This window comes from Flagellimonas sp. CMM7 (genome assembly GCF_021390195.1).
GTDB lineage: Bacteria > Bacteroidota > Bacteroidia > Flavobacteriales > Flavobacteriaceae > Flagellimonas.
Genome location: NZ_CP090003.1, coordinates 360,001 through 417,671 on the forward strand (window position 1 = coordinate 360,001; position 57,671 = coordinate 417,671).

58 protein-coding genes, 1 tRNA gene and 1 rRNA gene (1 of these 60 running past the window's edge) are annotated in these 57,671 nt (G+C 40.5%); 28 read left to right on the plus strand and 32 right to left on the minus strand.

Features of this window, described 5'->3' with window-relative positions:
• Positions 1-106: 106 nt before the first annotated feature.
• Positions 107-1,628: ribosomal RNA gene (locus LV704_RS01780) — 16S ribosomal RNA — on the minus strand.
• Positions 1,629-2,067: 439 nt separating this feature from the next.
• Here LV704_RS01780 and thrS point away from each other — a divergent pair.
• From thrS to LV704_RS01805, 5 genes are all read left to right on the plus strand, one after another.
• The gene (gene thrS, locus LV704_RS01785) at positions 2,068-4,008 is read left to right on the plus strand and encodes a threonine--tRNA ligase (RefSeq protein WP_163424013.1); all 1,941 of its coding nucleotides are present in this window, start codon (positions 2,068-2,070) and stop codon (positions 4,006-4,008) included.
• Positions 4,009-4,045: 37 nt separating this feature from the next.
• Positions 4,046-4,597, plus strand: a complete 552-nt coding sequence (gene infC / locus LV704_RS01790) for a translation initiation factor IF-3 (RefSeq protein ID WP_255695679.1) — start codon at positions 4,046-4,048, stop codon at positions 4,595-4,597.
• Positions 4,598-4,642: 45 nt separating this feature from the next.
• The gene (gene rpmI, locus LV704_RS01795; RefSeq protein WP_163424012.1) at positions 4,643-4,840 is read left to right on the plus strand and encodes a 50S ribosomal protein L35; all 198 of its coding nucleotides are present in this window, start codon (positions 4,643-4,645) and stop codon (positions 4,838-4,840) included.
• Positions 4,841-4,933: 93 nt separating this feature from the next.
• Complete coding sequence (gene rplT, locus LV704_RS01800; protein ID WP_163424011.1) at positions 4,934-5,278, plus strand: 50S ribosomal protein L20; 345 nt, start codon at positions 4,934-4,936, stop codon at positions 5,276-5,278.
• Between the two features lie 84 nt (positions 5,279-5,362).
• A complete protein-coding gene (locus LV704_RS01805) occupies positions 5,363-6,028 on the plus strand; it encodes an SGNH/GDSL hydrolase family protein (protein WP_163424010.1) in 666 nt (221 codons plus the stop codon).
• Between the two features lie 31 nt (positions 6,029-6,059).
• On the opposite strand, the gene LV704_RS01810 is transcribed toward LV704_RS01805, so the two are convergent.
• Positions 6,060-6,482, minus strand: a complete 423-nt coding sequence (locus tag LV704_RS01810) for a secondary thiamine-phosphate synthase enzyme YjbQ (RefSeq protein WP_163424009.1) — start codon at positions 6,480-6,482, stop codon at positions 6,060-6,062.
• A 72-nt stretch (positions 6,483-6,554) separates the two neighbouring features.
• Between LV704_RS01810 and LV704_RS01815 the strand changes: the two genes are divergently transcribed.
• Together LV704_RS01815 and LV704_RS01820 are read left to right on the plus strand one after the other, a co-directional pair.
• Positions 6,555-7,346: an HAD family hydrolase gene (locus LV704_RS01815; protein ID WP_163424008.1), complete on the plus strand. Its 792-nt coding sequence runs from the start codon at positions 6,555-6,557 to the stop codon at positions 7,344-7,346.
• Entirely contained in the window at positions 7,343-7,846 is a 504-nt protein-coding gene (locus LV704_RS01820; RefSeq protein ID WP_163424007.1) for a cupin domain-containing protein, read from the plus strand. The genes LV704_RS01815 and LV704_RS01820 overlap by 4 nt, the downstream gene beginning before the upstream one ends.
• A gap of 15 nt (positions 7,847-7,861) precedes the next feature.
• Here LV704_RS01820 and LV704_RS01825 read toward each other — a convergent pair whose 3' ends face one another.
• Positions 7,862-8,725 (minus strand): AraC family transcriptional regulator, encoded by an 864-nt coding sequence (locus LV704_RS01825; RefSeq protein WP_163424006.1) that lies wholly within the window; start codon positions 8,723-8,725, stop codon positions 7,862-7,864.
• A 178-nt stretch (positions 8,726-8,903) separates the two neighbouring features.
• Here LV704_RS01825 and LV704_RS01830 point away from each other — a divergent pair, with 178 nt between their 5' ends.
• From LV704_RS01830 to LV704_RS01845, 4 genes are all read left to right on the plus strand, one after another.
• A complete protein-coding gene (locus LV704_RS01830) occupies positions 8,904-9,917 on the plus strand; it encodes a zinc-binding alcohol dehydrogenase family protein (RefSeq protein WP_163424005.1) in 1,014 nt (337 codons plus the stop codon).
• A gap of 13 nt (positions 9,918-9,930) precedes the next feature.
• On the plus strand, positions 9,931-10,221 hold the full coding sequence (locus LV704_RS01835; protein ID WP_163424004.1) for a putative quinol monooxygenase: 291 nt from the start codon (positions 9,931-9,933) through the stop codon (positions 10,219-10,221).
• A gap of 96 nt (positions 10,222-10,317) precedes the next feature.
• On the plus strand, positions 10,318-10,881 hold the full coding sequence (locus LV704_RS01840; RefSeq protein WP_163424003.1) for a Crp/Fnr family transcriptional regulator: 564 nt from the start codon (positions 10,318-10,320) through the stop codon (positions 10,879-10,881).
• A 67-nt stretch (positions 10,882-10,948) separates the two neighbouring features.
• A complete protein-coding gene (locus LV704_RS01845; RefSeq protein ID WP_163424002.1) occupies positions 10,949-11,320 on the plus strand; it encodes a hypothetical protein in 372 nt (123 codons plus the stop codon).
• 151 nt (positions 11,321-11,471) lie between these two features.
• On the opposite strand, the gene LV704_RS01850 is transcribed toward LV704_RS01845, so the two are convergent.
• From LV704_RS01850 to tgt, 5 genes are all read right to left on the minus strand, one after another.
• A complete protein-coding gene (locus LV704_RS01850; protein ID WP_233782118.1) occupies positions 11,472-12,659 on the minus strand; it encodes an asparagine synthetase B in 1,188 nt (395 codons plus the stop codon).
• Positions 12,660-12,762: 103 nt separating this feature from the next.
• Positions 12,763-14,310, minus strand: coding sequence for a replicative DNA helicase (gene dnaB / locus LV704_RS01855; protein WP_163424000.1), 1,548 nt, complete (start codon positions 14,308-14,310; stop codon positions 12,763-12,765).
• A 167-nt stretch (positions 14,311-14,477) separates the two neighbouring features.
• On the minus strand, positions 14,478-15,431 hold the full coding sequence (locus tag LV704_RS01860; RefSeq protein WP_163423999.1) for an acetyl-CoA carboxylase carboxyltransferase subunit alpha: 954 nt from the start codon (positions 15,429-15,431) through the stop codon (positions 14,478-14,480).
• Between the two features lie 107 nt (positions 15,432-15,538).
• The gene (locus tag LV704_RS01865; protein ID WP_163423998.1) at positions 15,539-16,621 is read right to left on the minus strand and encodes an LptF/LptG family permease; all 1,083 of its coding nucleotides are present in this window, start codon (positions 16,619-16,621) and stop codon (positions 15,539-15,541) included.
• Positions 16,621-17,751 (minus strand): tRNA guanosine(34) transglycosylase Tgt, encoded by a 1,131-nt coding sequence (gene tgt, locus LV704_RS01870; protein WP_163423997.1) that lies wholly within the window; start codon positions 17,749-17,751, stop codon positions 16,621-16,623. Before tgt ends, LV704_RS01865 begins: the two co-directional genes overlap by 1 nt.
• Before the next feature lie 156 nt (positions 17,752-17,907).
• Between tgt and LV704_RS01875 the strand changes: the two genes are divergently transcribed.
• From LV704_RS01875 to LV704_RS01885, 3 genes are read left to right on the plus strand one after another with little or no spacing between them, the layout of a single operon-like run.
• Positions 17,908-18,753: a transketolase gene (locus LV704_RS01875; RefSeq protein WP_163423996.1), complete on the plus strand. Its 846-nt coding sequence runs from the start codon at positions 17,908-17,910 to the stop codon at positions 18,751-18,753.
• A 17-nt stretch (positions 18,754-18,770) separates the two neighbouring features.
• Positions 18,771-19,724: a transketolase family protein gene (locus tag LV704_RS01880; RefSeq protein ID WP_163423995.1), complete on the plus strand. Its 954-nt coding sequence runs from the start codon at positions 18,771-18,773 to the stop codon at positions 19,722-19,724.
• Between the two features lie 50 nt (positions 19,725-19,774).
• Positions 19,775-20,386, plus strand: coding sequence for an outer membrane beta-barrel protein (locus LV704_RS01885; RefSeq protein WP_163423994.1), 612 nt, complete (start codon positions 19,775-19,777; stop codon positions 20,384-20,386).
• A 55-nt stretch (positions 20,387-20,441) separates the two neighbouring features.
• Here the strand turns inward: LV704_RS01885 and LV704_RS01890 are convergent, their stop codons facing one another.
• A complete protein-coding gene (locus LV704_RS01890) occupies positions 20,442-21,422 on the minus strand; it encodes an FKBP-type peptidyl-prolyl cis-trans isomerase (protein WP_163423993.1) in 981 nt (326 codons plus the stop codon).
• A gap of 78 nt (positions 21,423-21,500) precedes the next feature.
• On the opposite strand from LV704_RS01890, the gene LV704_RS01895 reads away from it, so the two are divergent.
• Positions 21,501-21,872, plus strand: coding sequence for an RNA-binding S4 domain-containing protein (locus tag LV704_RS01895; RefSeq protein ID WP_163423992.1), 372 nt, complete (start codon positions 21,501-21,503; stop codon positions 21,870-21,872).
• 38 nt (positions 21,873-21,910) lie between these two features.
• Positions 21,911-22,408, plus strand: a complete 498-nt coding sequence (locus tag LV704_RS01900) for a phosphoribosyltransferase family protein (RefSeq protein WP_163423991.1) — start codon at positions 21,911-21,913, stop codon at positions 22,406-22,408.
• Here LV704_RS01900 and LV704_RS01905 read toward each other — a convergent pair.
• Positions 22,400-22,915 carry a shikimate kinase gene (locus LV704_RS01905; protein WP_163423990.1) on the minus strand — a complete coding sequence of 172 codons (516 nt, stop codon included), beginning with the start codon at positions 22,913-22,915 and terminating at the stop codon, positions 22,400-22,402. The two genes, LV704_RS01900 and LV704_RS01905, sit on opposite strands and share 9 nt — an antisense overlap.
• A 122-nt stretch (positions 22,916-23,037) precedes the next feature.
• Here LV704_RS01905 and LV704_RS01910 point away from each other — a divergent pair.
• A tRNA-Lys gene (locus LV704_RS01910) sits at positions 23,038-23,110 on the plus strand.
• A 244-nt stretch (positions 23,111-23,354) separates the two neighbouring features.
• The gene (locus LV704_RS01915) at positions 23,355-24,587 is read left to right on the plus strand and encodes a site-specific integrase (RefSeq protein ID WP_163423989.1); all 1,233 of its coding nucleotides are present in this window, start codon (positions 23,355-23,357) and stop codon (positions 24,585-24,587) included.
• Positions 24,588-24,631: 44 nt separating this feature from the next.
• Here the strand turns inward: LV704_RS01915 and LV704_RS01920 are convergent, their stop codons facing one another.
• Positions 24,632-25,603, minus strand: coding sequence for an NAD-dependent epimerase/dehydratase family protein (locus LV704_RS01920; protein ID WP_163423988.1), 972 nt, complete (start codon positions 25,601-25,603; stop codon positions 24,632-24,634).
• 75 nt (positions 25,604-25,678) lie between these two features.
• Between LV704_RS01920 and LV704_RS01925 the strand changes: the two genes are divergently transcribed.
• Positions 25,679-25,951 (plus strand): hypothetical protein, encoded by a 273-nt coding sequence (locus tag LV704_RS01925; protein ID WP_163423987.1) that lies wholly within the window; start codon positions 25,679-25,681, stop codon positions 25,949-25,951.
• Positions 25,952-26,146: 195 nt separating this feature from the next.
• Here the strand turns inward: LV704_RS01925 and LV704_RS01930 are convergent, their stop codons facing one another.
• The 6 genes from LV704_RS01930 to LV704_RS01955 all read right to left on the minus strand — a co-directional run bounded on the left by LV704_RS01930 (position 26,147) and on the right by LV704_RS01955 (position 32,449).
• On the minus strand, positions 26,147-27,658 hold the full coding sequence (locus LV704_RS01930; protein WP_163423986.1) for a protein-disulfide reductase DsbD: 1,512 nt from the start codon (positions 27,656-27,658) through the stop codon (positions 26,147-26,149).
• A gap of 74 nt (positions 27,659-27,732) precedes the next feature.
• Entirely contained in the window at positions 27,733-28,212 is a 480-nt protein-coding gene (locus tag LV704_RS01935; protein ID WP_163423985.1) for a hypothetical protein, read from the minus strand.
• A gap of 39 nt (positions 28,213-28,251) precedes the next feature.
• Positions 28,252-28,971 (minus strand): DUF4397 domain-containing protein, encoded by a 720-nt coding sequence (locus tag LV704_RS01940; RefSeq protein ID WP_163423984.1) that lies wholly within the window; start codon positions 28,969-28,971, stop codon positions 28,252-28,254.
• A 42-nt stretch (positions 28,972-29,013) separates the two neighbouring features.
• Entirely contained in the window at positions 29,014-30,528 is a 1,515-nt protein-coding gene (locus tag LV704_RS01945) for a redoxin family protein (RefSeq protein ID WP_163423983.1), read from the minus strand.
• Positions 30,529-30,587: 59 nt separating this feature from the next.
• On the minus strand, positions 30,588-31,976 hold the full coding sequence (locus tag LV704_RS01950) for a RagB/SusD family nutrient uptake outer membrane protein (protein WP_163423982.1): 1,389 nt from the start codon (positions 31,974-31,976) through the stop codon (positions 30,588-30,590).
• Positions 31,977-32,059: 83 nt separating this feature from the next.
• Positions 32,060-32,449: a TonB-dependent receptor gene (locus LV704_RS01955; RefSeq protein ID WP_163423981.1), complete on the minus strand. Its 390-nt coding sequence runs from the start codon at positions 32,447-32,449 to the stop codon at positions 32,060-32,062.
• Between the two features lie 111 nt (positions 32,450-32,560).
• Between LV704_RS01955 and istA the strand changes: the two genes are divergently transcribed.
• From istA to LV704_RS01970, 3 genes are all read left to right on the plus strand, one after another.
• Positions 32,561-34,105 carry an IS21 family transposase gene (istA, locus tag LV704_RS01960; protein ID WP_163424037.1) on the plus strand — a complete coding sequence of 515 codons (1,545 nt, stop codon included), beginning with the start codon at positions 32,561-32,563 and terminating at the stop codon, positions 34,103-34,105.
• Positions 34,106-34,137: 32 nt separating this feature from the next.
• A complete protein-coding gene (istB, locus tag LV704_RS01965; protein WP_163424036.1) occupies positions 34,138-34,869 on the plus strand; it encodes an IS21-like element helper ATPase IstB in 732 nt (243 codons plus the stop codon).
• A 61-nt stretch (positions 34,870-34,930) separates the two neighbouring features.
• Entirely contained in the window at positions 34,931-35,119 is a 189-nt protein-coding gene (locus LV704_RS01970) for a hypothetical protein (RefSeq protein ID WP_163423768.1), read from the plus strand.
• Positions 35,120-35,357: 238 nt separating this feature from the next.
• Here LV704_RS01970 and LV704_RS01975 read toward each other — a convergent pair whose 3' ends face one another.
• The 3 genes from LV704_RS01975 to LV704_RS01985 all read right to left on the minus strand — a co-directional run bounded on the left by LV704_RS01975 (position 35,358) and on the right by LV704_RS01985 (position 39,432).
• Positions 35,358-35,945 (minus strand): tyrosine-type recombinase/integrase, encoded by a 588-nt coding sequence (locus LV704_RS01975; RefSeq protein ID WP_163423767.1) that lies wholly within the window; start codon positions 35,943-35,945, stop codon positions 35,358-35,360.
• A gap of 379 nt (positions 35,946-36,324) precedes the next feature.
• A complete protein-coding gene (locus tag LV704_RS01980; RefSeq protein WP_163423766.1) occupies positions 36,325-38,091 on the minus strand; it encodes an arylsulfatase in 1,767 nt (588 codons plus the stop codon).
• A gap of 492 nt (positions 38,092-38,583) precedes the next feature.
• Positions 38,584-39,432 carry an AraC family transcriptional regulator gene (locus tag LV704_RS01985; RefSeq protein ID WP_163423765.1) on the minus strand — a complete coding sequence of 283 codons (849 nt, stop codon included), beginning with the start codon at positions 39,430-39,432 and terminating at the stop codon, positions 38,584-38,586.
• 208 nt (positions 39,433-39,640) lie between these two features.
• Here LV704_RS01985 and LV704_RS01990 point away from each other — a divergent pair, with 208 nt between their 5' ends.
• Positions 39,641-40,267 (plus strand): Pycsar system effector family protein, encoded by a 627-nt coding sequence (locus LV704_RS01990; RefSeq protein WP_163423764.1) that lies wholly within the window; start codon positions 39,641-39,643, stop codon positions 40,265-40,267.
• 73 nt (positions 40,268-40,340) lie between these two features.
• Here LV704_RS01990 and LV704_RS01995 read toward each other — a convergent pair whose 3' ends face one another.
• The 12 genes from LV704_RS01995 to LV704_RS02050 all read right to left on the minus strand — a co-directional run bounded on the left by LV704_RS01995 (position 40,341) and on the right by LV704_RS02050 (position 54,550).
• Entirely contained in the window at positions 40,341-41,414 is a 1,074-nt protein-coding gene (locus tag LV704_RS01995; RefSeq protein ID WP_163423763.1) for a DUF3179 domain-containing protein, read from the minus strand.
• A gap of 9 nt (positions 41,415-41,423) precedes the next feature.
• Positions 41,424-42,398 (minus strand): transporter, encoded by a 975-nt coding sequence (locus tag LV704_RS02000; RefSeq protein WP_163423762.1) that lies wholly within the window; start codon positions 42,396-42,398, stop codon positions 41,424-41,426.
• 547 nt (positions 42,399-42,945) lie between these two features.
• Complete coding sequence (locus LV704_RS02005) at positions 42,946-43,509, minus strand: sigma-70 family RNA polymerase sigma factor (RefSeq protein ID WP_163423761.1); 564 nt, start codon at positions 43,507-43,509, stop codon at positions 42,946-42,948.
• Positions 43,510-43,623: 114 nt separating this feature from the next.
• Complete coding sequence (locus LV704_RS02010) at positions 43,624-44,367, minus strand: HAD family phosphatase (RefSeq protein WP_163423760.1); 744 nt, start codon at positions 44,365-44,367, stop codon at positions 43,624-43,626.
• A 9-nt stretch (positions 44,368-44,376) separates the two neighbouring features.
• On the minus strand, positions 44,377-45,990 hold the full coding sequence (gene pgi, locus LV704_RS02015) for a glucose-6-phosphate isomerase (protein ID WP_163423759.1): 1,614 nt from the start codon (positions 45,988-45,990) through the stop codon (positions 44,377-44,379).
• A 5-nt stretch (positions 45,991-45,995) separates the two neighbouring features.
• A complete protein-coding gene (gene tal / locus LV704_RS02020; RefSeq protein WP_163423758.1) occupies positions 45,996-47,078 on the minus strand; it encodes a transaldolase in 1,083 nt (360 codons plus the stop codon).
• Positions 47,079-47,089: 11 nt separating this feature from the next.
• The gene (locus LV704_RS02025) at positions 47,090-47,632 is read right to left on the minus strand and encodes an RpiB/LacA/LacB family sugar-phosphate isomerase (RefSeq protein WP_370636045.1); all 543 of its coding nucleotides are present in this window, start codon (positions 47,630-47,632) and stop codon (positions 47,090-47,092) included.
• Positions 47,589-49,595, minus strand: a complete 2,007-nt coding sequence (gene tkt, locus LV704_RS02030) for a transketolase (RefSeq protein WP_163423757.1) — start codon at positions 49,593-49,595, stop codon at positions 47,589-47,591. Before tkt ends, LV704_RS02025 begins: the two co-directional genes overlap by 44 nt.
• A 12-nt stretch (positions 49,596-49,607) precedes the next feature.
• Entirely contained in the window at positions 49,608-50,609 is a 1,002-nt protein-coding gene (gene glk, locus LV704_RS02035) for a glucokinase (RefSeq protein ID WP_163423756.1), read from the minus strand.
• Positions 50,610-50,697: 88 nt separating this feature from the next.
• Positions 50,698-52,212 (minus strand): glucose-6-phosphate dehydrogenase, encoded by a 1,515-nt coding sequence (gene zwf, locus LV704_RS02040; protein ID WP_163423755.1) that lies wholly within the window; start codon positions 52,210-52,212, stop codon positions 50,698-50,700.
• A 2-nt stretch (positions 52,213-52,214) separates the two neighbouring features.
• The gene (gene gnd, locus LV704_RS02045) at positions 52,215-53,117 is read right to left on the minus strand and encodes a phosphogluconate dehydrogenase (NAD(+)-dependent, decarboxylating) (protein WP_163423754.1); all 903 of its coding nucleotides are present in this window, start codon (positions 53,115-53,117) and stop codon (positions 52,215-52,217) included.
• An 89-nt stretch (positions 53,118-53,206) separates the two neighbouring features.
• On the minus strand, positions 53,207-54,550 hold the full coding sequence (locus LV704_RS02050; RefSeq protein WP_163423753.1) for an NAD(P)/FAD-dependent oxidoreductase: 1,344 nt from the start codon (positions 54,548-54,550) through the stop codon (positions 53,207-53,209).
• A 403-nt stretch (positions 54,551-54,953) separates the two neighbouring features.
• Here LV704_RS02050 and LV704_RS02055 point away from each other — a divergent pair, with 403 nt between their 5' ends.
• The 5 genes in view from LV704_RS02055 to LV704_RS02075 are tightly spaced (at most 51 nt apart) and all read left to right on the plus strand, a layout consistent with a single transcriptional unit that may run on beyond the window.
• Positions 54,954-55,427, plus strand: a complete 474-nt coding sequence (locus LV704_RS02055) for a hypothetical protein (protein WP_163423752.1) — start codon at positions 54,954-54,956, stop codon at positions 55,425-55,427.
• Between the two features lie 39 nt (positions 55,428-55,466).
• Positions 55,467-56,027, plus strand: coding sequence for a YceI family protein (locus LV704_RS02060; RefSeq protein ID WP_163423751.1), 561 nt, complete (start codon positions 55,467-55,469; stop codon positions 56,025-56,027).
• A 51-nt stretch (positions 56,028-56,078) separates the two neighbouring features.
• Positions 56,079-56,738, plus strand: coding sequence for a LysE family transporter (locus LV704_RS02065; protein WP_163423750.1), 660 nt, complete (start codon positions 56,079-56,081; stop codon positions 56,736-56,738).
• Positions 56,738-57,220 (plus strand): DinB family protein, encoded by a 483-nt coding sequence (locus LV704_RS02070; RefSeq protein ID WP_163423749.1) that lies wholly within the window; start codon positions 56,738-56,740, stop codon positions 57,218-57,220. Before LV704_RS02065 ends, LV704_RS02070 begins: the two co-directional genes overlap by 1 nt.
• A gap of 32 nt (positions 57,221-57,252) precedes the next feature.
• Positions 57,253-57,671: the 5' end (the start) of an amino acid permease gene (locus LV704_RS02075; RefSeq protein ID WP_163423748.1), read on the plus strand. The gene runs 1,315 nt beyond the window's last position; only the first 419 of its 1,734 coding nucleotides appear in the window; its start codon is at positions 57,253-57,255; its stop codon lies off the right edge, out of view.

The window sequence follows — 57,671 nt, forward strand, 5'->3', positions numbered from 1 at the left end:
GTTTGGCCTAGTGCCAGTATTTTAAAACATATTATAAGACAGCATAAAAGAAAAAAGGACCACCTCGATGACGGACCCGGATAATGTCCGGTCGTCTTTTCTCTAGAAAGGAGGTGTTCCAGCCGCACCTTCCGGTACGGCTACCTTGTTACGACTTAGCCCTAGTTACCGATTTTGCCCTAGGCCGCTCCTTACGGTGACGGACTTCAGGCACTCCCGGCTTCCATGGCTTGACGGGCGGTGTGTACAAGGCCCGGGAACGTATTCACCGGATCATGGCTGATATCCGATTACTAGCGATTCCAGCTTCACGGGGTCGAGTTGCAGACCCCGATCCGAACTGTGACCGGTTTTATAGATCCGCGCCCCCTTACGGGGTGGCTTCCCTCTGTACCGGCCATTGTAGCACGTGTGTGGCCCAGGACGTAAGGGCCGTGATGATTTGACGTCGTCCCCACCTTCCTCACGGTTTGCACCGGCAGTCCCGTTAGAGTCCCCATCTTTACATGCTGGCAACTAACGGTAGGGGTTGCGCTCGTTATAGGACTTAACCTGACACCTCACGGCACGAGCTGACGACAACCATGCAGCACCTTGTAATATGTCCGAAGAAAAAACTATCTCTAGTCCTGTCATACTACATTTAAGCCCTGGTAAGGTTCCTCGCGTATCATCGAATTAAACCACATGCTCCACCGCTTGTGCGGGCCCCCGTCAATTCCTTTGAGTTTCATTCTTGCGAACGTACTCCCCAGGTGGGATACTTATCACTTTCGCTTGGCCGCCGAGACCGAGGTCCCGACAGCTAGTATCCATCGTTTACGGCGTGGACTACCGGGGTATCTAATCCCGTTCGCTACCCACGCTTTCGTCCATCAGCGTCAGTACGTTGTTAGTGACCTGCCTTCGCAATCGGTGTTCTATGTGATATCTATGCATTTCACCGCTACACCACATGTTCCGGCCACTTCACAACGACTCAAGACCACCAGTATCAAAGGCAATTCTACAGTTGAGCTGCAGACTTTCACCCCTGACTTAATGGCCCGCCTACGGACCCTTTAAACCCAATGATTCCGGATAACGCTCGGACCCTCCGTATTACCGCGGCTGCTGGCACGGAGTTAGCCGGTCCTTATTCTTACGGTACCGTCAGACACCTACACGTAGGTGCGTTTCTTCCCGTATAAAAGCAGTTTACAACCCATAGGGCAGTCATCCTGCACGCGGCATGGCTGGATCAGAGTCTCCTCCATTGTCCAATATTCCTCACTGCTGCCTCCCGTAGGAGTCTGGTCCGTGTCTCAGTACCAGTGTGGGGGATCCCCCTCTCAGGGCCCCTAACCATCGCTGCCTTGGTAAGCCGTTACCTTACCAACTAACTAATGGTACGCATGGCCATCCTTGTCCGATAAATCTTTAACCATAAGAACATGTGTCCCTATGGTGCCATGGGGCATTAATCCAAATTTCTCTGGGCTATTCCCCTGACAAGGGCAGGTTCCATACGCGTTCCGCACCCGTGCGCCGGTCGTCATCTTGTGCAAGCACAAATGTTACCCCTCGACTTGCATGTGTTAGGCCTGCCGCTAGCGTTCATCCTGAGCCAGGATCAAACTCTTCATTGTCTATCGTTAAATATCTATTCAACTCCCAAACAACTACCAAGTCCTTGACATCAAAATGGTTCTTTGTTATTCTCTTTTACGCTGTCTATACAATATGTAAATGAACTTCTTCAATCCAAAAGAAAAAAAACGACCCTACCAGGCCTATTTTCCCTCTTTTCAAACCCAGCCTTATCAGCTAAGCGGGTGCAAATATAGAGAGGTTTAAATGATACCACAAAACAATTTTAAAAAAAAATCAAAAAAAATTACAAGTACTTGAAAATCATTTACTTAAATTCTAAAAAAGTGTAGTATTCTTTATCCGACACCATCCTAATCAAGTGAGAAAAACACTAAAGCCTTGATTGAAAGCCATCTATCGATTGAACGCCTAATACTATTGTAAGCATCAACACAAGATAGTATCTTTGCGCACCATCTTAAAGAAGGAGAACAAATGATTGAGATTACATTGCCAGACGGCGCAATAAAGAAAGTTTCTGAAGGCACTACCCCAATGGAAGTTGCAAAAGGTATTAGCGAAGGGTTGGCCAGAAACGTTATTTCGGCAAAATTCAATGATACTGTTGTGGAAACCACAACACCACTTACCCATGATGGAACCTTAACCCTATATACATGGAGCAATGATGAAGGTAAGCAAGCTTTTTGGCATTCTACTTCGCATGTTCTTGCTCAAGCATTGGAAGAATTGTACCCAGGTATAAAACTAACCATAGGTCCTTCCATTGAAAACGGATTCTATTATGATGTTGATTTTGGAGACCATACTATTTCTGAAAAAGATTTCCCAGAGATTGAAAAGAAGGCCTTGGAAATTGCAAGGGGCAAACATGATTATAAAATGAGAAGTGTATCCAAAGCGGAAGCACTTACCTATTATAAAGATCAAGACAATCAGTATAAAGTAGAACTTATTGAAAATCTTGAAGATGGCACCATTACTTTTTGTGACCATAGTTCTTTTACGGATTTATGCCGTGGTGGACATATCCCCAATACAGGAATCATAAAAGCCATAAAAGTATTGAGCGTAGCCGGTGCTTATTGGCGAGGTGATGAGAACAACACACAATTAACAAGAGTTTACGGAATTTCATTTCCCAAACAGAAAGAGCTTACTGAATACCTTGAACTTTTAGAAGAAGCAAAAAAACGAGATCATAGAAAATTAGGGAAAGAACTGGAATTGTTCACTTTTTCTAAAAAAGTTGGGCAAGGGCTTCCCTTGTGGCTTCCCAAAGGTGCAGCCTTACGTGAACGTTTGGAGCAATTTTTAAAGAATGCACAAAAGAAGGCCGGTTATGAAATGGTGGTAACACCACATATTGGACAGAAAGAACTTTATGTAACATCTGGTCATTATGCAAAATATGGTGAAGACAGCTTTCAACCTATTCATACTCCAAAAGAAGATGAGGAGTTTTTGCTAAAGCCAATGAACTGCCCTCATCATTGTGAAATATACAATAGTAGTCCTTTTAGCTATAAAGATTTACCTGTACGCTATGCTGAGTTTGGCACTGTATACAGATATGAGCAAAGTGGTGAGCTACATGGGCTTACTCGCGTAAGAGGTTTTACCCAAGATGATGCGCATATCTTCTGCACACCGGATCAATTAAATGACGAGTTTAAAAAAGTTATTGACCTTTCTTTATATGTGCTGGGTTCTCTAGGTTTTGAAAATTTCACGGCACAAGTTTCTGTTCGGGACTTAGAAAAACCCGAAAAGTACATTGGCGATGTGAAGAATTGGGAAAAAGCAGAGCAAGCCATTATAAACGCTTCAGAAGAAAAAGGACTGAACTATATAATTGAAAGTGGAGAAGCTGCATTTTATGGTCCAAAGTTGGACTTTATGGTAAAAGATGCTCTAGGAAGAAAATGGCAACTGGGCACTATACAGGTTGATTATAATCTGCCTGAACGTTTTGACCTTACATACAAAGGCAGTGATAATGAGCTACACAGGCCAATAATGATTCACCGAGCTCCCTTTGGAAGTATGGAACGTTTTATAGCATTATTACTGGAACACACCGGCGGAAACTTTCCGTTATGGCTCATTCCTGTGCAAGCTATTATATTGCCGGTCAGCGAGAAACACGAAAAATATGCGGAAAAAGTTTTAAGTTCTTTAGAAAATTACGAAATTCGCGCGCTCATTGATAATAGGAATGAGACGGTAGGGAAGAAAATCCGTGAGGCTGAGCTTAAAAAAATCCCGTTCATGCTCATCGTTGGTGAGCATGAAGAAACGTCTGAAACCATATCTGTTAGAAGACATGGAGGTGAAGATGGAGGTAGTTTAAGCATAGGTGAATTTTCCGACTTGGTATCTACTGAAATAAATAGTACCTTAAAGTCGTTTTAACAAAATTTAGTTTAATTAAAAAATACACGTCATAGCAATACGAAGAAGATTTAGGCCCCAACCTAGGAGGGAAAACAAAAACCCCCATAATATCAATGAAAGTATTAAAGCTCCAGAAGTTAGGCTTGTTGGAGATAATGTTGAAGTTGGAGTATATCCTACACCACAAGCATTGATAAAAGCCAACGAACTGGAATTGGATTTAGTGGAGATTTCCCCAAAAGCCATTCCACCAGTTTGTAAAATTATAGATTACAAGAAGTTTCTTTACGAGCAAAAGAAACGGGATAAGGCAATGAAAGCCAAAGCGACCAAAGTAATCGTAAAAGAAATACGATTTGGTCCGCAAACGGATGACCATGATTATGAATTTAAAAAGCGACATGCTGAAAAATTCTTAAAGGATGGTGCCAAGCTCAAGGCTTATGTCTTTTTTAAAGGACGATCCATTGTTTATAAGGATCAAGGCGAAATATTATTATTAAGATTGGCACAAGAGCTGGAGGAATTAGGAAAAGTGGAACAAATGCCAAAACTGGAGGGAAAGCGAATGACCATGTTCTTAGCACCCAAAGCTAGTAAAAAGTAAGCGGGATGCTGATTATTTTCAGCAGTAATATATAAAGAGGAGAAAATGCCTAAGATGAAAACTAAATCCAGTGCTAAAAAGCGTTTTAAGCTTACAGGTACTGGTAAAATTAAAAGAAAGCACGCTTTTAAGAGTCATATTTTGACCAAAAAATCTAAAAAGCGTAAGCTTAAGTTGACACACTCTGGATTAGTTCATGAGTCTGATGTTAACAGTATTAAAGAACAATTACGTTTAAAATAATTGTTCACAATTCGGTACATTAATTATAAACCATGGAGTTAGGCTTATAAAAGTGTCAATAATTGACCGCCTACTACAAAAAAATGAAACATTATGCCAAGATCAGTAAATTCAGTTGCTTCAAGAGCTAGAAGAAAAAAAGTGATGAAGCAGGCCAAAGGTTACTTTGGAAGACGTAAAAACGTTTGGACAGTAGCCAAAAATGCGGTAGAAAAAGCAATGCTTTATGCCTACCGAGATAGAAGAAACAAAAAACGTAATTTCCGCTCACTTTGGATTACCCGTATTAATGCTGGAGCAAGAATGCACGGAATGTCCTACTCTCAATTCATGGGTAAAGTAAAATCCAACGGTATTGAACTTAATAGAAAAGTTTTGGCCGATTTGGCAATGAACCACCCAGATGCTTTTAAAGCAGTGGTTGAAAGAGTAAAATAAGAGTTAATATAAACTTACCCCGCTTATTAAAATCCCACTCCATTGAGTGGGATTTTTGTATTTTAAGAGTTTAATGATCTTTTCATGCTTAAACACATTCCAATATTGCTCCTTCTATTATTAGGCCCCATTACATCAATTGGTCAAAATGAAAACATTACATTTTTAGCTTTAGGTGATAGCTACACCGCTGCTACAAGTGAATTACAAATAAATGGCTGGCCAGAGCAACTTGTTCAAATCCTAAAAAAGAAGGGAGTTTTAATAGATTCTCCAGAAATTATAGCAAAAGCTGGATGGACTTCTTCAGACCTTTCAACCAATATTGAAACCAAGCAATTGACTTCATCCTACGGACTTGTCTCTCTTTTAATCGGTGTTAACAACCAATATAAGGGTAAAGACATCGATATATTTAAAAAAGAGTTTCCTCAACTATTGGAGACCAGCATTGCATTGGCACAAGACAATCCAAAAAATGTTTTTGTTCTATCCATACCAGATTGGAGTGTAACTCCTTTTGCCAAATTGAGAGACAAAAAAAAGATTGTAAAAGAGTTGAGTATGTATAACACCATTATTGAAGAAGAAGCTAAAAAACGTGGTGTAATGTTTATTGAAATTACACAATCTTCTAGAAATGCGGCGGTAAACCCTTCATTAATTGCTTCAGACAGTCTTCACCCTTCTAAGAAAATGTACAAAGTATGGGCCAAAAAGATTAGCAAAAAACTTCTTAAACAGCTTTAAAAAGTGGCTCATTAAATCCCAACTCTATAAATCATGAACCAAACGCCGTCAATACCAATTTTCTTCCGGAGGCATGATTTCGGTGCTCACACAAATAAATTCCTTGCCAAATTCCTAGGTTAAGCTTTCCATCAGTTATTGGGACTTGAACAGAACTTCCCAACAAAGATGCTTTAATATGTGCTGGCATATCATCAGCTCCCTCATAGGTATGAATAAAATACGGAGCATCTTCAGGAACCATCTTATTAAAATGACTTTCAAAATCAACTCTTACCGTTGGATCAGCATTTTCATTTATGGTCAGCCCAGCAGAAGTATGTTTAATGAACACTTGCAATATACCTGACTGTATCTCCTCAATTTCAGGAAAAGAATCAAGTATTGTATCAGTAATCAAATGAAACCCTCTTGCATGGGGCTTAAGTCTTATTTCAGATTGATAACATTTCATAATCTGTGAAATTAATACAAACTTTACATCATTCCTTATTCAACACATACCTTTGCATTTCTAAAATACGTAATGGATTTATCAAAGATAAAAATGGTGGTATCCGATATGGATGGCACATTGCTAAACTCTAAGCATGAAGTAAGTAATCGCTTCTTTGAAATTCACAAAGAACTTAAGCAGAAAAATATTCAGTTTGTTGCGGCAAGCGGACGACAATATCACAGTATGGTGGATAAATTGGAAACCATTCAAGACGATGTGATTTTTGTTGCTGAAAATGGGGCTTTTGTGAAAAGAAAAAAAGAGGTGCTGTTGACCACTCCTATTGATAAAAGAAACATTGACACCATACTCTCCTTGATTACACCGGCCACTAATGCGCATCCCGTTCTATGCAGTAAAAACAGTGCTTACGTCAATGGTAACTCAAACGAGTTTTTAGAAATGCTCCGAGAATATTATACCGAGTTTAAAGTTGTAGATGACCAAACCCAAGTAAAAGATGAAGTCTTAAAGGTTGCCATCTATCATTTTGAAAACTCTGAAAAACATATTTATCCGGTGGTAAAACACCTTGAGGGTTCTTTAAAGGTAAAAGTATCTGGCTCCAATTGGGTAGATGTTTCTCACAGAAATGCACATAAAGGGTATGCGCTGGAGAAACTAATGCAGGCCTATAAAATTAATTCAGATGAAATCATGGTTTTTGGAGACTATAACAATGACCTGGAAATGCTGCAGCTATCCGATTATAGTTTTGCCATGGCCAATGCACACCCTAAAGTCCAAGAGGTAGCAAAGTACAGTACCTTGAGCAATAATGAGTATGGTGTGGAGCACATTTTGGAAAAAATGCTATGACAAAAATTGAAGGAATTATTAAAAAATTCAATCTAAATCCACACCCAGAGGGTGGTTACTTTAGAGAGACCTATAGAAGTAACGGAGAGATAGACAAAAATTCTTTGCCCATTAGTTATGAAGGCAACCGCAACTATGCTACTTGTATTTATTTTTTATTGACTTCTGATACCTTCTCCGCTTTTCATAAAATAAAGCAAGACGAAATATGGCATTTTTATGATGGATCACCCATCAAATTATACATTATTTCTGATGAAGGTCTCTATTCTGAACATGTAATTGGCTCCAATTTTTCAGAAGGAGAAGTACCTCAATTTGTTGTACCTGGAAATCATTGGTTTGCTGCCGAAACAATAAATAAAGAGGATTATTCGCTTGTAGGATGCTCGGTGTCTCCTGGTTTTGATTTTAAGGACTTTGAACTGCCAACCAAAAAAGAACTAGTAACAAAATTTCCAGAGCATCAACGCATTATAGAAAGATTAACACATTCTTGAACGTTAAAGAGCGTCTTAGTTTGAACAAACCTGGATATCTCCTTTTTTAAACTCCAAAATAGTCATGTTATAATTCTTCTTAAACGTTTTGGACAAATGACTGGAGTCTGTAAACCCTAACATATATGCTACTTCCTTTATGGAATATTCACTATGTTTAAAATAGCTTTCCGCAAGTTTCAATTTTGATTTAATTACATACTCCTGAAAGGAATACTCTGAATGCTTTTTAAAGTACTCACTAAAATAGGTTGGCGAAACATTGAATTGATTGGATAAGTTTTCAAGTCTTATTTTTTCCTTGTCGTATATATTATGTTGGATATACCTAATAATCTCACCAAACTTATAGTCCCTATTCCGTCCTTCCTCAACATACCTTCTTTCTATATTGCGAGCTAAAATGTTTAGAACGCTTGTCATAAGACTCTCAATAACAGTCTCAGAATAATCATCTTTGGACAAGTATTCTTGATGAATTTGTTTAATCAGATTTACTAGTAACTCTCTTTCCAAACAAGATCCTGTTTTAATAATATCCCCAGCTACTTTGTTATAGTTGGACAACACATAGGATAGTTTTTTGAACCAATCACCATAGCTTCCGTTTAAAGTCTCTTTTGAAAAGTATAAGTCTGTAAACCTTATGAAATAGAAAGTTGTCTCTTTTTTAATATTAAAAGAATGGCAATCCAACGGTGGTAAAAGAAAAATATTCCCAGCAGCATAAGGGAATTTACTTTGATTAATGCACTGTCGTCCCTCCCCTTTATCTATATAAACCAATTCAAAAAAATTATGCCTATGTGGGCGCTTTTCCCAAATTTTCAATTTTTCTATATGTATTTCAAAAGGTTTTAAGATTTGTTCAACCTCCATATTTGTATTTTTTTCTATAAAACAGAGCTCAATATATCAAATACCATATTATTAATCACTTCAGAAGGTGATAAAACCTTTTTTTATACCTAAAATACCAATTTTTATACTTAGTTTGTTTTTATACTACCACTAAATTTGTCTCATCTTATAGTGTCTAAGCATAAAATAAAAAAACATGAAAGCAATAGGGTTTAAAAAATCACTTCCCATAACAGAAAATGATAGTTTTTTTGAGTTTGAAACAGAAAAACCTGCTCCAGCGAAGCACGATTTATTGGTAAAAATATCGGCGATTTCGGTAAATCCTGTTGATTTTAAGGTTAGACAAAATGCAGCAAAAGATACCACACTAGACGTTCCTAAGATAATTGGATGGGATGCTGCTGGAATTGTGGAGGCTGTTGGTGATAAAACTTCCCGATTTAAAGTAGGTGATCAAGTATACTATGCTGGAGACATAACAAGAAGTGGCAGTAATGCAGAATATCAACTTATTGACGAACGTATTGTTGGTCATAAACCTAAAAGCTTAAGCATGGTCGAGGCAGCGGCCATTCCACTAACTGGATTGACCGCATGGGAATCCCTTTTTGATCGCATTAAAGTGAATCCCGAAACCGATAAAGGAAAAACAGTCCTGATTTTAGCAGGTGCCGGTGGTGTAGGCTCTATTGCCATACAAATTGCAAAAAAAGTAGCAGGGCTTACCGTGATTGCCACGACATCAAGACCTGAATCTGAAAAATGGTGTGCTGCGCTGGGTGCAGATTATGTTGTTAACCACCGTAACCTGAAAGTAGAACTTGAAAAAATTGGTCATAATCAAGTAGACTATATTTTAGATTTTGTGGATATCAACAGTTACTGGGAAATTGCTACTGAGATAATTAAGCCACAAGGTCATATTGTCACCATTACCGGCTCTAATGAGCCTTTGAATCTGAATTTGCTAAAAACTAAGAGCGTGTCCCTTTCATGGGAATTTATGTACACCCGTTCCATGTATACAACAGCTGATATGGATAAACAGCATCAAATTCTTAACGAAATAGGAGCTCTGTTAGATGCAGGAACATTTAAAACAACATTGACCACCACATTAGAAGGATTCACTGTTGAAAATCTTAAAAAAGCACATCAAATGCAAGAATCGGGTAAGACCATAGGTAAAACAGTCATTCAATTTTAAAAAACATATAAAGATGAAACAATTAACAGTAGTGGCAAAAATAACAGCAATAACTGGCAAAGAAAAAGTGCTAAAAGAAGCCTTGACAGCTTTAATTCCAATCACATTAAAAGAAGAAGGTTGTATCAATTACGATCTACATGTATCCACAGAGAATGACGGCGTATTTCTCTTTTATGAGAATTGGAAAAGTCACGAGTTATGGCAAAACCATATGAACAATAATCATCTTAAAACGTTTATTGCAAAAATGCCAGAAATCGTGGATGGAGATATTGATCTTTCTACATGGTATATCAATTAGAACTACAAAACTAACCTAGATAGAAAGCGCAGACCTTAAGGTTCGCGCTTTTTTTATACATTTAGATTACTATATAAACTAGGGAACATTTAGAAAATGGATCTATTAAAAAACTGCATCTCAAATCAAGTATCCATTGACGAAAGCTCTTTAGACTCCATCGTTTCAAAGTTTGAAGTCCAACATATTAAAAAAGGGGATTTTTTCGTGAAATCAGGGAGAATTTGCCAGAAAATGGCCTTTATAGTATCTGGCTATTTACGAATGTACAATCTGGTAGAGGGTAAAGAAATTACTTTTTGGATTGGCAATAGTGGTAAATTCATCACCTCATTGTCCAGCTTCGTTTTTGAGACTGAAAATCATTGGAACATACAAGCAGTAACTGATTGTACCATCTATACAATTGGTCGGAAAAATCATTTTGACCTTAGTAAGCAGCAACCCAAATGGTTAGAATTTGATAATCTGTTATTGGCCCATTCTTTTGCCTTATTGGAACAAAGTATGTTTGCTCACTTGCACACCACAGCACAACAAAGGTTTGAAACTCTACTAAAAGAAGAGCCGGCTCTTTTTAACCATGTTCCTTTAAGGCATATTGCTTCCATGTTAGGTATTACTCCCGAATCCTTGAGCAGACTCCGTAAAGTTAAATAAGGTTATTTCTTAACATTTGTCAAGAGAGAATTGCTTGATGTATTGGACTTTTGTAAAAAGTTTTAAAATGAACTACTTACAAATTGCCTTGTTATCCAACGCACTTTTCTCTTGCCTAACAGGCCTTTCATTAATTCTCTTTCATAAAACCATAGCCAAATGGTTTGGTCAACAGAAAACAACCATCTTTTGGTTAATTGGAATCGGATTGTTGTTCTTTTCTTATTCTGTTTTTATCCAGGTTAGAAATCCAAACCCCAACGCCGTATTTTACATTATAATCCAGGATGCAATATGGGTTTTGGCCAGTATTGCTATACTATGGTTAAAACCATTTAAAATTACGCAGATTGGTTATCGAATTGTTGCCGGTATTGCTGCTATTGTTCTCATTTTTGATGCATTGCAATTATTGGGGATTTGCATCACTACCCAATAGAGATTGGTGGGCACTTCAGGTACAATAATCTATCCTTTGAATGCCAATGGCAAAATACGGTTTAGATATGTGGTTAATAACAATGGTAGACCTTTGGATGTGGTCTTCATAAATATTGGTATAACCCAGCTGTAAAGTCTTCTTGAGTTTTCTAGGTCTTTTGTTTCTTTTTGCGTGCTGCAGGAAACAAGACATTGTTTAAAATGAGTCGATACCCGGGAGAGGTTGGATGCAGTTCCAATTCAGTTTTTGGATCACCTACACGATGTTGGTAATCCTCCGGGTCATGTCCACCATAAAAGGTAAAAAAGCCCTTCCCTTTTATTCCATGAAGATAACGTGCTTCTCCATTTATTTTGTTTTCTCCCAGGACCATTACTGCTGGTTTTACCTCATCTCTGGTAAATGATGTTGTTTGCCCCATAAAACCTTTTACCAAAGCCGTATGATTCTGTGTTAGCATTGTTGGAACCGGGTCCCACTTTGCAGAGAATTCCATCAAGGAGAAATAATCCGATTCTTTAGGTACATTTCTTCTTTTATTTGTCATATCAATTGAAGAAAACTCATACCGCAATGGATTACGTTCAAGAATAAAATTGGTAAAAGCGAAAGTATTTCCGTAATCCAGCTTGCCCTGATAGTTTGCATCTGATGGATCTCCATCAAACATTGGCTCGCAAATATCAACGTTTTCTGCAGCTAAAGCGATGTCAAAACTATCTGTTGCTGAACACATGGCGAACATAAACCCTCCTCCAATGACGTAGTTTCTAATTTTTAAAGCTACTGCCCTCTTCTCTTCAGAGACTTTGGAAAAGCCCAATTTTTGTGCTAAGGCTTCAGCTTCAGCTTTGCCTTCAATATACCAAGGTGCGGCCCTATAGGCTCCATAGAACTTTCCATACTGTCCGGTAAAATCTTCATGGTGCAAATGCAACCAATCATACAAAACCAATTTATCACTCAGCACTTCTTCGTCATAGATAGTAACATAGGGAATCTCGGCATAGGTAAGTACCATGGTAACGGCATCATCCCATGGCAAATTTCCTTTGGGAGAATACACCGCAATCTTGGGAGCTTTCTCCAGAATAACAGCGTCCTGATTTTGAGAAGGACTGCTAATTTCATCTAAGATGGATTCCGCTTGTGCATCTGAAAGCACTTCAAAAGACACCCCTCTAATTTGGCATTCTTTTCTAATAACTTCTCCATCGGGCAGTAAAAAAGAACCTCCTCTATAATTCAATAACCATTGAACCTTTTGTTGTTTTGTAAGTACCCAATATGTAATCCCATATGCTTTTAAATGATTTTCTTGACTCTCGGAATCCATAGGAATAAGAATTGCCGAGCCAAAAGATTGAAAATAGCATAAAACAAAAAATACAAGGAGAAAAACTCTCGACTGTACTCGAGATGTTAATAAGGAAATGATTTTAAAAGGGTACGTCGTTATCATCTGGGTCATCGTCACTGTTCATTGCACTACCAAAAGCCTCATTCGCACTTGGCAGATTTGGTGTTGCAAAGGGGTTTTCTTCATCCGCATTCATCTTCGATTGAAACTCGAATGGGGAATCAAAGTCGTCCAAGTTATCAAATTTACCCAGTGCACCCACAAACTTTAACCTAATATTATCCAATCCACCATTACGGTGCTTTGCCACAATGAATTCGGCTTGACCTTGCGTTGGGGTGCGTTCTTCATCATCCCATTCATCAATTTTGTAATATTCTGGACGATAAATAAATGATACAATATCCGCATCTTGCTCAATTGCACCTGATTCCCTTAAATCCGAAAGAATAGGTCGTTTACTACCGCCCCTGGTTTCCACGGCTCTTGATAACTGGGAAAGTGCTATGACCGGAACACTTAATTCCTTGGCCAATGCCTTTAAGTTTCTAGAAATAGTAGAAATCTCTTGCTCACGGTTACCGCCTTTTTGACTTCCCCCGGCGGTCATCAGTTGCAAATAATCAATTACTATAAGTTTTATGCCATGCTGGGATGCCAATCTTCGTGCTTTTGCGCGCAAATCAAAAATGGACAGTGAGGGGGTATCATCAATAAACAAAGGCGCTTTTTCCAGTGCTTTTACCTTTACATTCAGTTGTTCCCATTCATGCTTTTCCAGTCTTCCTGTTCTCAATTTTTCCGATGAAAGGCCCGTTTCTGAAGAAATCAACCTTGTTATTAATTGTACAGATGACATCTCCAAAGAGAAGAAAGCTACAGGTATTTCTGAATTCACAGCAATATTTCTCGCCATAGAAAGGGTGAGTGCTGTTTTACCCATACCAGGTCTTGCGGCAACAATAATTAAATCACTGGGCTGCCAACCAGATGTTAATTTGTCCAACTTATCAAAACCGGAAGGGATTCCACTTAAACCTTCTTTATTGGAAATTTCTTCAATTTTCTTTTTGGCCTGAATAACCAAGTTTTGAGCTGTTTCCGCTGAGCGCTTTAAATTACCTTGGGTAACTTCATATAATTTTGCCTCTGCATTGTCCAAAAGGTCAAAAACATCTTTAGAATCACTATAAGAATCTTCAATGATTTCGTTGGAAATTTTTATTAAGCTCCTTTGAATATATTTTTGAAGAATAATCCTTGCATGAAACTCAATATGGGCAGAAGAAGCCACTTTTTGGGTTAGTTTTATCAGGTAAAAGTCACCTCCAACAGCTTCTAATCGTCCATCTTTCTTCAATTGCGAAGAAACGGTTAATAAATCCACTGGTTCGGAAGATTCGAACAATTTGAAAATCGCTTCGTAGATATGACGATGAGCATCCTTATAAAAAGCATCCGGATGTAGGATATCTATTACTTCGTCTACCCCTTTTTTATCAATCATCATCGCGCCAAGCACAACTTCCTCTAAATCAACTGCTTGCGGAGGTATTTTACCCCTCTCCAAGTTAATTAGAGTTGACTTATCAACTTTATGACCAATAATTGGGCTAGGCTTGTCCATAAGTGCGAAAGTAGGTAATTAACCTTTAGTTAACTTTAAATTGACCAACTGCGATGTTCACAGGTGTTCAACAAAATTAATGTTGATAACTAAGAAAATCTGTTAATAACATGAAAATGTTTGAAGAAAAAAATTAACAAAAAGAAGTAAGAGCTAGTAAACAGTGATTAGCCGTCAAAAACACCCATCTCAGCATATTTTTCCATTCGGGTTTTTACCAAATCTTTTGGTGATAACTTTTGAAGTTCCTCAAAATGTGCTGAAATTTTGTTCTTTACGGTGTCAAAAGTTTTTTCTCTATTGGTATGAGCACCACCTAGCGGTTCGCGAACAATTTCATCAACAAGCTTCTGCTTTTTCATATCCGTTGCAGTGAGTTTCAATGCATCAGCAGCTTGTTCCTTATATTCCCAACTTCTCCAAAGTATGGAAGAGCAAGATTCTGGTGAAATTACAGAGTACCATGTGTTTTCTAGCATTAATACCTTATCACCTACTCCAATTCCCAATGCTCCTCCTGAAGCTCCTTCACCTATGATTACAACAATGATAGGTACTTTAAGGCGTGTCATTTCCAAAATATTACGCGCAATAGCTTCTCCTTGACCTCTTTCTTCCGCTTCAATGCCTGGATATGCTCCAGGGGTATCAATAAAGCATACTACTGGAATTCCAAATTTCTCGGCTGACTTCATCAACCTCAAGGCTTTTCTATACCCCTCTGGGTTGGCCATCCCAAAATTTCTGTATTGACGGGTTTTGGTATTGTATCCTTTTTGTTGACCAACGAACATATAACTCTGATCTCCGATCTTACCCAAACCACCAATCATCGCTTTATCGTCCTTCACATTTCTATCACCATGAAGTTCTAAGAACGTATCACCACAAATGGCATTAATATAGTCCATGGTATATGGTCTATTTGGATGCCTTGACAATTGTACTCGTTGCCATGCCGTCAAATTTTTATAGATGTCCTTTCGGGCCTCTCCTAACTTCTTTTCAATTTGTTGGCATGTTTCAGTGACATCAACATCACTTTCTTCTCCAATAATCATACATTTTTGAAGCTGGTCTTCAAGTTCTTTAATGGGAAGTTCAAAATCTAAATACTCCATGGAAAGTTGGTTTCAGAAAATATAATGGGGACAAATATAAAACTTTAAAGGACACTCTTTAGCACTCAATTTACTAATTATCTGATGAAGAAAAGATGTTTTTGTTGTCATCGTTTGGCCTTTATTAGCATGTAAACCGCAAAAACACCAAAGATTAGATTGGGAACTACAACTGCTAACAGTGGTGAAAAACCAGATTGCTCCGCTAATGTTCCAAAAACTTTATCAAAAAAGATATAAATAAAGGCTACGCCAATACCAAAGGCTAAATTTAAGCCCATTCCGCCCCTTCTTTTTACAGAAGAAACCGCAACAGCAATGATTGTAAGCACAAATGCGGTTATTGGCAATGCCCATCTTTTGTACTTAACCAATATATAGGCATTAATGTTAGATGCGCCCTTTTGTTTTTGATCATCTATAAACTTGTTCAGTTCAAACAAATTCTTAGTCTCAGCGACATAGGATACTGGGGTAAGATCTTCTATTTTAAAAGTAAAGAGGGTATCCAACCTTCTTTTGGTTTGCATTATCTCAACATCATTACGAAGTTTTCTTTTCACATAATTGGTTAGTCTATAGATACTATCTTTCTCTATCCATCTAATGTTCGTAGCAGAAATCTTATAATCCAATTTTTTAATTGAATCAAAATGTTCGTAAGTAAAATTGTAACCAATCTTCCTATTTGGGTCAAAACTGCTTACATAGATATAATCATCCTCATTTAACTGATTAAATATATTACTGGTAACTCTATCCTGTCGCCCTTTCTTAAAGTATTTATACTCAAATTCATTGTATCCTATACTAGCATGTGGAACTATAAACATACCCATCATAAAAATTAGGATTGCCACCAAAGTAGCACCTATAAAATAAGGTCTTAAAAAACGAGCATAAGAAACTCCAGAACTTAGAATAGCAACTATTTCTGTGTTACTTGCCAATTTAGAAGTGAAAAATATGATGGATAAGAAGAGGAAAATAGGGAGTAGCAAATTGCCAATAACCAAAGTAAAGTTCCCGTAAAACACAATGACCTCACTTAAAGGTGCTTCGTTGTCTATAATTTTACCAACTTTTTCAGCCAAGTTGGCCATTATACCAATGGGAACAAAAAGCAAAAGCATTCCCATGAAGGTAACCAAATAGCGTTTTAAAATATATCTATCAAGTATGGTAAGCATTAGAGTCTTTTGTCCATTTGTTGTACCATTTTGGTTTTCCACTCAAGAAAATCCCCTGCTAAAATACGCTCTCTGGCGGTACGCACCAACCAAAGGTAAAAACCAAGGTTATGTATTGTTGCAATTTGCTTGCCTAAATACTCATTGGCGGCAAACAAATGTCTTAAATATGCTTTGGAATATTCTGTATCCACAAAAGTGATTCCCATGTCATCAATAGGAGAAAAATCATCTTCCCACTTTTTGTTTTTAATGTTGATTGTACCATGTGCCGTAAACAGCATTCCGTTACGTGCATTACGTGTTGGCATTACACAATCGAACATATCCACACCTAAAGCAATATTCTCAAGAATGTTAATCGGTGTACCTACACCCATTAAATATCTTGGTTTATCCTCAGGAAGAATATCACAGACAATTTCTGCCATTTCATACATTTCTTCTGCGGGTTCCCCAACTGACAGTCCCCCTATGGCGTTTCCTTCCGCACCCACGGAAGCAATGTATTCCGCTGATTGTTTTCTTAAATCTTTATAGGTTGAACCCTGTACAATAGGAAAAAAGGTTTGGGAGTAATCGTATTTAAAAGGAAGTTTTTCTAAATGGGAGATACATCTGTCCAACCATCTATGGGTCATATGCATAGAGCGTTTTGCATAATTGTAATCACAAGGGTAAGGTGTACACTCATCAAAAGCCATGATAATGTCTGCACCTATGGCCCGCTGTATTTCCATCACATTCTCTGGAGTGAAAAAATGATTTGACCCATCTATATGAGATTTAAAATTTACTCCTTCTTCTTTAATTTTTCTATTGCTAGAAAGTGAATACACTTGGTACCCCCCACTATCGGTCAAAATATTTCTATCCCAACCCATAAACTTATGCAATCCACCCGCCTGTTCCAAGATTTTAGTTCCTGGTCTTAAATACAAGTGATAGGTGTTACCCAGTATAACATCTGGATTTATCTCATCTCTTAATTCTCGTTGGTGTACCCCTTTTACAGAAGCCACCGTACCTACTGGCATGAATATTGGTGTCTGTATAATACCATGATCTAATGACAATTCACCGGCCCTGGCTTTACTAAGATTATCCTTTTTTTCTAGAGTAAACTTCAATTGTTGCTTTTAAAAGGGCAAATATAGCCAACTCATTTCCACAAAGCCTTAACAAAAAAATAAAGTTTGTTTCTGCAAAGCGTTTCGTAAAATAATCCGCAGTCGCTTGTTTAACAAAGTGAATGCGGTTACTTTTGACACAATAAAATTAACACAATGCCAAGCACTCAAGAATTACAGAATTTAGTGACCCAGGTCCGAAGAGACATTTTAAGAATGGTCCACAAAGTAAATTCAGGGCACCCTGGAGGTTCTTTAGGTTGTACCGAATTTTTTGTTGCACTATACAACGAAATCATGGAGTTAAAAGATGGTTTTGATATGGATGGAAATGGCGAGGACCTTTTCTTCCTTTCAAATGGCCATATCTCACCAGTATTTTATAGTGTATTGGCAAGAAGAGGTTATTTCCCAGTTGATGAATTGAACACCTTTAGGTTGATAAATTCTCGTTTACAAGGGCATCCTACAACTCATGAAGGACTGCCCGGTGTGCGCATAGCTTCTGGATCTTTGGGGCAGGGTATGTCCGTGGCCATCGGAGCTGCTCTAGCCAAAAAGCTAAATGGTGACAATAAACTAGTTTATAGTTTACATGGTGATGGAGAATTACAAGAAGGACAAAATTGGGAGGCCATTATGTATGCCTCCGGAAATAAGGTAGATAATTATATTGCTACCATCGATTTAAATGGACAACAAATAGATGGATCCACAGATGATGTTTTACCGTTAGGTGATGTTGCTGAAAAGTTTAGAGTTTTTGGATGGGATGTTTTGGAAATTGAAAATGGCAATGACCTAAAACAAGTGATAGCTGGTTTAAATGAGGCCAAAAGCAGAACTGGAAAAGGAAAACCAGTTTGTGTTGTAATGACTACAATGATGGGTAATGGAGTAGATTTTATGATGCATACCCACGCCTGGCATGGTAAAGCTCCAAGCGATGAACAATTGGAGACAGCATTGGCACAAAATCCAGAAACTTTAGGTGATTATTAATTCTTAAGACAACAAACATGACAAAATATATAGATCAAGGAAAAAATGATACTCGAAGTGGTTATGGTGCCGGAATGACGGAACTGGGAAGAACAAACCCAAATGTTGTTGCACTTTGTGCCGATTTGGTTGGTTCTCTTAAAATACAAACCTTCATTGATGAAAATCCAGAGCGTTTCTTTCAGATAGGAATTGCCGAAGCCAATATGATGGGTATTGCTGCTGGTTTAACTATTGGCGGAAAAATTCCATTTACTGGAACATTTGCCAATTTTTCTACGGGTAGGGTTTATGACCAAATTCGTCAATCAATAGCCTATTCGGATAAAAATGTAAAAATTTGTGCCTCCCACGCCGGTATTACACTTGGAGAAGATGGTGCTACCCATCAAATTTTGGAAGATATAGGTTTAATGAAAATGCTTCCGGGTATGACCGTTATAAACCCATGCGACTTTAACCAGACAAAGGCTGCTACTTTAGCTATAGCCGAACATCATGGCCCCGTATACCTTCGTTTTGGAAGACCCAAGGTGGCCAACTTTACTCCTGCTGACCAAAAGTTTGAAATTGGAAAGGCATTAATGCTCAATGAAGGTACGGATGTCACCATTATTGCAACAGGACACTTGGTATGGCAATCTTTGCTTGCTGCGGAAAACTTGGAAAATCAAGGAATCTCTGCTGAAGTAATAAATATCCACACCATAAAACCTCTTGACAACGAAGCTATTTTGGCTTCAGCAAAAAAGACAGGTTGTGTTGTTACTGCTGAAGAGCATAATTACCTTGGTGGCCTTGGAGAAAGTGTTTCCAGAGTATTGGCCTCACATCACCCTACGCCTCAGGAGTTTGTGGCAACACAGGATACTTTTGGCGAAAGTGGAACCCCAGAACAGCTCATGGATAAGTATGGTTTGAACAATAAAGCCGTTGAAGCTGCCGTTTTAAAAGTGTTGAAACGAAAATAATTTTTCGGTATCATCTTTGATATTCTTCAATCTATTAAAACGAAACACTTATGAAAAAAACACTTCTAATTGCAGTGTTGACCCTTATGGGGTCTGCTGTATTTGCACAAAGCGGCTCAGGATTTGGTATTAAGGCCGGACTTAGTTACAACAAGAACGGAGATTTAATTGGATCCGTTGGTGATGCCGGACAAAACATTTCTGAAGGCGCCGAAGGTAAAGCTGGTTACCATGTAGGTTTTTGGGGAAAATTGGATTTCCCAAAGATTTACCTTAGACCAGAACTGGTTTATTCTAAAACCAAAAGCTCCTATGATGTCAACGGCGATTCCAATGACTACGATATTTCAAAATTGGATCTTCCTGTTCTTTTAGGGTATAAACTAATAGGCCCCTTGCATATTTTTGCTGGTCCGGCTTTTCAATATACTCTAAAGAATGATCTAGGAGATATAGAGGTAGAAGATGTTGAAAATGATTTTACTGTGGGGCTGAATGCAGGTGTTGGTGTCAATCTTGGTAAAATAGGTGTGGATGTCCGCTACGAACGTGGATTCTCAGAAAATGAAGCAAGAATTATTTCCAATAATATTACAGATATTGATGGTCGCGTAGATTCAAGACCATCACAGATAATTTTTGCCTTATCCGTTAAATTATAAAAAAATAGATTTATAAATAAGAAAAAGGCCCACTTAAAAGTGGGCCTTTTTTATTTTAATTATTATCTGGTGTTCGTTGAACATCCGGATTTAGATAATCTTCTATATCTCCCGTACTAGGATAGGGAAGAATAATGTTCCCATCTTCATCTGAAATTTCATTCCTGGTGGAAACCCCATCACCATCATCATCCGCATCTTGAAAGTTTGCGAATGACACATTAATTGGTTCATCATCAGCATCCGTATTGTCATCATATAAATAACCGTTTCTATTTACATCTTCATCAATGGAAGGAATACCATCACCATCATGATCTGTTCTATTTAAAGTAAAAAGGTCTATCGTAAACATAAGAGGACTGTATTGGGGTATTACTCCATTTATTGTTGAAAATCCACCTAACCCCGATGGGAAGATTATAAGTCCAACACCATATCCTTCAACCTCCACGGTGCCATCTCCATTTTCAATTACACTTCCTCCTATTTTAAAATTCGGAATGCCTTCAGCAAACCCTCTAAACCCTTGCTGAAGATCTTGCAATCGAGCCAAATCAAACCAAACAGGATTATTCAGGGAAGCATCAAAAGAAGTTCCATCAAGAAGTTTTCCTTCATAGCGAACAAATACAGAATCCGCTACAGTAGGATTAGGTCCTGTACCAGCCCTGGCAGAAAGATAGTATATGGTATGTGGTATGTCATTTTCTTCTACTGTCAACCCATGTTCAAAAGATGAAACATCAATAGTAGCAGATTCAAGTTCATCTCTATCCCATAAAGAGGTTTTATCCGCATTTTCTCCTGCTATGGTATCTATTTTTATTCTAAAATCAAAACCAGCCGGTGGTGATGCAAATTCCTCATAATTGTAAAAATGAGTTTCTAAAAATTCTCTAATTTCTTCATCATCTTCTGGGGAAACATCTGCCAGCAATAAAGGTGGAACAGCTACAAGATCTACGTCATCATCATTTTTGCAAGAAAAAAGTAATACGACAAAAAACAAAGAAAGAAAAAACCCGTACTTCATCAAGTATATAATTTAGCTGCGCAAGATACAATTTTCCATTATTTTTGCTTCTTTCGTTAACAAAGATTTGCAGAGTTTATGCGCATTGATAAATACCTTTGGTGTATTAGATACTATAAAACCAGAAACGTTGCTGCAGTTGCTGTTAAAAAAGGGCATGTTAGAGTTAATGGTGCCGTTATTAAGCCTTCAAGAGAAGTTTATCCTATGGATAAGTTGCTTGTAAGAAAAAACCAAATTGATTACCAGCTAACCGTTTTGGATATTCCCAAAAGCAGGGTTGGAGCAAAATTGGTGGATATCTATAGAAAAGAAACCACCCCAAAAGAAGCTTTTGAGCACAAGGAACTTTTAAAATCTGCAAAAGATCATTACAGAAAGAAAGGATTGGGAAGACCTACCAAAAAGGACAGAAGAGATATTGATGGATATTTGGATGAATCTGAATGATTGGTTTATTTATCTTTGATTCTTAGTATATTTAATTTATGGTGAACCGCATATTGACCCACGAACAAATACAGCATACGGTAAAACGCATTTCTTACCAGATTTATGAGGCCAATGTTGATGAGAAGGAAATTATAATTGCCGGTATAGAAGGTGGAGGGTTAAATCTTGCAAAAAAAATAGCCGCGGTTCTCAAGAAAATCACTGACGCTCAAATTATTTTGTGTAAAATAAATATGGATAAGAAAAATCCGTTGGCTAGTGGTGTCAGTACTTCAATTACAGAAGAAGCATACAAGAACAAATCCATTGTACTAGTTGATGATGTTTTAAATTCTGGCACTACTCTGATATACGGAGTCCATCATTTTCTTAAAACACCTATAAAACAGCTCAAGACCGCTGTGCTGGTAAATAGAAATCACAAAAAATACCCTATTAAAGCTGATTATAAAGGTATTTCTCTGTCTACATCACTAAACGAACATATTAGAGTTGAATTTCAATCCAAAAATGATGCTGTATACTTAGAGTAAAAGCTGTTTTATTTCATCAACCAATACTTCGATTGATTTTTTATCTGCATTCACCGAATGCTTGGCCTGGACATAAAACTGTCTTCTTTCAAAAAGATGCTTTCCAACAAACTCCAGTAAATCATCATTTTCAATATTCTTTACCAAAGGTCTATCATCCTTTTCTTGGCTAATCCTATTTGCCAAGGTTGAAACTGGCAATTGTAGGTAAATGGAATGGTTAGCATTTTCAACGATTGTTTTCATATTGCCTCCATAACAAGGTGTACCGCCGCCTGTTGAAAGAACTATTGATTCGTTTTCATTTAGTACCCTTGATAACATCTCATGCTCTACTTTTCTAAAGTAAATCTCCCCTTTTTCTAAAAAAATAGTGGCTATCGATTTTTTCATTTGGTCTTCGATGTATTTATCCAAATCGATAAATTTTAGATTTAAGTCCCTGGCTAACAACCTACCAATAGATGACTTACCACTTGCCATATAACCAACTAAAACTACTTTCATTTATTAGAATTAAAAGTGATTTGAAAAAAACACAAATTTATCATTAAATCATCTTGTAAAATAAATTAATGATATTATATTTGCAGCCGCTTAGAGCAGCATATAAATGTTGAAATAAGTAAGACCTGATAGCTCAGTTGGTAGAGCATCTCCCTTTTAAGGAGAGGGTCCTGGGTTCGAGCCCCAGTCAGGTCACTGGAACGGTTATCAAAGAAAACCAAAACCCTGCTAATTATATGATTGGCAGGGTTTTATGTTTTTTGGAAAATCATTTGGTTTGGTATTATTTGATATGTTTTGGTCACAAATCGTCAACATAATTCCAAAATGGTCACAAATTTGGTCACAAATCGGTAAGTTGGCCTCCAGGATAACCTAAGACCGCAGTGTTGATTTGGCTTTCGTCACAAAAAATGTTTCATTTAAAAAGACGACAACAATGCGCACCACATCCACATTTTCCATCCTTTTTTGGGTCTATTCTACCAGAGCGGACCGAAACAACGAATCCCCGATCTATGCACGTATTTCCCTAAACGGTAAAAGGGCAGGGTTGAGCCTCAAACAAAAGATCAATTTAGACCTCTGGGACGCCACACGGCAAAGAGCAAAGGGAAATAACATGACCGCAAGACAGATCAACAACTATCTCAGCGATGTCAGGGCTGATCTAGTTCAGTGTAAACGCGATCTGGAACGGGAGGGACGAATTCTGTCAGCCGAACTTATCAAGCTCAGATATCTCGGAGAGGATAAAAAAGTACATTCGCTGTTGGACATTTTTGAGTTCCACAACAAAAAGATGAAGAGCAAACTGGCCCCGAAAACACTATGCCACTATAGAACCAGTCAAAAATATATCTTGGCCTTTGTCCAAAGCGAGTTTGGCAAACCGGACAGGTTCTTGAAGCAGCTCAATCATAAGTTCGTTATCAGTTTTGAGCACTTCCTAAGGGAATATAGCCCTGAGCATTACCAGGGGAAAATAGGCAACAATGCAGTGATGAAACATATACAAAGGTTGCGCAAAATGGTAACCTTGGCCTATGATATGGAGTGGATCGACCGTGACCCCTTTGTCCGTTTCAAGCCACATATGGAAAGGGAGGAGCGGGAATTCCTGACCGAAAAGGAGCTCAAGGACATTATCGATCTCGAAATCCACATTGAACGCCTTGCCCTTGTTCGAGATGTTTTCGTTTTTAGCTGCTATACCGGAATTTCATATGCCGATATCGCTCAGATGGACAATCAAAGTGTTGTTTTTAATGATGATGGCAGTAAATGGTTAACGGGAAAAAGAAACAAGACCGGGGTCCAGTTCAAAATCCCTTTACTGCCCTTGGCGGAATCCATTATCCAAAAATATGCCTATCATCCCAGAACGCAGTTTTCCAAGAAATTGGTTCCCATAATTTCCAACCAAAAACTAAACAGTTACCTTAAGGAGATTGCCGATCAGTGCAGTATTTCAAAAAACTTGACCTTTCATATGGCCAGGCATACTTTTGCCACAACGGTGACCCTTACCAATGGAGTCCCAATTGAAACCGTAAGCAAGCTTTTGGGCCACAGAAGTTTAAAGACCACACAGATATATGCCAAGATCATAGAGAAAAAGGTTCAAGAGGATATGGATATTTTGAAAAAGAAACTAGGTAACAAAAAATAAATCTTCGAGAGGTCTTTTAATGAACCATGGGCTATGAGAAAATCTTAGATAATGATTTTACTCAATGGTCCCTTTTCCAAATGATTTAATATATCCTCGGTCATAAAATCCAGGTCATATTTAGGGTTCCAGCCCCAGTCGTTCCTGGCCAAGCTGTCATCCACTTTTCTTGGCCAGTTCTCTGCGATTTTTTGTCTAAAATCAGGTCTGAAGCGCACCTTGAACTTGGGGTAGAACCGTAGGATACTTTCATATACTTCCAAAGGGGTAAAGCTCATCCCTTGGATATTGTATCCCGTTCGGACCTTGATTTTCTCTTCTGGTTCCCGCATCAAATCCAAAGCAGCCTTTACCGCATCGGGCATGTACATCATGGGCAGGCGCATGTCCCGTTCCAAGTAGCAGGTATAGGGCCTTCCCTGTACGGCATGGTGGAAGATGTCCACCGCATAGTCCGTGGTCCCGCCCCCTGGCAGTGAACGGTGGCCGATGAGGCCCGGGTACCGTAGGCTGCGAACGTCCAATCCATATTTTTTGTGGTAATAGCGGCACCAGAGCTCCCCTGCCGATTTGGCGATGCCATAGACCGTGTTGGGCTGGATGACCGTATGCTGCCTTGTTCCCTTTTTTTCGGTGTTGCCCCCGAATACCGCAATAGAGGAGGGCCAGAACAGTTTTTCGATTTTCATGCGCCGTGCCGTTTCCAATACGAGCAAGAGCCCGTCCAGGTTTACCTGCCAGGTGGCATGGGGGTCCACTTCCCCATCGGCGGAGAGAATCGCCGCCAGATGGTATATCTGGGTAATGTTGTGCCCTTGTATGATGCGGTCCATCCGGTCCGGTGCAAAGATGTTCAAGGGCTCAAAATGGCAATAGGAGAAGTGTGTTCGAACCTCTTCCCGTATGTCCGAGGCGACAACGGCATCCTCTCCGAAGACCGCGGCCAAAGTACGGCAGAGTTCCCGGCCCAACTGACCACCGGCCCCAATCACCAATATCCTGTTACGTTCCAACATGGTTCTTTCCTTGGCGAGAGGGCCCACCTCCAGGGCAGGCCCACACCTTTTTTAAAACTAACTAACTATGTTCATTTGTCCTTCCCGGTCCCTTTAGAAAGGCACTACATATTCTATCCGAATACCATCTTCCATAGCCATAGAAAGAAAAAGAACAGGGCGCAGGATGCGCACAGCCATATGAGCACCATCAATATCTTGTTCCGTTTTTCCATGGCATACTACCTTCTTAATATAAAAAGAGTGGACGGCCCACCTTGTGACAGGACGGGCCTTTCCGCTCCAATATCCGAGTCCACGCCCTCACGAAGTGTGGACATCGGTGCATCAAAAGATCCTCTGCATTGATCTACCGGTTTGCTAACTAATTCAAATAACCTCTAATGAAAACAAAGCCTAGGTATTCCTTTGATATGATTGTTCACTATTTCAATCCAAAAAGGGGAAGCGGTTTTTTTCAAAACCAACCATTGTTCCAATTCTTACCGTTCCCCTTTTGACTAACTCAAACTAACTCTACTCTAAGTAAGCTTGCTCTTTATATTATTGTTCCAAATCCCTGGATTCAAATTTTTCTATCCCAGACTCCAAGAATTCAACAAAATTTTCAATGTCCAGATCATAGGCCCTGGGTTCCACCAACAGGTTTTCTTCCGAGTCCATCAGCACGTAGAACGGCTGGGCATTGTTCACATATTTTACAATCTGGTAATCTGCGTTCTGTTTCCCAATGGTCTTTTTTGTCTTGCCATCGTATTCGCTGATGTAGTGGTCCCTTTCGGGCAGTTCGGTCTTATCGTCCACATACAGGGCCAAGATTATGTAATCGTTCTTCAGAATTTCCAATACGCGAGGGTCGCTCCATACCCGGGCCTCCATCTCCCGACAGTTCACACAGCCGTGGCCCGTGAAGTCCACAAAGATGGGTTTGTCCTGTGCCTTTGCGCATTCCCTCGCCTGCTCCAGGTCAAAATAGCCGTCAAGACCATGTGGCAACTTGAACAGCACTGTATGTTTGGGCTCGGGACAGCCCGACGTGGGCAGCGTATTTGTTTCACCCCGTCGTATGTTGTCTGAATCATTGCCAATCCCATTGGACTGTATGTTAAACTCTTGGGTGGTCATTGGCGGCAGGTAGCCCGATAAGGGCTTTAGGGGCGCCCCGAACATCCCCGGGACCATGTATACTATAAAACTGAAAACGACAATGGCCATCAGTAGTTTTGGTACCGTGGTCCTGTTGCTTTCCGAATCATGGGGCAGTCTCAGCTTCCCCAAAAGGTAAAGGCCCAAAAGCGTAAGGATCGCAATCCATATCGCCAGGAACACCTCCCTGTCCAGGATGCCCCAATGGTACACCTGATCCGCGATACTAAGGAACTTCAGTGCCAGGGCCAGTTCCAGAAAGCCCAGGACCACCTTTACCTCCTGGAGCCAGCCTCCCGACCTTGGCAGTTTTTTAAGCCATTGCGGAAAGGCGGCGAACAATGTAAAAGGGAGTGCCAATGCCAATGAAAAGCAAAGCATCCCCACAATCGGCTTGATAATCTGTCCCCCGGCCGATAGCACCAACACACTTCCCACAATAGGGCCAGTACAGGAAAAGGAGACCAGTACCAGGGTAAAGGCCATGAAGAACACGCCCAGTGTCCCCTTGGCACTGCTCTTCTTGTCCATCTTGTTCACCCATGTATTCGGAAGTGTGATATCGAACATGCCCAGAAAGGAGGCCGCGAAGACCAGAAAGATCACAAAGAACAATAAGTTCGGAAGCCAATGTGTACTGAGCCAATTGGCGAACTCGGGCCCGTTCATCTTGGCCACCAAGGTCCCCGCGACCACGTAGATCAGAACAATGAAAAAGCCGAACAACAGCGCCCTTCTGATCCCCTGTCTGTGGTTCTTCTTTTTGGTCGCCTCCAGGGTCGGTCCCCTGTTCCCGTCATGCCCGAAATAGCTCACCGTGAGCGGTACCATAGGGAACACGCAAGGGGTCAGGACCGCTGCAAGGCCAGAGCCGAATGCCAATATCATGAATGTAAGAAGACCGTCCATAGTCGTTTCAACTGGATTTTTTATCGTGTTATGTGTAATTGGTTTCTTTTCTTTAAAAAAGCGCTTTTATGCTGTTATCGGAGGGCCTTAAGGTCGATGTCAAGTTCCTCCTCGCCCATCACGCACTGTCCCGTTTCCATGGAACAGACCGTGTAGTTGATAACCGCCCTTATCTCCGGATTATCCTCCAATATCCTTATATGCTGTTTGAAGCCACCTCCCGATTCGGTGATGATGCGTACCTCTCCTTTCCATACCCCATCGTACTTCGTTATGACCTTTATCGGTTCCGGTCCGCCCAATAGCTCAAAGCCCTTTCCAGTGAACGTCACGGTAGTTGGCAATGGTCCTAGGTTTGGATCCTGGTCCGTGGCGTATACGTACCACGAAGGGTCCAACTCCACTTTGAAGCAGAGCTCCACTACCTGTCCCTTTTTGACATCCGCATCAGACACCTCATGAGACCAGGTGGCCGGTTCGATTATTTGAGCTGAACAGTTGTTTGAATACCAAGACATTATTAGTGCAAATACTATACCTATTCTTGATTTCATTTAAATAATGATTATTGGATTTTGAGTGTACTAATGCTATTAATAACTATTAATAGGGCGTACCAAGAGACTACTCCCACTAACCCCATTATCCTTAAGTCCAACTAGGGCAAAGGTTATATTTTTGAACAGTGGCATTATGCCCACGGGGGGAACTGGAACCAAGTTTGTTGAAGCTACTACAGTTTCCGTTTCATCTACGAACTGGAATGTGTATAGCGAAATATCCCTTGTCGCAGGCAATGGCATAAACTCCGTTCCATCCTTAAAAGAAAGACCACTTGCCAAATCATTCGTTTCACCGGAAACTCTTACCGAAATCTCTCCAATATCGGGAGAAAGGTTAATGAACCTAACACCAACCAAACTATCCTGTAAGGTGAGTATTCTATCCTCTAAGTAAAACCCATCAATATCTTCATTCTCACCGGTCAAAAACAATGTTCCCAGTCCTCCTTCGGGAATAGAGATTGTTGTAGAAAACAATGTAGATAGAGTATCAACTGAATTTATAAAACTTATTTCCCTTTCTTTCTCCGCTGGGATTGTATAGACTTGGCTTAGACGGTACCTTAACGTAGGGTTGCTTGCAAGGGTTATTGGTCTTTCAAAATAGTTAACATGCAATGGAGGCCCATCCACAGCCCCATGAAATACTTTTAAAGAAGCTGCAGATGGAATTATATTATCTTCCTCACTACAACTTAAGGTGATAGCTGAAAATAATAATAATACTATAATTATGTTCAATTTTCTCATGATTTTCTTTTTTGTGTTACGTATTAAATAATATGTTGGCACTTATAATGTTTTGCCCTTTGGGTCTTTTATCACTACCACTTTCATAGGCTTGGTGGATTTCTCTAATTTTAGGCCATTGGATTCAAGGTACTTTCTAAAACCTTGGAAGTCTTCCTGATTTGTAGCGGACATTTCAAAATCAATTTCATAATCAATACCTGTTGCATCTATAAAAGGAGCTTGGTCCTCAACGCTCAAATTGTATAAATCCAATTGTTGAAAGCCATATTTTAGGCCCAAAACCCAAATGATATCTTTTACAATAGCATTCTTAAAAACAAAAGAACCATCTTCCGGGTATATTATGTTAATTGATTTGCCAGGTGTCTTTGTGGCCAGCATTTTTTTCGCTGTATTGGTTGCCATTAACTTCCAACATGGCATTTCACGTATTTCCACTTTTACGTCATAATCAAAATAGTTTTGAAGATCACGTTGCATTACTTTCTGAATGAATCCAGCGCTGGCTTTTTTCATAGGAACCTGCACACTATAGTCGTATTTATTTTCAATTGATCTCGTTTGTCTTTTTCGCCAATTTGTAGAACCCAAAGCAGTCGTATCACTGACTTCAACAATCGGATGGTACCAATACTCACCATAAGACCTGTTCCTGTATGGATTAGACTCAGCCCACCATTCCCAAGTTATGGGATTCCGCTGCAATGGAATGTTTTCAAGAGTATCCGCATAGGCCGCATTGTACAGTTCCACCAATTGCATATTAACAAACTGTATACGTCCCGGCATGGAATTGACCGAGGCTAAATTCTCATGGAACCATCCTTCACTAGTTATATAAAGAGGGCTGGCAACTCGATATTTGGCCTTGGACTTTCTAAATATTGACCGAAAGTCAAAATTATCGGATCTTCCACCGTTTCCTTCGGCCAGAAACAGTTCGTCTTTATTAAAATTCTGTCGTTTTGATTTTTCCTTTTCATTCCGTTCAACCATTTCACTTAGTCGATAATTTGGGCCTGTAACATATTCAACCACCTCATCTATTACATTATATTTTGTACTTAACCCAATCCAGGCAATATGTCCGTTTCTGTCTATAACAAAACTATAGGGCACACCTCTCAATCCTGCTGCCATATGCCAACTTGTCTCCATTGAGCGATTGACATCATCTACCGCCACTTTATACTTAATCTTATTATCATGGCGTTGGACAAATCGTTCCACTTTTTTGACGTATTCTGGATTATTTGGGTCCTTGGGCTCACGCACGAATTCCTTTATAAAAAAACTGAGCACATCTACATCTTTACTGTACTTGTCAGATAATGAGGAAAGGTGTGGGATGGCTGCCGTACAGGGTGCACACCAGGTTGCTCCAAATTCTACAACATGTACTCTGCCTCTTTCTAAATTCGTCACAGGCTCTCCTTTCAGCCATTTAAATACTTTGACCTTGGGAGCTGGGTCTCCCACCTTTAATGGCTCCGTTTGGGCCTGTAACAGAGTAATCTTAAGTAGTACTACAGCTAATAGATATATTCTTCTCATATCGTTTTTCTATCATTTATTGTTATTTATGGAAAATTATTTCGACAGAACTGTCTAGTTCAATACCCATCATTCTGTGGTAGGAGATTGGGATTCTCTAAAATCTCAGCCTCAGAAATTGGATATAACACATCTGTAGATTCCCAATTTATCTTTTTTGGTCCCAGGATAGCATCGGCTCGACCTGTTCGTTTTAGGTCGAACCACCTATGACCCCATTCGGTAAACATCTCTACTCGTCTTTCTTGTTCAATGGCTAATAATAAATCTGATTGTAATATTCCTGGATTTGTATCAGTTATTAATGTTAAACCTGCGCGTTGTCGTATCAAATCCAAATCCTCAATGGCACGTGGTAAATTATTCTGTTGGGCTCTTGCTTCGGCACGAATCAAATATTGTTCAGCAAGTCTAAAAACAACGGAATATTCTTCAAAAGCTATGGTTACATTTTTATACTTGAAAGGGAAATAAAAAGTTCCTCCGTCCTCAACAGTACCAATCCAGTTGATTTGTCGCAAATCCCCAGGTTCAAATGCATTGAACAAATCGTTCGTTAGTGCTACTGTCAGCCCTCTATTTGAAGGAGCTGTAGTTAGAATAAACCTAGCTGCCTGTGGAGTAATGAAATTTTCTGGTGTATTCGGTTTTAACTGCCAAATGGCTTCTACTGAATTAGCTAGGAAAACATTGTTTAAATTGGACTCTAAACCATAAAGTGCGGTATTGTTGATTAGATTCGTAGCATACTCTTCTGCTTTTGCCCAATTTTCAACATAAAGGTATACCCTTGCTAACAAAGCCTGTGCAGTACCTCTATTAGGCCTTACCCGTTCTCCATTGGCTGTATCAAAATTATTCTCCATTAATTCTTCAGCATCCAACAAATCAATAAGTATTTGTTCATAAACCTGTTCTATAGGTATCCGGGAAGCAGTATTATTTACCTCAACATTAGTACTTGTAACTACTGGAACTGGGCCAAACATGTTGACCAAATAAAAATGATAAAAAGCACGTATAAACTTTGCCTCTCCCTCTAATTGCTCTTTTACCGATGGCGTCAACTGGGTAGATTCTTCAAGGCCCTCGATAATGGCATTAGCATTCACAAGCTGCTCATATAAATCACCCCAAAACGTACTTGCTAATTGGCCATTTGTTGGCAACAAAGCATTTAATGCAAACTGCTGTTCAAGATCTGAACTTGCATTGCTAAAAAATTCATCAGCGGACAATCCTCCAAATTTATCCATTGCTGTACTAGAAAATGATAATAAATTTCCATTTATCATATTGCTGTAAATACCACTAATGGCGCTAATGGCTGTTGCATCATTATTAAAAACATTTGCTGAGACTATTTCATTTCGCGGAGTCTCCACTTCAACAAAATCTTCACAAGACAAGAGCTCAAATAAATTGATTACAATTATAACAATGAGCATAGCTTTGCAAAAAGCTCTTTTAAAACACAGTTTTATATAATTCAACGATTTTGTGTTATTGACTTTCATAATTGATTCTAAAATTATAGTGTGATTTGTAGGCCGGTTGTAATAATTCTCAAGGGAGGCAATGATGTTGCTCCATTTTGACTTTCGGGATTAAGTCCTTTATAGTTCGTTAGAGTAAAAACATTTTGGGCCTCAGCATAAATCCTCAAATCTCTTATTTTAAGTTTGGAAAGAACTTCCGACGGAATTGAATATGACAAGGCAATGTTTCTAAGTCTAACAAAAGATGTATCCGTAATATTTGCGTTCGAAGCATTGAATAGTGGATATGTTCCTGCTGCTGGACCACTAAACGTTGGACGTTGGAAGTTGCTTACGTCTCCAGGAAATTGCCAATATGAAGCTATTTCCGCTGGTTGATTTGTTGCAGATCCAGGGGCGCCAAAGTTGCAAAAAACGGGCATAGTATACCACCCCGGGCGGGTTAAAGTGAGCCACACCGGGCGGACGAAAGTGAACCACTAAAAAATCGATTCTATTTGTGGGTTACCATCGGTTCTTTTGTAAAAAAGACGATGGCAAACAAACAGATAGATATGCGCAAGGCAAAACAGATTTTCAAATTGTACGGCGAGGGCGCGAGCAAACGGGGCATCAGCAAGCAGCTGGGCCTCTCCCGCAATACCGTAACCAAGTACATCGACTTCTTCAAGCGGTACAAGCTGACCTCCTATGAGGTGTCCGCAATGACCCTGGAGGAGATCCACAGGCTTTTCCGGTCGGACCAAAAGCCCAAGAGCGAACAATTGAAGACCCTCGAGAAGTACTTTCCCTATTTTGACAGGGAATTACGCAGGACGGGTGTTACCAAGCAATTGTTATGGGAGGAATATTACGAGAAGCACCCGGACGGCTTCAAGCTCTCACAGTTCAGGTACTGGTATCGGGAATGGACAAAGGAAGTCTCCCCCGTAATGCACTTTACCCACAAAGCGGGCGACAAGCTATTCATAGATTTTACGGGGAAAAAGCTTGTTATCGTAGATAGACATACGGGGGAGCTACAAGAACTGGAAGTCTACGTATGCGTATTGGGAAGTAGCCAATATACCTATGTCGAGGCCTGTACAAGCCAAAAACTGGAAGACTTCATGCGCTGTACCGAGAACGCCCTTTGGTTTTACGGCGGGGTTCCCCGAGCAATGGTTACGGACAACCTAAAATCGGCAGTTACCAAGAGCAGTCGTTACGAGCCCAAGGTCAACGAGACATTTGCCGATTTCGCCGAACACTACGAAACGGCCGTACTTCCCACAAGGGCTTACAGGCCAAGGGACAAGGCCATCGTAGAGAATGCCGTCCGGATCATCTACACCAGGGTCTTTGCGCCGTTGCGCAACCAGGCCTTCCATTCCGTAACCGAAATCAACAAGGCCATATCGGAACTACTGAAAACACACAATGACAGGTCGTTCAGGGGAAGGGAGTACTCCCGGTACTCGTTGTTCAAGGAAGTGGAACGGCAAGAACTCAAGCCCCTTCCATTGAAGCGGTACGAGATAAGATTCTACGCAAAGGGCACCGTACACAAGAACAGCCACATCTACCTTGGCAAGGACAAGCATTATTACAGCGTACCCTATCGGCACATCGGCAAGCAGATCAAGATCGTCTACACCCATAGCTTCGTCGAGATATACCACAGGCACGAACGCCTTGCCGCCCATACAAGGAAAAGGCAGAAGTACGGGTATACCACCATGGCGGAGCATATGCCATCGCACCATCGGTTCGTCAGCGAATGGAGCAGCGAGAAGTTCATCGCTTGGGCAGGGCATATCGGCGACCATTGCAAGGGATACATCATCGGGATACTCGACAAGAAACAACATCCCGAACAGTCCTATAAGTCCTGTCTGGGCATACTCCACTTGGCCAAGAAAGTAGGAAACCGGCGCTTGGACAATGCCTGCAGGCGCGCATCCGACTATGGGGCATACAATTACAAAATGGTAGAGCGTATCCTGAAAAAGGGGTGGGACGTCCTTGAAGACGACCCACTGGACAACACCGAGGTGCCCGACCATGAAAACATCAGGGGAGGGAACTATTACAAATAATAATCGCTTAACAATAATTAAAAACAAGCATCATGAACGAACAGACATTGGAACAAATGAAACAGTTAAGGCTCCACGGAATGATTAGGGCCTTCAACACCAGCCTCTCGTCCCAGAGCATCGATTACACCAACGATGAACTACTGGCCTACCTTATGCAGTCCGAATGGGACGATAGGCAGAACCGCAAGATAGAACGCCTGACCAAGGCGGCCAGGTTCAGGTACAGTGCCGTAATGGAAGCGATCAACTACACTCCCGAAAGGAACATCGACAAGAACCAGGTGCAACGTTTTGCGTCCTGCGAGTTCATCGGCAGAAAAGAGAACATCCTCATTACGGGGAGCACGGGCGTGGGCAAAAGCTATATGGCCTCCGCCATAGGCCATCAGGCCTGCTCGATGGGCAGCAAGGTCATGTACTTCAATACCGCAAAGCTCTTTACCACGCTAAAGACATCAAAGGCCGACGGTTCATATCTAAAACTGATAGGCAAGCTCGAAAAACAGGACCTGCTGATACTGGACGACTTTGGCCTGAAACCCTTGGACAATATAAACAGGCACTCCTTTATGGAAATAATAGAGGACAGGCACGGAAAACGATCGACGATAATAGCTTCCCAACTGCCCGTAGAGGCATGGCATGAGATAATTGGGGAAAAGACCATTGCGGACGCAATCCTCGATCGCTTGGTGCATACCGCACATAGGATAGGCATAAAAGGGGAATCAATGAGAAAAAAACTAAGGAATAATCATTAATTTTAACACACGAATGAATCGATTTTAAGTACTTCGTTTACACTGCTCACTTTCATCCGCTGTGGGCGGTATACTTTGGCCGCCCTATCCAGACTACTACAGAATTGAATTCGGCATTGATTATGAAAATGCAATTTTACAGAATACACCAAAAAATGAAAATGAAATACTTAGAAAAAGGGCAGGTAAAATGTTACGGGATATTGCACAACAGATTGATGAAACAGGAGTATTTACCTCTTTGAATTAGGTTATCTGAACCCCAGATTCCTTTTTATAAATCTTCAACTAAAAGTGAACTATTATTATGATGATGATAAACTAAGACACTTTTGCCATGGAGAAGACGGAGTAAATTGAACAATATCTTAAGGTAAAATCTCAAAATGAGGGTGTTAGAATTTTTTAAAGAATGTAGAAAAATCAAGAAAACCTGCTCTAGTTTTTACTTGGTTCTCAATAAAAGAGTGATTCAAGAAACTTTATTTCTACTCCCATAGTTTTTCAAACCGCCTACTGGCAATTCTAGTATAATGTGCAGTATGCTTAGGGTCGCGATGTCCTAAATAGTCTTGAATCAAGCGAAGGTCATACCCTCTATTAGCTAAGTAGAAACCACAGGAATGCCTTAAGGTATGGGGATGTATATTTTCTAGACCTGCCTTCTCTCCCACTCGATTTAAAATATAGTTCACAGCTTGCCTGGTCAGAGGTGACCCTCTTTCATTAATAAAAAACCATGGCAGATTATCTTTTCTAGATCTTAAATATCGCTTTATGGCCCTGAGCTCATCTCCTACAATCGGTTGATCCATGGAAAGACCACTTTTCAAGCGTTGTACCCAAACTCTGGATTCTTTTAAGTTCACATCAGATTTCTTCAAGGTAATAGCTTCACTTACCCGTAACCCATGCCTGTACATCATAAGCACAAGAAGATAGTTACGTTTTGGATATCTGGTTTTTTTTGAGGCCTCCAACAGCAGCTTTATTTCATAAGGGCTTAGATAGTCCTTCCCTCGTTCATGGGCATCGGCTGTTATTTTATCATTACTCTTTACAATTGGCCCTTTCATAATAGTTCCGGAATTGTCCATAAGGTCAATGAAGTTACATCAAAAATCATTAACTCTTTACAAAATCCGCCTTTTGTAAAGAGTAATAGATTTTAGATAATTTCCTTAACTTCCCTATAAATTTTCTCAAAATTCTCTTGAAGTTTTTCCTTTAAATTCAGATTTTGGGTCGAAGTCCCAGTTTTATTATATAGGCTCTACCAGTTGATAGATATCAATCTTATTTTCTATTGATCGACGCAGATTTTTTTAGCATTTGGCAACTTTAATCCCACCCAACACCGTTGTATAACATCCAGTTCTGACATAACGGGTTTAATATGAAATATACGCAGTGAATTTGGATAGTTCGGATTACAAATTAATGTTATCCGATGAATCAATCCTTGCGTTTAAAATTCAATAGACGAAAATCAATAGAGCTATTTCCAGGCATGGTTATAGTCTTTAAACTCAGTTGACCCTCCCCTTTTTGAAGTGTTATTTCTCCCATTTTAGATGCTTTGAAATGTTTTACGTATGATTCCATCCTCGGCGATCTATCTTTTTCAGCGCCAATTAGGGGAGGGTCATGAGCTTCATTGATTACAGTAGCGATACTCTCATCATTGAATTCCAATTGAATTTCTGCACCAACATCTTCTGGTTTACAACTGTAGTATAAAAATACTTCGAAAGTACCAGTTTTTAGGACATCAACATCCCATGTTATTGAATCATTTAAGCTTATCCAATTGGTGTAAAAAGAATCATTTGGCCAACGATTGCTTCTTGCTATATTGCCATGAGCCAAACCATCCCTAGCGGGTAAATGAGTGAAATTATAACCTGGAGCACCTAATGGAAAAGGTCTTTCTTCTTTATGTATATCCAGCACACCAACCTCCTTTTCCCAATTGACCTTCAGTTTAATCAGAGAATCTCTTAATGATATTGCGCTTTCAGAAATATCTTTTGTTTGTCCTCTATCATTGTCCATATCGTACAATCGATTATCCTTATCCAATCGATATTTCTGAGTTCGGATACTTGTATTGCTTTGCCAATGGTTATAAACGACCCTATCAATAATTTTATCCTGGCCATTTATTAGATTGGCGCTGAAATCGATACCGTCTAAACGCAAAGAATCCGTCAACGGGATTTGCGCCAAGTTGGCCAATGTGGGTAATAAATCCACCACTCCTAGTATTTGTTTAAATTTAGTCCCAGCATTAATTTTATCAGGCCATTTGATAAATAATGGTGATCTGACCCCACCCTCATCAGTAGATCCTTTTTTACCTCGCATTCCTCCATTCCATCTCCATCCGTTCGGTCCATTATCAGACATAAAGACAACGATCGTATTTTTACTTAATCCTACTTTTTCAAGATAATTGGTTAACCGACCTACATTCCAATCAATATTTTCTACCATTGCCAACGCTGCCTTGGTGAATTGCTGATCTTCCTCTTCCTCACCATGATAAGTCATTTTTAGTTTTTTTTCTTGGAATTTATTCCAATAACTGTCAGGAACTTGCATGGGACTGTGTGGCGTGTTCACCGGAAGCATTAGAAAGAAGGGATCGTTCTTATTCTTTTTAACAAACTCCATACTATGATTGAACAAGTCATCAACTAGAAAGCCCTCTCCTTGTACAATTTGGCCATTATGGTCTAGCATTGGACTAAAATAATTGCCCCAATGACCAGAACAAAACCCATAGTACTCATCAAAACCCCTGGAAAGTGGATGGTAGGGTGGCTGTGTTCCGTTATGCCATTTACCATAAGCAGCAGTTGAATATCCAGCATTTCTGAAAATCTCTGCTATAGTGCTAATTCCAAGATCCATCCTTTCACCACCTGCGGAAGTGGAATAGACCCCTAGCCTTGGATGATATTTTCCAGTTAACAATTCTGCGCGAGTGGGCGAGCAAACTGGTTGAACAAAAAAATTCTCCATTACGGCTCCTTTATGCGCTATTGAGTCTATGTAGGGTGTACTTGTATTGGTGTTGCCATGGTAACTTAAATCGCCCCAACCTTGATCGTCTGTTAGAATGAGAACTATGTTTGGTGGGCGTTTAATATCTTGATTAGTTGTGCAAGAACTTAGGACAAGAAATAATAAGCACAATGCTAAATAAAACAATCTCATATTCTACTTTATTCACGTTATTTGACATTAGAAAGTTAATGTTTACCCAAGATGCTTCCTAATACTATTCTATCATTTAAACATAATGCTATAAAGCACTTTTTGGAAAACTTACTTTCTACTCCTGCAGCGATACGCGTTGCGCCATTTAAGGCATGTAAACAGGATCCCTCATAATTGTTATTTCAATCACTAAGATGAATTACATATCATCATATGATTTTTGTACATAAGATTTATCTGTATTACCTCCATTTACTATAATGATCTCTAAAGAAACCATCTTTTTTATAATCAAGAAGTTCAAACCAACTACTTCCATATACAGGGCCAAATCTCAATCTGTTTTCTGCCTCAAACTTCAACCTTTCTTTTCTATATAGAATAATAATTCCTTCCTTCCCAAGTAATGGTAGAGCGACCAAATCAAGCTAATCTTCATGGTTTTTTAGAGTGAAAAGAGTTTTGTAACATCATTACCTAAATTCTCTACTATAGGCCAAAGGGGGTGTTCCCCGTTATTTTTTTGAACTTTCGGTTAAAGTTGGAAAGGTTTTTAAATCCAGCTTCTTCAGCGATGGTTTTTACATTGTAGATATCTTTTTTCAAAAGGCTGCATGCATAACCAACACGCATTTCGGTAATAATTTGCACAAAAGTCTTCAAGGTCCTTTTTTTTAAAAATCGACAAAATGCGGTCTCGCTCATATTTGCTACCTCAGCTGCATCGCCAAGCGAGATATCTTCCCTGAAATTTTTTACGATATAATCATAAACGACGTTCAACCTATGAAAGTCGGGAGCATGGTATTCTTTGATAAAACCTTTGCTGCTCAAAAGGCGGTAGTCCTTTGTTTTTGAAAGCTCATGTAAAATGTCCAAAATAATCAGTAGAGATGGAATTTCTGATGATTCCAATAGGGCCGTCATTTTATCGGCTATCCTTTTTTTTGTTTCACCACCGATCCACATGCCGTGTTTCCCTTTTTCCAAAAGTAAATGGAGTATGTCCATCTCCGGAAGTTGCAAAAATGCATCTCCGAACATTTCAAAATTGAATTGTAATACAATGGATGATGCCTTTTTAATTTCTTGCGAATGTTCAAATTCTGTATCACTTATAAAGGCATGGGGCAGGTTGGGGCCTATAAAGACCAAATCAAAATCATCAAGTCGTTCAACACTGTTGCCAATAAAACGTTTTCCGTGGTTGCCAACATTCAAGGTAAGCTCTAATTCTGGGTGGTAATGGAAGGGCATGGTCATAAAAGGCGCATGTTTTTCCCTTAGGTAATATGATCGGTTGGTCAATGGTCGTACCTGTTCAAAAAAAGGCTTCATTGTTTTTATAGGTTCCAAGATGGGATTTAAAATAGAGTAAAATGCTTCAACTTAAATGGTAGCAGTGGCCAAACATTTCTATAAATCAAATTAATTTAGGTAAAGATTAAAGAATGATTTCACTATTAATTAAACATAAATCCCATATATTACAAGTATGTTGAGAATATTTTAAAATGCCTATTGGAAACTTCTTAAAAGGAAAATAATGAGTGATAAAAACAAACAAAGGCTGGAAGATAAATATCTTGCCGAAGAATTAGAAATTGATAAGGCCCATTTGAAGGTACTTAAAAAGAAACTGGCCAAAGTTGAACCACGCTCCGAACGTGGAGCCGAGACCTTGTTCCGTTTGGTGTCTAAAAACCACTATACGCTAAATACGATGATCGACCGGAAATCACATATTCTAATTACAATCAATGCACTTATCCTTTCCATCATCATTGGAACCGTGTTGCGGCATTTGCATAAAGACCCCCATTTGATATTCCCCTCAGTGATGATGCTTGTTACCAATTTGGTTTCCATAACCTATGCCGTTTTTGCCACCAGACCCGAACCCAGGCATGGCAATGTTAAAATTACCAATTTATTGTATTTTGGAAATTTTCATAATATGGACGAAAAGGAATACTCGGACCAAATCATCAATTTGATTTATAAAGGGGACGACCTGTATAGATCAATAGCCAAGGATACGTACTACCTGGGCAAATCCATTGATAGAAAACACGGCCTATTGCGAAAATCCTTCAATGTTTTTTTGGTGGGCCTTATCGTTTCTGTGATAACATTCATTGCCTGTCATGTGTTTTTTGGAGGGATGCTATAACAACTTTCTTTGTTTTTTTACAATTATAACGTGAGTTCGACTTAAGAAATGTGGTTTAGTTAATGACAACAGTTCAACTACCAAAAATTTCTGTAGTATAAAAAGCGGGTATGGAAAACCAAAAGCCCATAAAAGAAGCTGAAGTATCCAAAAACTGACCTTCTCTTGGACCGCTAAGGGCTTCTCCAAAAATATTCCACTGATTGTCCTCATTGTCTTGGAGCAATACCTCAGAACCTGTATGGATGTATTCAAATTCCAATTGGTCTGGTTCGCTTGTTAGTTCAAATGATACAATGAAATTTGTATTTCCAATTATTAGATAATTTCTGCCCTTAAAGGTGTCTCGAATGATATTGTTGGATGAAAAATCAGAAAACCTGTAAGCTCTGGCATCGGAGCCATCTATTATCGCATGCACTCTTTCTTTTGAAGGCAATCGCGGGTCTTTTGGAACAGGAAACAAAAATCGATCATTGTTGGTATTATAATCACCATAGGGTGATGCACCATAGGTCCGTGAAAACCCGGTATTTGTGGTCACAACTTTTGAATTGGGGTAGAGGCTTTTCCATGTTTGCCAGTCCGTTTCAAAAAGTCTTATCAATTCTACTTTGTCACCCAATAACTCTCCGTTAACCGACTCGTTCAAAATTTGGGACCAGTTACTGTCCGTGGCCCTGTCATAAGGAATCAGATTGGTATTATACAAAAGTCCTGAAACCCCAAATGTAGTTTCTACCCCTTTTATGATCCTGTCCCATCCTATACCGGTTCCCGTTAGTGGGCAATAGGTGATGGCCACCGAAACATCATCAAGATTGTCATTGATTATTTCGTGCCAGTCTAAAATCGCATGCGAATAGGCCCTTACATCATCACCATTTTTGATTCCTATGACCAAATCCGTATCTCTGAGGTAGTTGATGGCCTGAACATCGGCCATAATGGGGTTTACCAATGCGGGAATACCATCTTTTCCAGGGCCTCCGTCCAAAACTTCTGATCTGGGAATACTCCACTCCAAGCTGACCACAGGTGGGTTATTGTCTCCTTGCCCCAGACCTGTACCAGATTCCTCACTCGAACTTGAGGTGCTACATGCATCCAATACTAATACACAAGCCATTGTCAATATATTTTTCATAGCTAAAATTTAATTTATTAAAGTCTTCTTCTTTTTGATATCCAGCGTAAATGCCACACCAGCGGTGAGGCGAAACGTTGGGGTCAACTGCGTACCTTCTACATAACTGTAGAGCGGGAGTTCAAAACGGGAGTTGATCGTAATATTTGGGGTCAACTGCGCCGCTATTTCTGGCCTTACAAATACCCATTCGCCCCCGGTATTGGGTATCTCTTGATCGTCTATTTTATCTTCGAAAGCTTTTCTATATTTAAATACCAACCCTGGGTTGAAAATGGTATTAAAGAGTGTGAATTGATCGGTATATCCAAGGTTTGCTTGAACCTCATCGCCAAACTCATAGGTCGCAGTATTGTTCAAATAGGAATTGTTCACACCTGTAAGCCTATATGTGAAGGTAGCGGAAAGCGTGGCAGATGGTCTAAAATTTAACCCTTTCGAAATGGACATCCACCCAATACCGTCCCATGCACCGCTGCCCGGTTGCAGATCTGCGGTGAGCTGGATACCTTGATCGGTTAGAATATCAGATTTGCCCAATGGAAGTTTTGTTCCTGCCCCTAAATTCAGTACGGTTCGGTGTCCCAAAAAATCTGGTACTGAATACTTGACGAGAATTACCGCATCGCCTATACCAGAAGTCTCAGTAAAATTTTGATTTCCAAACTGTGAAATAGTTCTGGATTGATTGACCCATGTGAACAGTGTCTCCACAGCTAGCCTATCAGTAAATGCGTACCCTATATTGAACAACACCGAGTTTGTAATTCGTTGTCTTGAACTGTCATCAAGTTCCGTGGTTCCTGCATTAAGGGTGTTCAAATTGTTATAATCATAATTTAACCCCAATGATAGAACACCTTTGCCTTCATTGGGCAAACCAAGGTTGTTGGACAATGGCACGCCTCCTGAACAACATGTCTGTGCTTTGCCATCTTGATATACAAAAACACCAATAAAAAGTAATAGGAAAAGGCCACGCACGGTCTATGATTTTAATTTTAGACGTGTGAAACTGAATCCCTGACAGAAAATATTTCGGTGTTTACATTAAAATCTGTTTGGCAAATTATTTGGGGGCGGGCCTTCGATACTTAATATAATCAGGACTATAGTTTTGAAATATGGCTTTCCAGCTTTAAAAGCGTAATGTGGGCTGATGGCATTGAAATGTGTTTATCTAATCAATTACTTAAAACGCCTACGAACCAAAAACATTAATATTAATATTTAAAAGTTATTTAGGGTTTTTCAATTTTTCAAGAATCTTGGCCTTTGTAGTATCCTTCATTTTGATTGGTTTCTCCTTAGATTCAGGAGAGTTTATCAGGCGCTGTATTATCTTTTCCATCAATAGGGACTGCCTTTCGTACGATTGGCACGCACTACACATTGATATATGTGCTCTTAACTTAATTCTTTGCTCTAAAGATAAGGGCACAACAGCTCTCCTTTCTATTAGCTCAGTAGCTTCTTGACATGAATACATTAAGTAGTTCATTATTTTTTTGACCTTACCCATCTTTTCCTTTTATATTTTCCAATTAAAGTCAACACACTTTTTGAGCATCAATTTTGCCCTATGAACTATCTGCCAATAATTTGACGATGTTATATCAAGTTCCTGACAAATTAGTTTTGCAGGTTCGTCCAACAAATACTTTGCAGTAATGGCAAAATTCCATTTTTCGGGTAATTTCCCCAAGCATTTTTTTAAGACTTTTCTAAATTCTTCATTGTTCAAAATATAAGTATCTTCTTCCCAGAGTATTGCCTCATTATTCAGTGTCCAGCGTTTGTCTGAATCAAAGAAAGAGTCGGTGTGGTCAATGAATTTTTGTTCTGCTTGTTCCCCGTTTATCAAAATGGCTTTTGCCCTTTTCCGATAAAAGTCAATTATTTTATTGTTCAGTATGGCAAACAACCATGTTTTGGGGCTGCTCTCTTTTTTATAACCATCGAATGCCCTAACGGCTGCTAAAAAAGTTTCTTGTACTAAATCTTCGGCCGTGTCCTTTGAAGATGTTTTGTGGTAAGCCCACCTAAACAGGTCATCAGAATATGTATTGAACCAAAGTTCTATTGTGTCATTCATTTTTATGGATACGCTGCCCTCAAATTTAGTAAAAACTCCAATACTGTTTTTGCAGAATTTTAAAGCCTCTCCATAAACTCATTAACACATTGGTTTATATTCCATATATCTTTGTTAATTGTTGTTTATAAGGCTTTCATGAATATAACCATAAATGCTCGATTCTAACTCTTCCAAATTGTCGATAACCTTTCTTTGGGGAAGTAAGTCAGAAGCATGAACGGACATACGGGTAATGTCATTGGTCACGGAAAAAACGTTCATTTCGGCATTTAATGCCGCCTTAATTCCATTTACCGAATCTTCAATAACAAGACACTCATTGGACTCAATCTGTAACAGGTCCCTTGCCTTAATATAAATTTCAGGATTTGGTTTTCCTACATTTACGTTGTCTTTTGTCAATATGAACTTGAACTTGTCCTTTATGCCCATGACCTTTAGTATTTTATCGGCTTCCCTTAAATTGGACATGGTGGCCAATACCAATGTAAACTCATCACCATGCAATTTATGAAGCAGGCCAAGGTTATATGGACAAAAGTGCTGCGAAAGAAGCTTTGCATTTTCAATCATATCGTGATAAAGGGAAAGTCTTTTTGACAAGACTCGATCCTTCATGACTTCTGGTTTATTATCATTGAAATCACTTTGCAACTGTGCTCCAAATTCCTTGGTGAGACCATTGACAACTTCGGTTCTGGAAAGCCCCACATACTTACTGAAACTGTCCAGGACCGTTTGAACGGCAACGGCATCATTGGTCAAAATATTAATGGCCTCAGCATACGATCTTGCCTTAAGCACTTCAGTTTGAACCAGCGTGCCGTCCAAATCAAAAATTACTGCTTTAATCATGTTGAATACTTAACCCCTATATAATTTGATCAATGCGTTGGTAGAACTATCGTGATGTATCGGGCTGTCCTTTTGCTGTAATTCTGGAATAATGTTCTGGGCAAGCACTTTGCCCAATTCCACGCCCATTTGGTCAAAGGGATTGATATCCCATATTGCCCCTTGCACAAAAACGCTATGCTCATACATGGCCACAAGTTTCCCAAGGTTTTCAGGACTCAGCCTGTCCAAGAAAAAAGTGGAAGAAGGCCTGTTGCCCCCAAAAACCTTATGTGGTGCCAACACATCGGGAATGCCTTCTGCCTTGACTTCGTCCAATGTTTTTCCAAAGGCGAGTGCCTCGCCCTGAGCAATCATATTGGCAATAAGATAGTCTTGGTGCGGTGGCAAATGGTTCAAAGATTCTTTGAACCCGATAAAATCACTAGGTATGATCTTGGTGCCCTGGTGGATCAATTGGTAAAAGGAATGCTGACCGTTGGTGCCAGGTTCCCCCCAATATACCGCCCCGGTCTCGTAATCGGTTTTCTCCCCTCCAAGGGTCACGCCTTTCCCGTTGCTTTCCATGGTCAATTGTTGCAGATAGGCGGGAAAACGGTGCAAGAACTTGTCATAGGGAAAAACGGCCTGGGTCTGCGCCCCAAAGAAATTATTGTACCATAGCCCCAATAATCCCATGATTACCGAGATGTTCTGGGCCAAAGGTGCCGTGCGGAAATGCTCGTCCATTTGGTGCAGACCATTGAGCATGGCATGATAGTGTTCGGGGCCAATGGCGATCATGGTCGAAAGGCCAATGGCTCCGGACATGGAGTACCTACCGCCCACCCAGTCCCAAAAACCGAACATATTATTTGGGTCGATACCAAATTTCGACACTTCCTTTTCATTGGTGGAAACGGCCACAAAATGTTTGGCGATTGCTTCGGGGTCTTTTAAATACTCCAAAGCCCAACTTCTTGCAGTTTGGGCATTTGCCATGGTCTCTAAAGTGGTGAACGTTTTGGACGAAATGATGAACAGGGTTTCCTCTGCCAACAATCCTTGAACGGCTTCCGCAAAATCATTGCCATCCACATTGGAAACAAATTTAAAGCTCAGATCCCTTTGGCTGAAATGTTTTAAAGCCTCATAGGCCATTACCGGCCCCAGATCAGAGCCACCAATACCTATATTGACGATGTTTTTTATGCGTTTGCCCGTATGGCCTTTCCATTTCCCGCTCTTGATTTTAGTGGAAAAATCGGCCATTTTGTTGAGTACGGCGTGCACTTCTGGTACCACATTATGCCCATCCACCATTATCGTTGATCCTTCAGGGGCCCTCAGGGCCGTGTGCAGCACCGCCCTATTTTCGGTAGTGTTTATCTTTTCACCGGAAAACATGGCTTCCCGTTTGGCCTCAAGCCCTCTTTCCTTGGCCAATTGAAATAGCAGATCTAAAGTTTCCTCAGTGATTCGATGTTTGGAATAGTCAAAATAAATACCCACATTCTCCACTGTAAACCGCTCCCCACGATCGGTACTTTTTTCAAATAACTCTTTAAGGTGAAGGTTTTTGATGGTGCCGTAATGTGCTTGCAGTGATTTCCAGCTTCCCGAATTTGTTAATGTACTGCCCATTTAGTCTATATTTTGATTAGTTTTCTTTTTGATGCGATGCTCTTGATCAGGTTGTCCCATGAAGCATTGAATGATTCGGCACCTTCCTTTTGCAATTGTTGCGCCAGTTGCAAGTAGTCTATGGAAAGTTCATTGAACTGGTCAAGAGTCGAATCGGCCGCTTCCGTATTGTCAACCATGGGTTTGTCCAATTCGCCATGATCGGCATAGGCCAATAAGGTTTTCTCAGGAATGGTATTCACCGTGAAAGGAGCGATAAGGCTTTTTACGTATAGAACATCGGACGCATTTGGGTCTTTGGTGCCGGTACTTGCCCAAAGCACCCTTTGTGGGGATGCCCCATAATTTACGGCTCTGCGCACCCTATTGGATGCCAAAAACTTCTGATAGGCATGATAGGTCTTGTACATGACCGCAATACCCAACTTATTCTTTAGGTTGTCAGGAACTTTGTCTGCGACCGCCCTGTCCCAACGGCTTACAAAGACGGAAGCCACCGATCGAACATCTGGGTTCAGTCCGTTTTTGATTCGGTCCTCAATACCCTTAAGGTAGGCCATCGCCGCTGCTTCGTACTGTTCCGCAGAAAACAATAGGGTAATATTGATGGGGATACCTGCTGCAATCGATTGTTCTATGGCTGGAAGCCCTTCGGGCGTGCCTGGAATCTTTATAAACACATTGGGCCTGTTCACCTGCCCATGGATGGTCTTGGAAGCCTTCAAGGTACTTTCTGCATCATAGGCCAACAAAGGCGAAACCTCAATGGAAACGAAACCATCCAGTCCATTGGTAGCTTTGAACACGGGAAGAAACGCATCCGCAGCACGCTGTATATCCTCAATGGCCAAGCTGAAGAAAAGCTCCTCGTCGCTCAATCCAGATGTGTTGATTTTCGCTATCGCATCATCATAATAGTTCGTTTTGGCTATCGCAGCCTCAAAAATGGAGGGATTCGATGTCAACCCGGTTATCTTAAGCTCTTCAATATATTTTTTTAAAGTGCCATCATCGATCATTTTTCGTGTAATATTATCAAGCCAAATACTTACGCCTTGATCGTACAGTTTTTTTGTATTTGCATTCATTTTTTTAGGTTTTATTTCGATTTATGTTTTTTCTTGGATTCGGGAACAATTCCGAAACTGTCTTCAAGTCCTTTTACCTTTTTAAGCCGACGGACATGGCGATTGGCCTTGGAAAATTCAGCCCTTAAAAAAGTAGAGGCCAGTTCTAGGGCGGTTTCGGCCCCAATAATCCTTCCGCCCATGCACAAGATGTTCATGTCATCGTCTTCCACACCCTGATGTGCGGCAAAATTATCGTGAACCAGGGCAGCCCTGACCCCCTTTACCTTATTGACAGCTATTGATGCCCCAACACCACTTCCACAAATGGCGATTCCCCGATTTACTTTGCCCTCAACCACTGCTCGGGCCAGTGGAATCACATAATCAGGATAATCATCGGTGGAATCGTTTACGGTATTTCCAAAGTCGATGACCGTATAATTTTGGCTTTTCAGGTGCTCCATCAATATTTGTTTTGTTTCAAAACCCCCGTGGTCCGAGGCAATACCAACTATCATTTCCATAATCTTAATCGTGCTTAATAACTGACTTTGCGGTACTGACGACCGCATCGACCGTAAGCCCGAACTCTTGGAGCAGGTTGTTCAATTTTCCTGAGGCTCCAAACGTTCTCATTCCCAATACTTCACCCTCTCCATGAAGTCCAACGAACCTTCTCCACCCGAAGGTAGAACCCGCTTCTATGGCCACCCTGGCCTTCACCTTGGACGGCAAAACGGACTCCCAGTACTCTGGACTCTGTTGACCGTATAGGTTCCAGCTTGGTAAGCTTACAACTCTGGGGTTTATGCCTTCCAATTTCAAAGCTTCATAGGCTTCTATGGCTATTTGTACTTCTGATCCTGTTGCAATCAAAATGACATCTGGTGTTCCTTTACTATCCGCCATGACGTAGCCACCTTTTAGGGCACCATCTGCAGAGGTGTATTTTGTCCTATCAAAAACAGGCAGGTTCTGTCTGCTCAAGATCAATGCCGTCGGAGTATTTTTAGACTGCATGATGTGTTTCCATAAAACGGCGACCTCATTGGCATCCGCAGGTCTGATGACCTCAAGGTTGGGTATAGCCCTCAACGACGCAATATGTTCTATGGGCTGGTGTGTGGGGCCGTCTTCACCAACACCAATGCTGTCGTGGGTAAAGATATGCGTTACGGGAAGGTTCATCAATGCCGATAGCCTAATGGAAGAACGTGCATAATCGGAGAACACCATAAAAGTGGAATCAAAAGTCTTTAGACCTGCCAATGCAATTCCGTTGGCAATGGCTCCCATGGCATGTTCGCGAATGCCATAGTGTATGTTTTTGCCGCCATGGTTGTCGCTTTGAAAACTGCTTTCCTTTTTCAGGTCGGTAAGGGTAGAGGGTGAAAGGTCAGCAGATCCCCCTATCATAAACGGAATCTTTGATGCAATGGCGTTCAGTACCTTGCTGCTAGCCACCCTACCAGACACTTCGGTCCCCGCTTCAAAAACTGGGATGTCACTGTCCCATCCTTGGGGCAGTTCTTTGTTCTGGATCAATTTTAGTTCATGACCCAATTCCGGATAGTCCTTTTTGTACTTGGCAAATAGATCGTCCCATTCCTTATTTTGGGTCTTCCCCCGTGCGGTGATTTCTTCGGCGTATTTTTTCACCTCATCGGGTACAAAAAAGCTTTTGTCGGGATCCCAACCGTAAAAGGCTTTTGTAGCCTTAATTTCTTCTTCACCAAGTGGTGATCCGTGGGCTCCGTGCGTGTCTTGCTTGGTAGGAGCCCCATAGGCAATATGGCTGTCCACAATGATCAATGTGGGTCTGCCCCGTTCTTTTTTGGCAATGCTGATCGCACGGTCCAACATTTCCAGATCATTGGCATCACCGATCCGTTGTACGTTCCATCCATAGGCAATAAAGCGGGTCGCCACATCTTCGGTAAAGGCCAGATCGGTATTTCCTTCAATGGTGATCTTATTGTTGTCATAGAGCCAAATAAGGTTGTTAAGCCCCAAATGCCCTGCCAAGGAGGCGGCCTCACCGGAAATTCCCTCCATCATGCACCCATCGCCCGCCAAGGAAAAAATGCGGTAATCCAAAAGGTTGTAATCAGGTTTATTGAAACGATCGGCCAACCATTTTTGGGCAATGGCAAACCCTACACTAGTGGCCAATCCCTGTCCCAATGGCCCGGTGGTAGTCTCGACACCGGGTGTATGGCCATATTCAGGATGGCCAGCACATTTGCTGTGCAATTGCCTAAAGGACTTTATATCGTCCAAAGTAACATCGTACCCGGTAACGTGCAAAGTGCTATAGAGTAGCATGGACGCATGTCCGGCAGAAAGGATAAAACGATCACGGTTGACCCAATCTGGATTTTCCGGATTGAATTTCATAAAGCGGTCATAAATGGTATAGGCTACCGGTGCAAGTGCCATTGGTGTGCCAGGGTGTCCGGAGTTCGCTGCCTGTACGGCATCCATTGACAATGTTCTGATGGTATTGATACAGAGTTGTTCTAAATCTTTTTTCATTATTGATCGGTTTTATTGTTGACTAAGTTCATAGGCCATTAAAGCAGCACCTTTCATAGCCGCTTGATTGTTAGTGACTAAATTTATGGGAGTATGCTCCACAACCTCCCTCATTCTTCCTTTTCGTAAAAAGCTATCCATAAAGCCCTTTCCTTGTATTTTAGATAGGATTTTAAAGGGGATTCCCCCTGCAAGGTATATGCCGCCATCGGGCAGAAAAGCGAGTGCCAGGTTTCCGGCATGTGTTCCAAGAATGGAAACAAAAATATCCAACGCTTTCTCACATACCATGTCCTTCTTTTCAAGGGCCATTTTAGTAATGACCACAGCTCTTTTTTCGTTTTTCATCCTTTCCAGAGTCATCTTTTCAGGTGTTTCTTTTTTTATGGAGACCAGAAAATCAAAAATATTGGGAAGGCCAATACCGGAGATGACACGCTCGTAGCTTACATGTCCGAATTTCTGTAATAGAAAGCCGAAAAGCTCGGATTCCATTTTGGAAGTGGGCGCAAAATCGGCATGTCCCCCTTCTGACGGGATGACCGTTTTTCTACCTTCACTACAGACTAAAAAAGATTGCCCCAGTCCGGTACCTGGTGCCAAGACCACATACCTTTCGGGACTGTTCACGAGCTTACCCTCTTTGATATTGATGATTTCATCAGGATTCAGGTTTGGTATCGAATAGGCCGTTGCCGCCAAATCGTTGGCCAAACGTATGTGCTCAATTCCTGTTTTGACACTTAGGTTTTTCTTTTGTATGACCCAGGGGAGATTTGTGGATTTCACCATACCGTCCTCCACAGGTCCCGGAATACCAAATGCCGCCGCTTTTGGGACACTTTCAAAATCCCCAAGAAAATCTTTCACGATTGTTTCGAGACTATCAAAATCGCAACTTACATATCTGTTGGTCTTGATTGTATGGGGATTGCCATCAATCATGTTGAATAGGCACATGAGTGTTTTTGTGCCACCCACATCTGCCGCCAATATTAAATCTTTAGCTTTCATAGTCACTTTGAACGTTTACACCATCATGTCCTACCAAAACATGTGGGTTCTCCTTACTCTGCAAATCCATCTTGGTCGTTTCTATAAATTACAATTCACAATGGGTTCCATCATTGGAAAGGTTTTTACAAGGATAGCGCCATGTCATTGCCTTATCCTCTATCAGCTCGTCTGCGGCTAAAGGCCCCCACGAACCCGCGGGATATCCATAAACGGGAATGTCCTCATCATTTTTCCAACTTTCGATTACAGGGGACAGGAATTTCCATGCCTCAAGTACTTCTTCCGTTCTGGCAAACAAGGTGGTGTCCCCTTTCATGGAATCATGAATGAGCCGTTCGTAGGCCGATGGAATGCGCTTATCGATAAGTTCGGAATAGTGGAAATCCATATTTACGTTTTCAACTTCAAAACCTGAACCTGGCGCTTTCATACCAAATTTCATCATAACACCTTCATCTGGCTGTATGCGAATGACCAATTGGTTGCAGGTATTGCCCATGGATCCTTGGGAAAACAGAAAATGTGGTGTGCGTTTAAAATGTATGACCACTTCGGTGACCCGTGTCGGCAACCTTTTTCCGGTTCTGATGTAAAAGGGAACCCCGCCCCATCTAAAGTTATCTATGTGGAATTTTAGGGCCACATAAGTCTCTGTGATCGAATTTGGCCCTACACCTTCTTCGTTTCTATACCCCTGTAATTTTTCACCGTTGGCACTTGCCGTTGTGTATTGCCCCCTGATCACATGGGTCTTTACATCTTCTTTTTTCATTGGGCGTATGGATTGGAACACCTTTAAAATTTCGTTCCGTATGGCCGATGGTTCTAAAGATGATGGGGGCTCCATAGCGGTAATGCCCGCAACCTGCAATAAATGGTTCTGCACCATATCGCGCAAGGCTCCGGATTTATCGTAATACCCTCCGCGTTTTTCAATGCCAATACTTTCTGCGGCCGTAATCTCCACATGGTGGATGTAGTTGCGGTTCCATAACGGTTCAAAAGTCCCGTTCGAGAATCTGGTGACGAGAAGGTTCTGTACCGTTTCCTTCCCTAAATAATGGTCAATTCTATAGAGTTGTTCCTCATTCCAGCTTTTTAACAATTTGTCTTTCAAGGCCAAGGCCGAATCCAGATCATAGCCAAAAGGTTTTTCAATGATCATCCGTTTCCAACCGTCTTCCTCATTGTTCAATCCAACAGAAGCAAGGTGGGTGGGAATCACGCCGTATAAACTAGGCGGAGTGGATAGATAAAAAACGGTGTTCCCGCCGATTTCCTTTTCCTCCCTCAAAGCCCCTAACTTTTGCTTGAAGTTGGCAAAGGCGGCCTCGTCTTTAAAATCTACCGATGTATAATGGAGTTTATGAACGAATTCACCGATCTTGCTCGAATCGTCAATTTCCTTGAATTCAGAGATCGCGGTTTTCATTCTATCCCTAAAATCTTCGTCAGAAATTGAAGAACGTGAAGCCCCGAGCAAGGCAAATTTTTCGGGGAGCAAGCCTTCTACGAACAAGGCGTACAGCGCAGGCACCAATTTACGTTTAGTGAGATCGCCCGAAGCACCAAAAATGACATATATGTGGTTATCCGTCATCCTTAATTATTTTTTGATTTAACGGCATGCCCCCCAAATTGGTTTCGAAGCGCAGCGAGCATCTTCATGGCAAATGATTCTTCTTGTCGTGATTGGAAACGGGTAAACAAGGATGCCGTGATTACATGGGCGGGCACGTCAAAATCAATAGCAGTCTGTATGGTCCATCGTCCCTCACCGCTATCGGATACAAAGTCCTTCAGTTTGTCCAGCTTGGGATCTTCGTTCAGTGCCAATACAGCCAGTTCCAATAACCAAGAACGGACCACACTACCATATTGCCAGGCATCGGCGATTTTTGCCAAATCGAGGTCATAAGGGGTTTTCTCTAGAATTTCAAAGCCTTCGGCATACGATTGCATCATACCATATTCAATGCCGTTGTGCACCATTTTTACCAAGTGTCCGGTACCAGGGGCTCCGCAGTACACATAACCATCTTCAGGAGCCAATGTTTTGAAGATAGGCTCTGCATATTCAGCGGCTTCTTTTTCACCACCGTACATAAGGCAATAGCCGTTTTGAAGCCCCCAAACGCCTCCGCTTGTGCCACAATCCAAAAAATGGACTCCTTCTTTTGCAGCTTTTTCACCACGTGCTTGTGTGTCTTTCCAGTACGAATTGCCACCATCGATAACGATATCGTTTTTATTGAGCATTTCCAGTAGCTCATCAAGGTTTTGATCTACGGGTTTTCCTGCAGGCACCATCAACCATACCACTTTTCTTGAGGGTAGTTTTTCAACTAGATCTTCCAATGAACTGGCTCCGACGGCACCCAATTTTTCAATTTCCTTTATGGTCTCCGCCGACCGGTCCCATACCACTACTTCATGATCGTTAATCAATAGGCGGTGTACCATATTGAACCCCATTTTGCCTAATCCTACAAATCCTATTTTCATCTATTATATTTTTAGTTGTTTTTATTTCGTTTAATGTGATTGGCCTTGAATGCCCAAAAGCATCGTATGACCGATTGTATCTTATCTCGTTATTTTCTACTGTATTTCCTAATGATCAATTGATTCGCCTTTTCATAGCTGAAATACTTCATCATCCAACTTATTCCAACCCGAAATCTGTTTTTAAACCCAGTAATGGAAATCAAATGGATAAATGACCAAAGGAGCCAACCTAACTTTCCTTGTAAAAAAGTGACCTTTAAATCGGCTACCGCATCTTTTTTACCGATTGTGGCCATGGATCCCTTATCCACATAATGAAAGTGTGAAGAAAAACTTCCCTTTTTTGTCTTTGAAAGGAGGTTTTTGGCCAAGGTTTTTCCTTGTTGAATGGCTACTTGGGCTACCATAGGATGTCCCCTTGGGTTTTCGTCGGTGATCATCGCTGCAATGTCTCCAATGGCAAACACGTTTTCAAGACCATCGACCTGTCCGTAGGTATTCACTTTGAACCTTCCACCGACTACGGCTTTTTCATTGATTCCCTGTATTAGGTTTCCTTTTACCCCGGCCGTCCAGATCAAGGTATTTGTCTTTATTATTTTTTCTTCGTCATCCACTTTCATCTTTACCGTGACCTTTTCACCATCATAGTCTTTGACCAGACCGTTAAGTATGATGTCCACATCTAATTTTTGCAATGTTTTTAAAGCATGGTCCGATGCTTTTTTGGACATCATGGGCAATATCTGATCACCGGATTGCACCAGACATATCTGCATACTGTCCGGATCTATTTCTGGATAGTCGCTACGGAGCAGGTATTTTTTGAATTCGGCCAGCGCACCTGCCATTTCTACCCCAGCGGGTCCACCACCTACTATCACAAATTTGGTAAGCCTGCTCTTTTCCTGCACGTTGCACCCGTCAACCGCTTTTTCAAGGTTTTGCAGCATCCAACTTCTGATATTAATAGCATCGTTGATGCTCTTCAGTCCAATACTGTTTTTTTCAATACTTTTTGACCCATAAAAATTGGTGGAGCTTCCAGTGGCTATGACCAAATAATCGTAGTTCACGTACCCTATGTTTGTTTGGACTTTGTTTTGGTCCGTATCCACATATTCCACGGTAGCCATTCTGTAGATCATGTTGCCACAGGTCTTAAAAAGCTTGCGTATGGGTGTCACAACAGAATCTGGCTCAAGCCCACTAATGGCCACCTGATATAGCAAAGGTTGGAATTGATGGAAATTGTGACGATCGATCAGTACGATCTGTACGGGTTTGCCATCTAGCTGTTTTATAAAATTTATTCCAGCAAAACCTGCCCCAATAACTACTATTACTGGGTGATTGTTTTCAGGTAAGCAAAAGTGGGTGTTGTATTGATTTTCGGGGTTTTGGTGTGTTTTACTTTTTTTATTGGTCATCTGGCAAATTGTATTTATTGATTATACCCAGGTTGTTTATATATCGTTAAGCATGGAATTCTTCAAAGTAATTATTGGCTATACCAATGGACATTGTACCAAACATTTCCTGACATGTTTTTGTGGTTTTTGCTTAAAAATATCAATGTAGGCAGAACCTGTTTTCTGCATATGCGATGGTTTTGTCTATGCTGATACGGCAGTGGGCTATCAAATGTAGGAAAGTGAAAAAAAGATCAGTGTCGTAAAAATGACAGTTTTTGCTTTAAAAGCGGAGTATGTTTACTGTTTAATTAGGTCAATATCCATCGTCTAAAAAACATGGATTTTATTTTTTCTCAACATTAAGTTGTCAGGTTTTGACAAATGGTCGTCTCTTGACATGTAAAACCAACAGAATATCATGAACAAAAAAACCAAAAAAAGAATTTTAGGAATAGTCCTTATCGGAATTTTCGTGGCCATGGGAATTGTACTTTACCTATTCAATATGCCCCAACGTGACGTGCAAGCTTCCAAAATAGATTTCAGAATATCGGCCAAGGAAATTGTGGCCGAATATTTGGCCAATGCAGATTCAGCGAACGACAAATATCTGCAAGAAGAAGGGGACTCCAAAATTTTGGCCGTAACGGGAACGGTAGCTTCCATAGATACTGACTTGAACAATCAAAAAGTAGTGCTGCTTAAAAATGCAGATGAAGAAGCTGGGGTGAGTTCTACGTTTATGGCCGAAACCAACAGCAATGCAGAAGCGCTTCAAATAGGGGATAAGGTTACGATCAAGGGAGTTATACGGTCCGGGGCCGGTTATGATGAAGACCTTGACCTCTATGAAGATGTAATCATGGAAAAATGCGATGTTCTAAAAGAATAATATCAAACAATAGAAAGTAATAATTAAAAGTGACTTAAAATGAGAAGATTATCAGTAGTATTAGTAACCTTGGTAGTATTTACACTATCGGCTTTTAAACCTACGGCGGATAAGTTGATCAGCAAAGATGGCCATATCAGTTTTTATTCCCACACGGATATTGAGGATATAACGGCGAACAATTACAAAGTGGTCAGTACGATTGATACCACAACGGGTGACATTGTTTTTTCGGTGCCCATGCAAGGTTTTGAATTTGAAAAGGCATTGATGCAGAAACATTACAACAGTAAGAACTTTTTGAATACCAAGAAATTTCCAAAAGCAAAGTTGATCGGCAAAATAAACAATCTCGAAAGTGTCGATTTTTCAAAGGATGGAACTTACGAAGCCAAGGTGTCCGGAGATTTGGACATCAAAGGGCAGACAAAACCCATAACAGAAATAGCAACCATCACCGTAAAGGGTGGCCAAGTTACCCTGGATTCCAAAATGGATGTCGTCCTTGGAGATTATGGCATTACGTTTTCTGGGGGTAAACCTTCAACCAATATCGCCAAAAAGGTTGAGGTTACTGTTAAAGCGGTTTATACCAAATAATAGTAAATTTTAACATTGTTTTTCATATTTGATTTGTTATAGCACGATAGTATGAACAAGCTCATACGAATAGGATTCACTGGGTTTTTGATCAGTTTTTTGGGGTCATTGCCCTTAGGCACCCTAAATGTTACCGCCTTTCATATTGCGGTATTTGAAGGTGTCAATGATCTAATATGGTTTGCTCTGGCTGTCGTACTTATAGAATTGGTGGTTGTTAGGATCACATTGAACTGGTCAAGCAATACCCTTGATTTAAGGAACAGGGCTTTTTTATACATTATGCCAGTAGCAGTACTGGTTTTGTTCTATTTGTCTATTTCCAGTTTTATGTTGATCGGAGAGAAAAAGGAGTTAGGAGCAGACCTTCACCTGATTCCCATGATAAAGTCTTTTTTTTTACTGGGTCTGCTCTTGAGCGCATTGAATCCAATGCACTTTCCATTTTGGTTAGGTTGGAACAGTTTCCTAAAGTCAAAACAGTTGTTGAACACAAACCGAGGAATGTACTTCTTTTACCTTTTTGGAATTGGGACAGGGTCATCAACAGGTCTGTTCGTTTTTATCCTTACCGGACAATTCATATTTAAAAATATTCAACAGTACAATTACATCATTAGTTTTATAATGGGTTGTCTGTATTTGGGCTTTTCACTATATATGCTTTTCATTTTTTATAAAAACCATTTCAAACCAATACCTATAAAGTAATGTTCAAATCATCACAACAGACCTTGGAAGAATTCAAAGTAGTATTGCTTCAACTCCCCAAGGATTGCTATTCAAAGCCGTGTGAGACACTATCGCAGGCCACGATAGGCCAGCATACAAGGCATATCATTGAGCTGTACCAATGTTTGCTCAGCGGTTTTGAATTTGACGAAGTTTGCTATGACAAGCGCAAAAGGGACAAACGTATTGAGACCGATGTAGATTTTGCCATATACCATTTGGGCCAGATTCAACAACTATTGGAAAAACCTGATAAAAAACTCACCATGGTCTATGAGCTGAACGGGAATAGGGAGGAAATGGAATCCAACTATTTTCGTGAGGTCATGTATAACTTGGAACATACCATTCACCATCAGGCACTGATTAAAGTTGGTATCAACCAGCTTACCCATGTTATGCTGCCCGATTCCTTTGGTGTTGCCCCCTCTACCATTCAGTATAGAGAACAGGCCGTGTAAATCCATAACAATTGAAAAGAGATCAATACTGAATGTCAAAAAAACTGAGTGAGTTTCCGGCAACGGCCATTTGTGGCAATGATATAAGCTCGTCATGTTTGTATGTTTCCGCACTGGCCATTGGCTATGCCGGTCAATATGCCTGGATATCGCTGTTGATAGTAGCGGCAGTACTGTTTCTGTTCAGAAAAATATATGGTGAGGTCGTGGGCGCATTGCCCCTAAATGGTGGGGCATACAATGCGTTGTTGAACACTACGAGCAAATCAACCGCCTCATTGGCGGCGACCCTGACCCTTTTGTCCTATATGGCCACTGCGGTCATCTCTGCAAGTGAAGGCATGTACTATGTGCACAGCTTATGGAACGGTTGGCCTGTAATCACGGCGACCATTCTGTTATTGCTCTTTTTTATGGTGCTGACCATTGTAGGTATAGGGGAGTCCGCGAA

Bases quoted from the DNA above. Each gene is read 5' to 3' on its own strand.
- LV704_RS01850 (WP_233782118.1), bottom strand. From the start codon at position 12,659: ATGGATTCCGAGAGTCAAGAAAATCATTTAAAAGCATATGGGATTACA.
- pgi (WP_163423759.1), bottom strand. From the start codon at position 45,990: ATGGGCAGTACATTAACAAATTCGGGAAGCTGGAAATCACTGCAAGCA.
- tkt (WP_163423757.1), bottom strand. From the start codon at position 49,595: ATGAAAAAAGATTTAGAACAACTCTGTATCAATACCATCAGAACATTG.
- LV704_RS02050 (WP_163423753.1), bottom strand. From the start codon at position 54,550: ATGACCAATAAAAAAAGTAAAACACACCAAAACCCCGAAAATCAATAC.
- LV704_RS02005 (WP_163423761.1), bottom strand. From the start codon at position 43,509: ATGAATGACACAATAGAACTTTGGTTCAATACATATTCTGATGACCTG.
- LV704_RS02055 (WP_163423752.1), top strand. From the start codon at position 54,954: ATGAACAAAAAAACCAAAAAAAGAATTTTAGGAATAGTCCTTATCGGA.
- LV704_RS02070 (WP_163423749.1), top strand. From the start codon at position 56,738: ATGTTCAAATCATCACAACAGACCTTGGAAGAATTCAAAGTAGTATTG.
- rpmI (WP_163424012.1), top strand. From the start codon at position 4,643: ATGCCTAAGATGAAAACTAAATCCAGTGCTAAAAAGCGTTTTAAGCTT.
- LV704_RS01810 (WP_163424009.1), bottom strand. From the start codon at position 6,482: ATGAAATGTTATCAATCTGAAATAAGACTTAAGCCCCATGCAAGAGGG.
- LV704_RS01815 (WP_163424008.1), top strand. From the start codon at position 6,555: ATGGATTTATCAAAGATAAAAATGGTGGTATCCGATATGGATGGCACA.
- LV704_RS02010 (WP_163423760.1), bottom strand. From the start codon at position 44,367: ATGATTAAAGCAGTAATTTTTGATTTGGACGGCACGCTGGTTCAAACT.
- rplT (WP_163424011.1), top strand. From the start codon at position 4,934: ATGCCAAGATCAGTAAATTCAGTTGCTTCAAGAGCTAGAAGAAAAAAA.
- LV704_RS01895 (WP_163423992.1), top strand. From the start codon at position 21,501: ATGCGCATTGATAAATACCTTTGGTGTATTAGATACTATAAAACCAGA.
- LV704_RS01975 (WP_163423767.1), bottom strand. From the start codon at position 35,945: ATGAAAGGGCCAATTGTAAAGAGTAATGATAAAATAACAGCCGATGCC.
- LV704_RS02025 (WP_370636045.1), bottom strand. From the start codon at position 47,632: ATGCGGTCGTCAGTACCGCAAAGTCAGTTATTAAGCACGATTAAGATT.
- LV704_RS01845 (WP_163424002.1), top strand. From the start codon at position 10,949: ATGAACTACTTACAAATTGCCTTGTTATCCAACGCACTTTTCTCTTGC.
- LV704_RS01890 (WP_163423993.1), bottom strand. From the start codon at position 21,422: ATGAAGTACGGGTTTTTTCTTTCTTTGTTTTTTGTCGTATTACTTTTT.
- LV704_RS01865 (WP_163423998.1), bottom strand. From the start codon at position 16,621: ATGCTTACCATACTTGATAGATATATTTTAAAACGCTATTTGGTTACC.
- istB (WP_163424036.1), top strand. From the start codon at position 34,138: ATGAACGAACAGACATTGGAACAAATGAAACAGTTAAGGCTCCACGGA.
- LV704_RS01830 (WP_163424005.1), top strand. From the start codon at position 8,904: ATGAAAGCAATAGGGTTTAAAAAATCACTTCCCATAACAGAAAATGAT.
- zwf (WP_163423755.1), bottom strand. From the start codon at position 52,212: ATGACGGATAACCACATATATGTCATTTTTGGTGCTTCGGGCGATCTC.
- glk (WP_163423756.1), bottom strand. From the start codon at position 50,609: ATGAAAGCTAAAGATTTAATATTGGCGGCAGATGTGGGTGGCACAAAA.
- LV704_RS01905 (WP_163423990.1), bottom strand. From the start codon at position 22,915: ATGAAAGTAGTTTTAGTTGGTTATATGGCAAGTGGTAAGTCATCTATT.
- LV704_RS01885 (WP_163423994.1), top strand. From the start codon at position 19,775: ATGAAAAAAACACTTCTAATTGCAGTGTTGACCCTTATGGGGTCTGCT.
- thrS (WP_163424013.1), top strand. From the start codon at position 2,068: ATGATTGAGATTACATTGCCAGACGGCGCAATAAAGAAAGTTTCTGAA.
- LV704_RS01880 (WP_163423995.1), top strand. From the start codon at position 18,771: ATGACAAAATATATAGATCAAGGAAAAAATGATACTCGAAGTGGTTAT.
- LV704_RS01805 (WP_163424010.1), top strand. From the start codon at position 5,363: ATGCTTAAACACATTCCAATATTGCTCCTTCTATTATTAGGCCCCATT.
- LV704_RS01860 (WP_163423999.1), bottom strand. From the start codon at position 15,431: ATGGAGTATTTAGATTTTGAACTTCCCATTAAAGAACTTGAAGACCAG.
- LV704_RS01835 (WP_163424004.1), top strand. From the start codon at position 9,931: ATGAAACAATTAACAGTAGTGGCAAAAATAACAGCAATAACTGGCAAA.
- LV704_RS01900 (WP_163423991.1), top strand. From the start codon at position 21,911: ATGGTGAACCGCATATTGACCCACGAACAAATACAGCATACGGTAAAA.
- LV704_RS01985 (WP_163423765.1), bottom strand. From the start codon at position 39,432: ATGAAGCCTTTTTTTGAACAGGTACGACCATTGACCAACCGATCATAT.
- dnaB (WP_163424000.1), bottom strand. From the start codon at position 14,310: ATGGACAAGCCTAGCCCAATTATTGGTCATAAAGTTGATAAGTCAACT.
- LV704_RS01920 (WP_163423988.1), bottom strand. From the start codon at position 25,603: ATGTTGGAACGTAACAGGATATTGGTGATTGGGGCCGGTGGTCAGTTG.
- LV704_RS01980 (WP_163423766.1), bottom strand. From the start codon at position 38,091: ATGAGATTGTTTTATTTAGCATTGTGCTTATTATTTCTTGTCCTAAGT.
- LV704_RS01935 (WP_163423985.1), bottom strand. From the start codon at position 28,212: ATGAAATCAAGAATAGGTATAGTATTTGCACTAATAATGTCTTGGTAT.
- LV704_RS02065 (WP_163423750.1), top strand. From the start codon at position 56,079: ATGAACAAGCTCATACGAATAGGATTCACTGGGTTTTTGATCAGTTTT.
- istA (WP_163424037.1), top strand. From the start codon at position 32,561: ATGGCAAACAAACAGATAGATATGCGCAAGGCAAAACAGATTTTCAAA.
- LV704_RS01915 (WP_163423989.1), top strand. From the start codon at position 23,355: ATGCGCACCACATCCACATTTTCCATCCTTTTTTGGGTCTATTCTACC.
- LV704_RS01955 (WP_163423981.1), bottom strand. From the start codon at position 32,449: ATGCCCGTTTTTTGCAACTTTGGCGCCCCTGGATCTGCAACAAATCAA.
- LV704_RS01875 (WP_163423996.1), top strand. From the start codon at position 17,908: ATGCCAAGCACTCAAGAATTACAGAATTTAGTGACCCAGGTCCGAAGA.
- LV704_RS01930 (WP_163423986.1), bottom strand. From the start codon at position 27,658: ATGGACGGTCTTCTTACATTCATGATATTGGCATTCGGCTCTGGCCTT.
- LV704_RS01820 (WP_163424007.1), top strand. From the start codon at position 7,343: ATGACAAAAATTGAAGGAATTATTAAAAAATTCAATCTAAATCCACAC.
- LV704_RS01950 (WP_163423982.1), bottom strand. From the start codon at position 31,976: ATGCTCATTGTTATAATTGTAATCAATTTATTTGAGCTCTTGTCTTGT.
- LV704_RS01990 (WP_163423764.1), top strand. From the start codon at position 39,641: ATGAGTGATAAAAACAAACAAAGGCTGGAAGATAAATATCTTGCCGAA.
- LV704_RS01945 (WP_163423983.1), bottom strand. From the start codon at position 30,528: ATGAGAAGAATATATCTATTAGCTGTAGTACTACTTAAGATTACTCTG.
- LV704_RS01840 (WP_163424003.1), top strand. From the start codon at position 10,318: ATGGATCTATTAAAAAACTGCATCTCAAATCAAGTATCCATTGACGAA.
- tal (WP_163423758.1), bottom strand. From the start codon at position 47,078: ATGAATGCAAATACAAAAAAACTGTACGATCAAGGCGTAAGTATTTGG.
- LV704_RS01995 (WP_163423763.1), bottom strand. From the start codon at position 41,414: ATGAAAAATATATTGACAATGGCTTGTGTATTAGTATTGGATGCATGT.
- gnd (WP_163423754.1), bottom strand. From the start codon at position 53,117: ATGAAAATAGGATTTGTAGGATTAGGCAAAATGGGGTTCAATATGGTA.
- LV704_RS01825 (WP_163424006.1), bottom strand. From the start codon at position 8,725: ATGGAGGTTGAACAAATCTTAAAACCTTTTGAAATACATATAGAAAAA.
- LV704_RS01940 (WP_163423984.1), bottom strand. From the start codon at position 28,971: ATGAGAAAATTGAACATAATTATAGTATTATTATTATTTTCAGCTATC.
- LV704_RS02060 (WP_163423751.1), top strand. From the start codon at position 55,467: ATGAGAAGATTATCAGTAGTATTAGTAACCTTGGTAGTATTTACACTA.